At 63.7% G+C, this 54,784-nt stretch carries 55 protein-coding genes, 2 tRNA genes, 1 pseudogene and 1 riboswitch (2 of these 59 running past the window's edge); of the genes and pseudogenes, 31 read left to right on the top strand and 27 right to left on the bottom strand.

The window, feature by feature from the left end; genetic code table 11:
• The 4 genes from RGQ15_RS05565 to cysQ all read right to left on the bottom strand — a co-directional run.
• Positions 1 to 827, bottom strand: the 5' portion of a protein-coding gene (locus RGQ15_RS05565; RefSeq protein WP_311159229.1) for a UTP--glucose-1-phosphate uridylyltransferase. Its footprint begins 64 nt before the window's first position; 827 of the gene's 891 nt are visible here — the first part of the coding sequence; it begins with the start codon at positions 825 to 827; its stop codon lies beyond the left edge, outside the window.
• A 148-nt stretch (positions 828 to 975) separates the two neighbouring features.
• A complete protein-coding gene (locus RGQ15_RS05560; protein WP_311159228.1) occupies positions 976 to 2,187 on the bottom strand; it encodes a glycosyltransferase family 2 protein in 1,212 nt (403 codons plus the stop codon).
• Positions 2,187 to 2,987, bottom strand: coding sequence for a 3-deoxy-manno-octulosonate cytidylyltransferase (locus RGQ15_RS05555; protein ID WP_311159227.1), 801 nt, complete (start codon positions 2,985 to 2,987; stop codon positions 2,187 to 2,189). The genes RGQ15_RS05560 and RGQ15_RS05555 overlap by 1 nt, the downstream gene beginning before the upstream one ends.
• A 4-nt stretch (positions 2,988 to 2,991) precedes the next feature.
• Complete coding sequence (gene cysQ, locus RGQ15_RS05550) at positions 2,992 to 3,789, bottom strand: 3'(2'),5'-bisphosphate nucleotidase CysQ (RefSeq protein ID WP_311159226.1); 798 nt, start codon at positions 3,787 to 3,789, stop codon at positions 2,992 to 2,994.
• Between the two features lie 130 nt (positions 3,790 to 3,919).
• Between cysQ and RGQ15_RS05545 the strand changes: the two genes are divergently transcribed.
• From RGQ15_RS05545 to RGQ15_RS05475, 15 genes and pseudogenes are all read left to right on the top strand, one after another.
• A complete protein-coding gene (locus RGQ15_RS05545) occupies positions 3,920 to 4,741 on the top strand; it encodes an ABC transporter permease (RefSeq protein ID WP_311159225.1) in 822 nt (273 codons plus the stop codon).
• Between the two features lie 206 nt (positions 4,742 to 4,947).
• Positions 4,948 to 6,861: a molecular chaperone DnaK gene (gene dnaK, locus RGQ15_RS05540; RefSeq protein WP_311159224.1), complete on the top strand. Its 1,914-nt coding sequence runs from the start codon at positions 4,948 to 4,950 to the stop codon at positions 6,859 to 6,861.
• A 78-nt stretch (positions 6,862 to 6,939) separates the two neighbouring features.
• The gene (gene dnaJ, locus RGQ15_RS05535; RefSeq protein ID WP_311159223.1) at positions 6,940 to 8,106 is read left to right on the top strand and encodes a molecular chaperone DnaJ; all 1,167 of its coding nucleotides are present in this window, start codon (positions 6,940 to 6,942) and stop codon (positions 8,104 to 8,106) included.
• A 57-nt stretch (positions 8,107 to 8,163) separates the two neighbouring features.
• Complete coding sequence (radC, locus tag RGQ15_RS05530; RefSeq protein ID WP_311159222.1) at positions 8,164 to 8,952, top strand: RadC family protein; 789 nt, start codon at positions 8,164 to 8,166, stop codon at positions 8,950 to 8,952.
• Positions 8,953 to 9,162: 210 nt separating this feature from the next.
• A complete protein-coding gene (gene petA, locus RGQ15_RS05525; RefSeq protein ID WP_311161040.1) occupies positions 9,163 to 9,735 on the top strand; it encodes a ubiquinol-cytochrome c reductase iron-sulfur subunit in 573 nt (190 codons plus the stop codon).
• A 10-nt stretch (positions 9,736 to 9,745) separates the two neighbouring features.
• Positions 9,746 to 11,068 (top strand): cytochrome b, encoded by a 1,323-nt coding sequence (gene petB / locus RGQ15_RS05520; protein ID WP_311159221.1) that lies wholly within the window; start codon positions 9,746 to 9,748, stop codon positions 11,066 to 11,068.
• A 585-nt stretch (positions 11,069 to 11,653) separates the two neighbouring features.
• A pseudogene (locus tag RGQ15_RS05515) lies at positions 11,654 to 12,373 on the top strand (cytochrome c1); the annotation flags it as partial.
• A 118-nt stretch (positions 12,374 to 12,491) separates the two neighbouring features.
• Positions 12,492 to 13,367 carry a ribokinase gene (locus RGQ15_RS05510; RefSeq protein WP_311159220.1) on the top strand — a complete coding sequence of 292 codons (876 nt, stop codon included), beginning with the start codon at positions 12,492 to 12,494 and terminating at the stop codon, positions 13,365 to 13,367.
• A 39-nt stretch (positions 13,368 to 13,406) separates the two neighbouring features.
• Positions 13,407 to 14,210 (top strand): S49 family peptidase, encoded by an 804-nt coding sequence (locus RGQ15_RS05505; RefSeq protein WP_311159219.1) that lies wholly within the window; start codon positions 13,407 to 13,409, stop codon positions 14,208 to 14,210.
• Between the two features lie 631 nt (positions 14,211 to 14,841).
• Positions 14,842 to 16,713, top strand: a complete 1,872-nt coding sequence (gene uvrC, locus RGQ15_RS05500; RefSeq protein WP_311159218.1) for an excinuclease ABC subunit UvrC — start codon at positions 14,842 to 14,844, stop codon at positions 16,711 to 16,713.
• 312 nt (positions 16,714 to 17,025) lie between these two features.
• Positions 17,026 to 17,655, top strand: a complete 630-nt coding sequence (gene pgsA, locus RGQ15_RS05495; RefSeq protein ID WP_311159217.1) for a CDP-diacylglycerol--glycerol-3-phosphate 3-phosphatidyltransferase — start codon at positions 17,026 to 17,028, stop codon at positions 17,653 to 17,655.
• On the top strand, positions 17,651 to 17,896 hold the full coding sequence (moaD, locus tag RGQ15_RS05490) for a molybdopterin converting factor subunit 1 (RefSeq protein ID WP_311161039.1): 246 nt from the start codon (positions 17,651 to 17,653) through the stop codon (positions 17,894 to 17,896). Before pgsA ends, moaD begins: the two co-directional genes overlap by 5 nt.
• Position 17,897: 1 nt before the next feature.
• Positions 17,898 to 18,332, top strand: coding sequence for a molybdenum cofactor biosynthesis protein MoaE (locus RGQ15_RS05485; protein ID WP_311159216.1), 435 nt, complete (start codon positions 17,898 to 17,900; stop codon positions 18,330 to 18,332).
• Between the two features lie 75 nt (positions 18,333 to 18,407).
• A complete protein-coding gene (locus RGQ15_RS05480) occupies positions 18,408 to 19,364 on the top strand; it encodes an acetyl-CoA carboxylase carboxyltransferase subunit alpha (RefSeq protein WP_311159215.1) in 957 nt (318 codons plus the stop codon).
• Entirely contained in the window at positions 19,361 to 19,837 is a 477-nt protein-coding gene (locus RGQ15_RS05475; RefSeq protein ID WP_311159214.1) for a GNAT family N-acetyltransferase, read from the top strand. Before RGQ15_RS05480 ends, RGQ15_RS05475 begins: the two co-directional genes overlap by 4 nt.
• Positions 19,838 to 19,868: 31 nt before the next feature.
• Here the strand turns inward: RGQ15_RS05475 and RGQ15_RS05470 are convergent, their stop codons facing one another.
• The gene (locus RGQ15_RS05470; RefSeq protein ID WP_311159213.1) at positions 19,869 to 21,137 is read right to left on the bottom strand and encodes a 4-aminobutyrate--2-oxoglutarate transaminase; all 1,269 of its coding nucleotides are present in this window, start codon (positions 21,135 to 21,137) and stop codon (positions 19,869 to 19,871) included.
• 121 nt (positions 21,138 to 21,258) lie between these two features.
• On the opposite strand from RGQ15_RS05470, the gene RGQ15_RS05465 reads away from it, so the two are divergent.
• Positions 21,259 to 21,978 (top strand): rhomboid family intramembrane serine protease, encoded by a 720-nt coding sequence (locus RGQ15_RS05465; protein WP_311159212.1) that lies wholly within the window; start codon positions 21,259 to 21,261, stop codon positions 21,976 to 21,978.
• Here the strand turns inward: RGQ15_RS05465 and mnmD are convergent.
• On the bottom strand, positions 21,952 to 22,629 hold the full coding sequence (gene mnmD, locus RGQ15_RS05460) for a tRNA (5-methylaminomethyl-2-thiouridine)(34)-methyltransferase MnmD (protein WP_311159211.1): 678 nt from the start codon (positions 22,627 to 22,629) through the stop codon (positions 21,952 to 21,954). The two genes, RGQ15_RS05465 and mnmD, sit on opposite strands and share 27 nt — an antisense overlap.
• A 46-nt stretch (positions 22,630 to 22,675) precedes the next feature.
• On the opposite strand from mnmD, the gene RGQ15_RS05455 reads away from it, so the two are divergent.
• Positions 22,676 to 23,692 (top strand): NAD(P)/FAD-dependent oxidoreductase, encoded by a 1,017-nt coding sequence (locus RGQ15_RS05455; protein WP_311159210.1) that lies wholly within the window; start codon positions 22,676 to 22,678, stop codon positions 23,690 to 23,692.
• Here the strand turns inward: RGQ15_RS05455 and RGQ15_RS05450 are convergent.
• Positions 23,676 to 24,185, bottom strand: a complete 510-nt coding sequence (locus RGQ15_RS05450; protein ID WP_311159209.1) for an NnrU family protein — start codon at positions 24,183 to 24,185, stop codon at positions 23,676 to 23,678. The genes RGQ15_RS05455 and RGQ15_RS05450 overlap by 17 nt on opposite strands.
• Positions 24,186 to 24,275: 90 nt before the next feature.
• On the opposite strand from RGQ15_RS05450, the gene RGQ15_RS05445 reads away from it, so the two are divergent.
• Together RGQ15_RS05445 and RGQ15_RS05440 are read left to right on the top strand one after the other, a co-directional pair.
• Complete coding sequence (locus tag RGQ15_RS05445) at positions 24,276 to 24,836, top strand: DUF4202 domain-containing protein (protein ID WP_311159208.1); 561 nt, start codon at positions 24,276 to 24,278, stop codon at positions 24,834 to 24,836.
• On the top strand, positions 24,829 to 25,518 hold the full coding sequence (locus tag RGQ15_RS05440; protein ID WP_311159207.1) for a sirohydrochlorin chelatase: 690 nt from the start codon (positions 24,829 to 24,831) through the stop codon (positions 25,516 to 25,518). The genes RGQ15_RS05445 and RGQ15_RS05440 overlap by 8 nt, the downstream gene beginning before the upstream one ends.
• A gap of 36 nt (positions 25,519 to 25,554) precedes the next feature.
• Here RGQ15_RS05440 and RGQ15_RS05435 read toward each other — a convergent pair whose 3' ends face one another.
• Genes RGQ15_RS05435 through RGQ15_RS05410 form a run of 6 tightly spaced genes read right to left on the bottom strand, consistent with a single transcriptional unit; the run spans position 25,555 to position 31,793 of the window.
• Positions 25,555 to 28,647 (bottom strand): valine--tRNA ligase, encoded by a 3,093-nt coding sequence (locus RGQ15_RS05435; RefSeq protein WP_311159206.1) that lies wholly within the window; start codon positions 28,645 to 28,647, stop codon positions 25,555 to 25,557.
• Positions 28,648 to 28,706: 59 nt separating this feature from the next.
• Positions 28,707 to 29,375 carry a glutathione S-transferase family protein gene (locus tag RGQ15_RS05430; RefSeq protein ID WP_311159205.1) on the bottom strand — a complete coding sequence of 223 codons (669 nt, stop codon included), beginning with the start codon at positions 29,373 to 29,375 and terminating at the stop codon, positions 28,707 to 28,709.
• A complete protein-coding gene (locus RGQ15_RS05425) occupies positions 29,375 to 30,007 on the bottom strand; it encodes a glutathione S-transferase family protein (RefSeq protein ID WP_311159203.1) in 633 nt (210 codons plus the stop codon). The genes RGQ15_RS05430 and RGQ15_RS05425 overlap by 1 nt, the downstream gene beginning before the upstream one ends.
• 3 nt (positions 30,008 to 30,010) lie before the next feature.
• A complete protein-coding gene (locus tag RGQ15_RS05420) occupies positions 30,011 to 30,646 on the bottom strand; it encodes a YceI family protein (RefSeq protein WP_311159202.1) in 636 nt (211 codons plus the stop codon).
• Complete coding sequence (locus RGQ15_RS05415; protein WP_311159201.1) at positions 30,643 to 31,428, bottom strand: VOC family protein; 786 nt, start codon at positions 31,426 to 31,428, stop codon at positions 30,643 to 30,645. Before RGQ15_RS05415 ends, RGQ15_RS05420 begins: the two co-directional genes overlap by 4 nt.
• Positions 31,429 to 31,439: 11 nt before the next feature.
• A complete protein-coding gene (locus RGQ15_RS05410; RefSeq protein WP_311159200.1) occupies positions 31,440 to 31,793 on the bottom strand; it encodes a DUF1428 domain-containing protein in 354 nt (117 codons plus the stop codon).
• Between the two features lie 88 nt (positions 31,794 to 31,881).
• Here RGQ15_RS05410 and RGQ15_RS05405 point away from each other — a divergent pair, with 88 nt between their 5' ends.
• A complete protein-coding gene (locus tag RGQ15_RS05405) occupies positions 31,882 to 32,595 on the top strand; it encodes a winged helix-turn-helix transcriptional regulator (protein WP_311159199.1) in 714 nt (237 codons plus the stop codon).
• On the opposite strand, the gene RGQ15_RS05400 is transcribed toward RGQ15_RS05405, so the two are convergent.
• Complete coding sequence (locus RGQ15_RS05400) at positions 32,529 to 33,011, bottom strand: peroxiredoxin (protein WP_311159198.1); 483 nt, start codon at positions 33,009 to 33,011, stop codon at positions 32,529 to 32,531. The genes RGQ15_RS05405 and RGQ15_RS05400 overlap by 67 nt on opposite strands.
• A 77-nt stretch (positions 33,012 to 33,088) precedes the next feature.
• Between RGQ15_RS05400 and RGQ15_RS05395 the strand changes: the two genes are divergently transcribed.
• Both RGQ15_RS05395 and rsmD read left to right on the top strand, forming a co-directional pair.
• Positions 33,089 to 34,288, top strand: a complete 1,200-nt coding sequence (locus tag RGQ15_RS05395; RefSeq protein WP_311159197.1) for an NAD(P)/FAD-dependent oxidoreductase — start codon at positions 33,089 to 33,091, stop codon at positions 34,286 to 34,288.
• Positions 34,288 to 34,854, top strand: coding sequence for a 16S rRNA (guanine(966)-N(2))-methyltransferase RsmD (gene rsmD / locus RGQ15_RS05390; RefSeq protein WP_311159196.1), 567 nt, complete (start codon positions 34,288 to 34,290; stop codon positions 34,852 to 34,854). The genes RGQ15_RS05395 and rsmD overlap by 1 nt, the downstream gene beginning before the upstream one ends.
• Here rsmD and RGQ15_RS05385 read toward each other — a convergent pair.
• Positions 34,851 to 35,282 carry an Lrp/AsnC family transcriptional regulator gene (locus RGQ15_RS05385; RefSeq protein WP_311161038.1) on the bottom strand — a complete coding sequence of 144 codons (432 nt, stop codon included), beginning with the start codon at positions 35,280 to 35,282 and terminating at the stop codon, positions 34,851 to 34,853. The genes rsmD and RGQ15_RS05385 overlap by 4 nt on opposite strands.
• A 147-nt stretch (positions 35,283 to 35,429) precedes the next feature.
• Between RGQ15_RS05385 and RGQ15_RS05380 the strand changes: the two genes are divergently transcribed.
• Together RGQ15_RS05380 and RGQ15_RS05375 are read left to right on the top strand one after the other, a co-directional pair.
• Positions 35,430 to 36,587, top strand: a complete 1,158-nt coding sequence (locus RGQ15_RS05380; RefSeq protein WP_311159195.1) for a type III PLP-dependent enzyme — start codon at positions 35,430 to 35,432, stop codon at positions 36,585 to 36,587.
• Between the two features lie 82 nt (positions 36,588 to 36,669).
• A complete protein-coding gene (locus RGQ15_RS05375; RefSeq protein ID WP_311159194.1) occupies positions 36,670 to 37,695 on the top strand; it encodes a DUF2235 domain-containing protein in 1,026 nt (341 codons plus the stop codon).
• Positions 37,696 to 37,699: 4 nt separating this feature from the next.
• Here the strand turns inward: RGQ15_RS05375 and metF are convergent, their stop codons facing one another.
• On the bottom strand, positions 37,700 to 38,563 hold the full coding sequence (gene metF / locus RGQ15_RS05370) for a methylenetetrahydrofolate reductase [NAD(P)H] (RefSeq protein WP_311159193.1): 864 nt from the start codon (positions 38,561 to 38,563) through the stop codon (positions 37,700 to 37,702).
• Between the two features lie 90 nt (positions 38,564 to 38,653).
• Between metF and RGQ15_RS05365 the strand changes: the two genes are divergently transcribed.
• The 5 genes from RGQ15_RS05365 to RGQ15_RS05345 all read left to right on the top strand — a co-directional run bounded on the left by RGQ15_RS05365 (position 38,654) and on the right by RGQ15_RS05345 (position 43,464).
• On the top strand, positions 38,654 to 39,580 hold the full coding sequence (locus RGQ15_RS05365; protein WP_311159192.1) for a LysR family transcriptional regulator: 927 nt from the start codon (positions 38,654 to 38,656) through the stop codon (positions 39,578 to 39,580).
• Between the two features lie 79 nt (positions 39,581 to 39,659).
• Positions 39,660 to 40,754, top strand: coding sequence for an MlaE family ABC transporter permease (locus tag RGQ15_RS05360; RefSeq protein WP_311159191.1), 1,095 nt, complete (start codon positions 39,660 to 39,662; stop codon positions 40,752 to 40,754).
• A complete protein-coding gene (locus tag RGQ15_RS05355; protein ID WP_311161037.1) occupies positions 40,748 to 41,518 on the top strand; it encodes an ABC transporter ATP-binding protein in 771 nt (256 codons plus the stop codon). Before RGQ15_RS05360 ends, RGQ15_RS05355 begins: the two co-directional genes overlap by 7 nt.
• A gap of 4 nt (positions 41,519 to 41,522) precedes the next feature.
• Positions 41,523 to 42,824, top strand: a complete 1,302-nt coding sequence (locus RGQ15_RS05350; protein ID WP_311159190.1) for an MlaD family protein — start codon at positions 41,523 to 41,525, stop codon at positions 42,822 to 42,824.
• 7 nt (positions 42,825 to 42,831) lie between these two features.
• Positions 42,832 to 43,464, top strand: a complete 633-nt coding sequence (locus RGQ15_RS05345) for an ABC-type transport auxiliary lipoprotein family protein (RefSeq protein WP_311159189.1) — start codon at positions 42,832 to 42,834, stop codon at positions 43,462 to 43,464.
• Between the two features lie 57 nt (positions 43,465 to 43,521).
• On the opposite strand, the gene RGQ15_RS05340 is transcribed toward RGQ15_RS05345, so the two are convergent.
• Positions 43,522 to 44,625: a transglutaminase-like domain-containing protein gene (locus tag RGQ15_RS05340; protein WP_311159188.1), complete on the bottom strand. Its 1,104-nt coding sequence runs from the start codon at positions 44,623 to 44,625 to the stop codon at positions 43,522 to 43,524.
• Positions 44,626 to 44,862: 237 nt separating this feature from the next.
• On the opposite strand from RGQ15_RS05340, the gene RGQ15_RS05335 reads away from it, so the two are divergent.
• Together RGQ15_RS05335 and RGQ15_RS05330 are read left to right on the top strand one after the other, a co-directional pair.
• Positions 44,863 to 44,938 (top strand) — tRNA-Ala (locus RGQ15_RS05335).
• Positions 44,939 to 45,071: 133 nt separating this feature from the next.
• Positions 45,072 to 45,434 carry a hypothetical protein gene (locus RGQ15_RS05330; protein WP_311159187.1) on the top strand — a complete coding sequence of 121 codons (363 nt, stop codon included), beginning with the start codon at positions 45,072 to 45,074 and terminating at the stop codon, positions 45,432 to 45,434.
• 342 nt (positions 45,435 to 45,776) lie between these two features.
• Here the strand turns inward: RGQ15_RS05330 and RGQ15_RS05325 are convergent.
• The 10 genes from RGQ15_RS05325 to RGQ15_RS05280 form a co-directional block, all read right to left on the bottom strand.
• Positions 45,777 to 45,852, bottom strand: a tRNA-Ala gene (locus RGQ15_RS05325).
• A 35-nt stretch (positions 45,853 to 45,887) separates the two neighbouring features.
• Positions 45,888 to 46,334 (bottom strand): thioredoxin family protein, encoded by a 447-nt coding sequence (locus RGQ15_RS05320; RefSeq protein WP_311159186.1) that lies wholly within the window; start codon positions 46,332 to 46,334, stop codon positions 45,888 to 45,890.
• A gap of 62 nt (positions 46,335 to 46,396) precedes the next feature.
• Complete coding sequence (gcvP, locus tag RGQ15_RS05315; protein WP_311159185.1) at positions 46,397 to 49,234, bottom strand: aminomethyl-transferring glycine dehydrogenase; 2,838 nt, start codon at positions 49,232 to 49,234, stop codon at positions 46,397 to 46,399.
• Positions 49,235 to 49,357: 123 nt separating this feature from the next.
• The gene (gene gcvH, locus RGQ15_RS05310; RefSeq protein ID WP_311159184.1) at positions 49,358 to 49,714 is read right to left on the bottom strand and encodes a glycine cleavage system protein GcvH; all 357 of its coding nucleotides are present in this window, start codon (positions 49,712 to 49,714) and stop codon (positions 49,358 to 49,360) included.
• 10 nt (positions 49,715 to 49,724) lie between these two features.
• Complete coding sequence (gcvT, locus tag RGQ15_RS05305) at positions 49,725 to 50,837, bottom strand: glycine cleavage system aminomethyltransferase GcvT (RefSeq protein ID WP_311159183.1); 1,113 nt, start codon at positions 50,835 to 50,837, stop codon at positions 49,725 to 49,727.
• Between the two features lie 131 nt (positions 50,838 to 50,968).
• Positions 50,969 to 51,058: riboswitch (glycine riboswitch) on the bottom strand.
• 55 nt (positions 51,059 to 51,113) lie between these two features.
• The gene (locus RGQ15_RS05300) at positions 51,114 to 51,896 is read right to left on the bottom strand and encodes an SDR family oxidoreductase (protein WP_311159182.1); all 783 of its coding nucleotides are present in this window, start codon (positions 51,894 to 51,896) and stop codon (positions 51,114 to 51,116) included.
• Between the two features lie 59 nt (positions 51,897 to 51,955).
• Positions 51,956 to 52,297: a hypothetical protein gene (locus tag RGQ15_RS05295; RefSeq protein WP_311159181.1), complete on the bottom strand. Its 342-nt coding sequence runs from the start codon at positions 52,295 to 52,297 to the stop codon at positions 51,956 to 51,958.
• Positions 52,294 to 52,911 (bottom strand): hypothetical protein, encoded by a 618-nt coding sequence (locus RGQ15_RS05290; RefSeq protein WP_311159180.1) that lies wholly within the window; start codon positions 52,909 to 52,911, stop codon positions 52,294 to 52,296. Before RGQ15_RS05290 ends, RGQ15_RS05295 begins: the two co-directional genes overlap by 4 nt.
• 84 nt (positions 52,912 to 52,995) lie before the next feature.
• The gene (locus tag RGQ15_RS05285; RefSeq protein ID WP_311159179.1) at positions 52,996 to 54,321 is read right to left on the bottom strand and encodes an ATP-binding response regulator; all 1,326 of its coding nucleotides are present in this window, start codon (positions 54,319 to 54,321) and stop codon (positions 52,996 to 52,998) included.
• 3 nt (positions 54,322 to 54,324) lie between these two features.
• A protein-coding gene (locus RGQ15_RS05280; protein ID WP_311159178.1) for an FIST N-terminal domain-containing protein crosses the window boundary here: on the bottom strand, positions 54,325 to 54,784 show its 3' end. It continues 719 nt past the right edge of the window; 460 of the gene's 1,179 nt are visible here — the last part of the coding sequence; the start codon falls outside the window, past its right edge — the gene reads right to left on this strand; the stop codon is at positions 54,325 to 54,327.

The following is a 54,784-nucleotide window of genomic DNA, read 5'->3' as shown; positions in this document are numbered from 1 at the left end:
TCGTCGCGCGCCAGCCCGAACGCAACCGTTGCCTGAAGGAAACCGGCTTTCGAGCCGCAGTCGAAACGCTGGCCGCGGAAGCGCAGGCCAAAGACGTCGCGGCCTTCTTCGATCTCGTCGGCAATCGCGTCGGTCAACTGGATCTCGCCGCCCGCACCTTGCTTGAGCTTGTTCAGGTTTTCCATCACCGAAGGGGCAAGGATGTAGCGCCCGATCACCGCGAGGTTCGAGGGCGGGTTTTCCTTGGGCTTCTCGACCATACCTTTGGCGCGGACGATCGCGCCCATGTCTTCGGCCACGTCGAGGACACCGTAGGACTTGGTTTTTTCCATCGCGACTTCCATTGTCGCGACCATGGTGCCACCGGTTTCCTGATAGGCTTCGATCATCTGCTGCAGGCAGGGCGGCTCACCCATGATGACGTCATCGGTCAGGATGACCGCGACCGGCTCGTCGCCGACCAGGCGGCGGGCGCACCAGACGGCATGGCCGAGGCCAAGCGCCTTGTGCTGGCGGATATAGGCGATGGCGCCGGAATCCATATTGGTGCCGCGCAGGATATCCAGAAGATCGTTCTTGCCGGCCTTCTTCAGATTCGATTCCAGCTCATGGGCATGGTCGAAGTAATCCTCGAGAGCACCCTTCCCGCGTGAGGTCACAAAGATGAACTCTTCGATACCGGCCGCCCGAGCCTCGTCGATTGCGTACTGGATCAACGGTCGGTCGACCAGCGTCATGATCTCTTTGGGGATACTCTTCGTGGCCGGCAGAAAACGCGTTCCAAGTCCCGCGACAGGGAAAATGGCCTTCGTTACTTTGCGACTCATGGATCTGGTCTCCTGATCATTTACGCCGGGCGGCGCGCCCTAGCCTTGTAGCCGGTGATGGCTGCTCAACCACCGAATACACGGAACAGTTCAGCATAATTATGGAAATGTCTGTAAACACAAGATGAACTGGCAACTATTCGCCCAGTCAACGCCGCAGTGCGGCATAATACCTCCATTCGCGTGAAATCCTAGCACTGCGCCCTTGGAAAATCACCGGCGAATCGTCAGGTCTGGACGCACCCCATACACCCCCTAGTTGTTCCCACCAACCGCCTTCGGTCAGCTTCACTCGATGCGGCAACATCGTCGGTGTGAGCAACAGGATCGTGACATGACGACCCTCGGAAACGGACAAAGCCGCCTTTCTTCGCAGATGACGCGCCTGCCAGTGCCAGCCCGACAGAAAGATCCAGTCACTCGGGCTGTTCCCAAGCGCCCGGAAATCTGGCGGCGACGGACGATCCCAGGCAGGTGGCGCGGGCGGATCGGTTGGTGCCTCTGCAATACCGGCTTCCAGAGTGGCCATAACGGGCTCGACCGCCATCGGATCGATTCGACCGGCGACCATGTGGCGCAGCAGCCGGGCACGCTGGCTGCGCCGCAGCCAGTCGATCTGCCCACCGTGGCGCGCGGCAAATATTGCCGTCGAACGCCCGATCGCCGTGAGGTCGTGGGGAACGCCGACATTTGCCCGAGACGCCCCCGGCGCAAGCCCGTGGATCACCTCGGCCTCAGGGACCACGGCCGTCAGAGCACCTGGAAAACGTCGCGCCATCCGCATGTTCACGTCGCTTTCATCAAGGTGAAAGCTGAACAGGGGATCGAACCCCCCCACCGCCAGAAGGGCAGTTCGCCTAAAGGCACAATTCGTGCCAAGCGTGCTGACCGGAGCGCCATTTTCGGTGTCCAGAAGACAGGCACGGGCCACGTCTATCTGATAGCTGGAGCCTGAAGGCGTGATCCGTTCCGCCTTCACCTGCCAGTTCAGGCCGTCAGGCCCCCGGGTAAAGCCGGTCGCCGCCACGACCCGGTCGTCCTCAAAGGACGCGACAAGGCGCTCGACCCAGCGGGGCTCAGCGATCGCGTCGTCATCGACATAAAGAACGACATCCCCGCCAGCCTGGGCCAAGCCTTCGTTTCTGGCCGCCGAAATGTTCGGGATGTCGAAACTGACCCGTTTCATGGGCAGATCCGGCCTTGTCTGCACCGAGGCGGGATCCGCGACCAGAACCAGTTCGATCTCGGGATGGCTCTGGCGCGTCAGCGCGTCCAGGCAGCGGAGCAGATGGGCAGGGCGGTGGCGGGAAACGACAATGACCGTCGCCCTGATCGCCGCCGCCCCTGCCGCTGGCTGCATCAGGCAAGCCCCATCCGCTGCATCATTGCTTCGAGCTTGGGCACATCCGATGGATTGTTCAGTTCCCAGAACTCGCGACCCCGCGCCTCGACCTCGACGCAAAGGATGCGGCGGCCCCGTTCAAGGAAGCGCAACTGCTCAAGACCTTCCAGGGCCTCAAGGCGCCCTTCGCCCCAGCCGGGATATTCGGCAAGCGCTTCTGGGCGATATGCATAGACACCGACATGGTGGAAAACCGGCGTCGGATCGCTAGGACCGAAATCGGCTGAGGCGAAGGGGATCACCTCCTTCGAGAAATAAAGCCCCCGGCGGTCATGCCCGAAAACGGCGGTGGTCCCCCCGACACGGCCCGCGACGCGATCGGCGATCAGCTCCGAGCGCATCGCCCCCGAACATCGCAGCACCGGTGTCGCCACATCCGCACCGGGATCACCGCGCAGACCCTCGACCAGCTCCTCGATGAACCAGGACGGGGTCAGCGGGGCATCGCCCTGAAGGTTCACCACGAACTCCGGGTCAAGCTTCAGGTTGGCGATCGCTTCTGCGCAGCGCTCGGTACCATTCCGAGCCGAGGTCGAGGTCATCGCGACCTCGGCCCCGAATGCCTCGGCATGGTCGCGAATACGCTCGTCATCTGTCGCGACGATCACCCGGTCGATGCCCTGGACCGCCTGCGCTGCTTCCCAACTGCGCCGGATCAGACTGAGGCTTTCCCCCGTCGCACCGCGAAGTTCGACCAGGGGTTTGCCGGGATAGCGGGTCGAGGCATGACGCGCCGGGATGACGATGACGACCGGCATTTCCCTAGTCCTTGACCAGCAGAACGCCGGGCGCGAAGGCGATGAAGAACGGGTTTTCGAAGCCCGGCTTACCATAGGTAAGCTTGCTATGGTCATCGAAGCGGACAACCTCGCCGCCCGCACCGCGCAGGACCGCGTCGCCCGCCGCGGTATCCCATTCCATCGTCCGGCCGAGGCGCGGGTAAAGATCGGCTTCGCCGGTCGCGACCAGGCAGAATTTCAGCGACGAACCCGCCGAGGTCATGTCGCGCACACCGTAGCGACCGATATAGGCATCGGTTGCCGCGTCGCGGTGCGATTTCGAGGCAACGACCATCAGCGCACGGTTGTCCGGCGTCGAATTCACCCCGATCGGAGTCACCTGGCCCACGGCTTCACCGAAGGGTCCCTTTTCCTCGACCGAACCGCCATCGGCGGCAGTGTAGAAAAGCCGCCCCTTGGCAGGCGCATAGACCACGCCCAATTTCGGCACGCCGTCGACGACATAGGCGATATTCACCGTGAAATCACCGCGGCGCTGAACGAACTCCTTCGTCCCATCAAGCGGGTCTACGATGAGGAAGGTCGACAGGCTCTGGCTATGCGTTGCTGCCTGTTCTTCGGTCACCAGGGGAATGTCGGGAAATGCGGCACGCAGACCGGCGGAAATCAGCGCATCGGCAGCCTCGTCCGCTTCGGTCACGGGCGACGCATCGGACTTGGCGCGGACATCGAAGTCTTCGGAGTTGTAAATGCGCATGATTTCGTCGCCTGCCCGAAGGGCGAGCCGACGCATTTCGGCAATCATTCCATCAAATTGCATGGGTTTTCCTTTTCCGTCGTGACCCGCGGGAGGAGTGGCGGCGATTGAATACGGGCCTGCGCTTTCTTATGATGCCACAGATTGCGCAGGGCAAGCTTCAGCAGTCCAGGCGCCTGAAACTGAGGCAATGATGTTCGTACAGCGCCGCAATCGCAACATGATCGAAGCAGCGTTCACCACGCTGGCACTGATCTACCACGTGACAGTGAACAATCTGAGGAAAAGCGACCGGAACGCCATCATCGGCCTGATGATGACGGTCGTGAAGTCTCTGACCATGATCGTCGGCTTCTATATGCTCTATGCGCTCATCGGGATCAGGGGCTCGCCGATCAGGGGAAACTTCATCCTCTACATCATGTCCGGCATCTTCATGTTCCTGACGCATACGCAAGCGATCGGCGCCGTTGCCGGCGCGGGCAATCCCACCAATCAGATGATGAAGCACGGGCCCCTCAACACGGCAGTGATGATCGCGGCCGCGGCGCTCGCCACGCTCTACAAGCAGACCTTTTCCGCGCTGGTCATTCTGGTCGCCTACAACTTCCTCATTGAGCCGATCCACATCGACAAGCCTCTGGCCTGCTACGCGATGTTGCTTCTGGCCTGGCTCTCGGGCTGCTGCATCGGACTGATCTTTCTGGCCTTCCGTCCGTGGTGGCCGCAAGGCACGCAGGTTCTCAGCACTTTCTATCAGCGCATGAACATGGTTTTCTCGGGCAAGATGTTCGTGGCAAATACGCTTTCCACCTCGATGCTGCACATCTTCACCTGGAACCCGCTGTTCCACATCATCGACCAGACGCGCGGCTTTGCCTTCATAAACTACTCGCCGCGCAACTCGTCGCTCGATTACGCGCTCTACAGCCTCGTGGCCCTTCTGATGATCGGGCTCATGGCGGAATTCGTGACGCGCAAGTCGGTTTCGATCAGCACGATGGCCGGCCGCTGAGCACAGACCTCTGCTGGATAAAATCCTTTGGATCTTGCTTGGACGCGGACCAAATTCCCGGTGACGGTCTGCTTGCAGGCCGTTTCTGCCCTTCCTATATAGCGCCATGAGTTCGGGGGCTTCTCCTCCGGTCAATCCAGGGATCGGGCTCTGGGGGCCTCTCGGGGACCCAAGGCCCAGAATATCGCCGCAAGAAAGGTTATTGCATGTCTAAAGTCATCGGCATCGACCTCGGGACCACCAACAGCTGCGTCGCCATCATGGATGGCAGCCAGCCCAAGGTCATCGAAAACTCGGAAGGCGCGCGCACGACCCCCTCGATCGTCGGGTTCACCGACAGCGAGCGTCTGGTCGGCCAGCCTGCCAAACGTCAGGCCGTCACGAACCCTTCGAATACCGTTTTCGCCGTCAAGCGACTGATCGGCCGCCGCACCACCGATGCGGAAGTTGAAAAGGACAAGAAGCTTGTCCCCTACGCCATCGTCGATGGCGGCAATGGTGACGCCTGGGTCGAAGTCCGCGGCGAGAAATATTCGCCGAGCCAGGTTTCCGCCTTCATCCTGCAAAAGATGAAGGAAACCGCCGAATCCTACCTGGGCGAGACGGTGACGCAGGCCGTCATCACGGTTCCGGCCTATTTCAACGACGCCCAGCGTCAGGCGACGAAAGACGCCGGCAAGATCGCGGGCCTCGAGGTTCTGCGCATCATCAACGAGCCGACCGCCGCCGCGCTGGCCTATGGCCTCGACAAGAAAGATTCGAAAACCATCGCCGTCTATGACCTTGGCGGCGGCACCTTCGACATCACCATTCTGGAAATCGACGACGGCCTCTTCGAGGTGAAATCGACCAACGGGGACACGTTCCTTGGCGGCGAAGACTTCGACATGCGCATCGTTAACTACCTGGCCGACGAGTTCAAGAAAGAGCACGGCGTCGACCTGACCAAGGACAAGATGGCCCTCCAGCGCCTGAAAGAGGCCGCCGAGAAAGCCAAGATCGAACTGTCCAGCTCGTCGCAGACCGAGATCAACCAGCCGTTCATCTCGATGGACAAGGACTCGGGCACGCCGCTGCACATGGTCATGAAACTGACCCGCGCCAAGCTGGAAAGCCTCGTCGCCGACCTGATCAAGCGCACCATCAAGCCGGTCCAGGACGCGCTGAAGGATGCCGGCCTGTCGAAAGGCGACATCGACGAGATCGTTCTCGTCGGCGGCATGACCCGGATGCCGAAGGTCATCGAGGCGGTCAGCGAGTTCTTCGGCAAGGAACCCCACAAGGGCGTGAACCCCGATGAGGTCGTGGCGCTTGGCGCGGCCATTCAGGCCGGCGTCCTGCAAGGCGACGTCAAGGACGTGGTCCTGCTCGACGTGACCCCGTTGTCCCTGGGCATCGAGACGCTGGGCGGTGTCTTCACCCGGCTGATCGACCGCAACACCACGATCCCGACCAAGAAGTCGCAGATCTTCTCGACCGCCGAGGACAACCAGAACGCCGTCACCATCCGCGTCTTCCAGGGTGAGCGCGAGATGGCCGCAGACAACAAGCTGCTCGGCCAGTTCAACCTCGAGGACATCCCGCCGGCCCCGCGCGGCATGCCGCAGATCGAGGTGACCTTCGACATCGACGCCAACGGCATCGTGTCAGTGTCTGCCAAGGACAAGGGCACCGGCAAGGAACAGAACATCACGATCCAGGCTTCGGGCGGTCTGTCCGACGAGGATATCGAGAAGATGGTCCGCGATGCCGAAGCCAATGCCGAGGCCGACAAGCAGCGCAAGGAACTGGTCGAGGCCCGTAACCAGGCCGAAAGCCTGATCCACTCGACCAAGAAATCGCTGGAAGAGCATGGCGACAAGGTTGACGGCTCGACGGTCGAGGTGATCGAGCTCGCCGTTGGTGCGCTGGAAGACGCGCTGAAGACCGAGGACGCCGGGAAGATCAAAGGCGGTATCCAGAACCTGATGGACGCCTCGATGAAGCTCGGCGAAGCGATTTACAAGGCCAGCCAGGCCGAAGGTGGCGACGCCGGCGAGGCCGATGAGCCCCGCTCGCGCGCAGATGACGACATTGTCGACGCCGATTTCGAAGACCTCGGCGAAGACAAGCGCAAGTAAGCGGATGTGAACGAACCAGCCGGCCCGCAGCGCCCAATGCGCGGGCCGGTTTTCTCTTGAAGGACCCCGGACGCGAACATGGCGAAACGTGACTATTACGAAGTGCTGGGTGTGGCTCGGGGCGCCTCGGCCGACGAGATCAAGAAAGCTTATCGGACCAAGGCAAAGCAGCTCCACCCGGACCGCAACAAGGATTGCAAGGTGTCGGAATCCGCGTTCAAGGAAGTGAACGAGGCTTACGACTGCCTGAAGGATGACCAGAAAAAGGCCGCCTATGACCGATTTGGTCACGCTGCCTTCGAAAATGGCGGCGGCTTCGGCGGCGGTTTCCGCGGCGCGAATGGCCAAGGCGATTTTGGATCGGCATTCGCCGATGTCTTCGAAGACCTGTTCGGCGACATGATGGGACGCCGAGCCGGCGGTGCGGGCGGACGCTCGCGCGCAACCCGCGGCCAGGACCTGCGATACAATCTGCGCGTCACGCTGGAAGAGGCCTTCACCGGCTCGCAGAAGACGATCAGCGTGCCCGGCTCGGTCGCCTGCGGCGCCTGCAACGGCACGGGTGCCGAAGGTGCTGTCGAGCCCACCACCTGTCCAACCTGTTCTGGAATGGGCCAGGTGCGCGCAAGCCAGGGCTTCTTCACCGTCGAACGCACCTGCCCGACCTGCAATGGCCAGGGCCAGATCGTCAAGAACCCGTGCAAGGAATGCCGCGGCGCCGGCCGGACCGAGCGAGAGCGCTCGCTTTCCGTCAACATTCCCGCTGGCGTCGAAACCGGTACTCGCATCCGGCTTGCCGGCGAGGGAGAGGCCGGGATGCGTGGCGGTCCCGCTGGCGATCTCTACATCTTCATCGACGTTCGCGAGCACCCGATCTTTATTCGCGACGGCCGGATGCTGGCCTGCCAGGTTCCCGTCAGCATGGTCACCGCCTCGCTTGGCGGGGAGATCGAGGTGCCGACAATCGACGGCGGCCGTTCACGCGTCAAGGTCCCGCCGGGCACCCAGTCCGGAAAGCAGTTGCGCCTTCGCGGCAAGGGCATGCCCCCGCTGCGCCACGGCCCCGGGCTGAACGGCGAGGCTGGCGACATGCTGATCGAACTTTCGGTCGAGACGCCGGTCAACCTGACCGCAAGGCAGCGCGAACTGCTGCGCGAATTCGAGGCCATCCAGGCTGACAACAGCCCTCAGACCCAAGGCTTCTTTCAGAAGATCAAGGGCTTCTGGGACGAGATGAAGGGCTGAGAAAGGGACGGGCCGCATTAACGGCCCGTTTACCGCCTTCATGGCAATCTTCGGGCCATGGGTCCGAATCGCTCCTTCGACGAAGCACATCTTCCGCTTTTCCCGGAATCAGCATCGGGAATGGGGGGCGACGAAGTGCCGCAGGCTGCCACTCTGCCGGCAGCTGGGCGGCTTCCAAGCTATATCTCGGATCATCGCGCCCGGTTGCGCGAGCGCTTCATGCAGGGCGGCGCGGCCGCGATGCCGGATTACGAACTTCTGGAACTGGTTCTTTTCCGCGCCATTCCACGACAGGACGTGAAGCCGCTGGCCCGGCTGTTGATTGATCGTTTCGGGGATTTCAACCGCGTTCTCTCAGCCCCGCCGGCCCGACTTGGCGAGGTCCAGGGTATTGGCCCGGCAGTCATACAGGAACTCAAGATCGTCGAGGCCGCGGCGCAGCGCCTTGCAAGATCACGGGTGATGCATCGCCCGGTGCTGACAAGCTGGGACGCTCTGCTTGACTATTGCCACACCGCCATGGCGCATCGCGAAATCGAGGAATTCCGCGTCCTTTACCTTGATCGCAAGAACGTGCTTGTCGCGGATGAGGAACAATCGCGCGGCACGGTCGACCATGTCCCCGTCTACCCGCGCGAGATCCTGCGACGAGCGATCGAACTTTCCGCAAGCGCGTTGATTCTCGTCCACAACCACCCATCTGGGGACCCGACCCCATCACAGGCCGATATTTCCATGACCAGCCGCATTTCGACTGCGGCCGAGATCATGGGAATCACCGTGCATGACCATCTCATCATCGGCAAGTCGCGTGAGCTGAGCTTTCGCGCCGAGGGGCTGCTATGAACGCCGGCAACCGCGACACGGGCCGTGCAGGAGGACGCAAGGCCGCAACCAAAATCCCACACTTGATCGAAGTTGCGACGCTTTGCCTTCCCCACCGCGCTAGACTGACAAAAATTTGACCGCTACAAACTCGCGAGGGAGGGGGACGTGAGGATCACGGCCCGCTCTGTCGTATCGCTCTTCCCGAGAGCAACAATGGAGATCAGACCCGTGTCCCACGCAGACGACCACGCAGGAGACAGCGGCGCCACCCGGAGGGATTTCCTCTATTTCGCGACGGCCGGAGCAGGCACGGTCGCGGTCGGCGCTGCAGCCTGGACCCTTGTGAACCAGATGAACCCTTCGGCCGATGTCCAGGCACTCGCCTCGATCCAGGTCGATGTGAGCGGTGTCGAAACCGGCACGCAACTCACGGTCAAATGGCTTGGCAAGCCCGTGTTCATCCGCCGCCGGACCGAGCAGGAGATCCAGCAGGGCCGCGAGGTCGATCTCAATGAGCTGATCGACCCAAGTGCAGAGAACGAGAACAAGCCGAACGAACCCGCCCTTGATGAAAACCGGACACTCGACGAGGCCGGGGAATGGCTAGTGATGCTCGGGGTGTGCACGCATCTCGGCTGCGTGCCGATCGGCGATGGGGCGGGCGATTTCGGCGGCTGGTTCTGTCCATGCCACGGCAGCCACTACGATACGGCAGGCCGCATTCGCAAGGGCCCGGCGCCGCAGAACCTGCACATTCCGGTTGCTTCTTTCGTCAACGATACCACCATCCAGTTGGGCTGAGGAGGCGCATATGGCCGGAATTCCCCACGACCATTACGAGCCGAAATCGGCACCCGAAAAATGGCTGCACCGTCGCCTGCCGATCATCAGCCTGCTTTACGACACGATCCTGATCCCCACCCCCAAGAACCTGAACTGGTGGTGGATCTGGGGCATCGTGCTGGCTTTCTGCCTTGTCATGCAGATCGCGACCGGCGTCGTCCTGGTGATGCATTACACGCCGCATGTCGATCAGGCCTTCGCCTCGGTAGAACACATCATGCGTGACGTGAATGGCGGCTACATGCTGCGCTACCTGCATGCGAACGGCGCCTCGCTCTTCTTCCTCGCCGTTTACATCCACATCTTCCGCGGTCTTTATTACGGCAGCTACAAGGCCCCGCGCGAGGTCACCTGGATCGTGGGCATGCTCATTTACCTGATGATGATGGGCACGGCCTTCATGGGCTATGTTCTGCCCTGGGGGCAGATGTCCTTCTGGGGTGCGACGGTGATCACCGGCCTTTTCGGCGCGATTCCGGGCATTGGCCAGTCGATCCAGACCTGGCTTCTGGGCGGGCCTGCGGTCGACAATGCAACGCTGAACCGCTTCTTCTCACTGCATTACCTGCTGCCCTTCGTGATCGCGGCGCTGGTCATCGTCCATATCTGGGCCTTCCACACCACCGGCAACAACAACCCGACGGGCGTCGAGGTCCGCCGTGGATCGAAGGAAGAAGCGAAAAAGGACACCCTGCCTTTCTGGCCCTATTTCGTCATCAAGGATTTCGTGGGTCTTGCGATCGTGCTCGTGATCTTCTTCGCGGTCGTGGGCTTCATGCCGAATTATCTGGGCCACCCGGACAACTATATCGAGGCAAACCCACTGGCCACGCCTGCACATATCGTGCCCGAGTGGTACTTCCTTCCCTTCTACGCCATCCTGCGCGCCTTCACCGCCGATGTCTGGATCGTGCAGCTTGTGAATTGGCTGTCCTTCCGCATCATCGACGCCAAGTTTTTCGGCGTGCTGGCCATGTTCGGTGCAATCCTCGTCATGGCGCTGGTGCCTTGGCTGGACACCTCGCGCGTCCGCTCGGGCCGGTTCCGTCCGCTGTTCAAGTGGTGGTTCTGGATTCTGGCCGTGGATTTCGTCGTTCTGATGTGGGTGGGCGCGATGCCGGCCGAAGGGATCTATCCCTATATCGCGCTGGCTGGGGCGGCCTATTGGTTCGCCTATTTCCTCGTGATTCTTCCCTTGCTCGGCATCATCGAAAAACCTGATCCGATGCCCTCGACCATCGAGGAAGACTTCAACGCCCACTATGGCGCCAAATCTCATCCGGCCGAGTAAGGAGACGCAACGATGACCCTGAGAAATGCATCGCTCACGGCTGTTGCAGCTCTGACGGTTGCCCTGGCCGGTGGCGCTGTGGCGCAAGACAGCTCCACCGCGCCGGGCACCACTGCGCCGGCTGGTTCGAGCTATCATACCGGCACGGCACCCGCACCCGCACCCGCACCCGCACCCGCACCGGAAGCAGAAGCACCGGCAGAGGCAAGCAGCGCAGCCGCGGGGGAGCCCGCGACGGAAACAGCGGCGGAGCCCGCTACGGTTGCAGAGCCGGAGGCCCAGCCGGAAACGCAAGCGGCCGCCGCGCAAGCGCCTGCCGAAGCTCCGGTGGAAGCCGCGCCTGCCGAAGCCGAACCTGCGGAAACCGCTCCGGCCCAGGCAAATCCGACCGAGGCAGAGCCTGCCGAAACTGCTTCCGACAACCCTGCCCCCGCAGCAGATGAACCTGCGGAGGAAGCAGCAGCTCCTGAAACGCCGGAAGCGGCTGATCCGGCAGCGGTCGAGACCGCAGAGGCCCCGGTTGCGGCAGAAGATGAACATGCCGTTGGCGAAGGCGAGCATGAAGAAGAGACCGGCTCACACGCTGCCGCGCATATCGAGGACATCTCGTTCAGCTTCGAGGGCCCGTTCGGCAGCTACGACCAGTTCCAACTGCAGCGTGGTCTGCAGGTCTACACCGAGGTTTGCGCAGCATGCCACGGGCTGCGCTATGTTCCGTTGCGCACGCTTGGCGACAGCGGCGGCCCGGGCCTGCCCGAAGATCAGGTGCGCGCCTATGCCGCCAACCTCGACATCACCGACGCAGAGACCGGAGAAGATCGCCCGCGCGTTCCGACCGACCATTTCCCGACCATCCTGGACGAAGGCATGGGCCCGGACCTGTCGCTGATGGCCAAGGCGCGCTCTGGCTTCCATGGCCCTTACGGCACGGGCATCACCCAGTTCTTCCGTGGCATCGGGGGGCCGGAATATATCCATGCCGTCCTGACCGGCTATGATGGGGAAAGCAAGGACGAGGCAGGCAGCACCTTCTATCACAACTCGGCCTTTCCGTCCGGCTGGATCAAGATGCCGCCTCCGCTGTCCGACGATCTGGTCACCTACGAGGATGGCACGGAAGCCAGCGTCGACCAGATGGCACGCGATGTCTCCGCCTTCCTGATGTGGACAGCCGAACCCAAGATGATGGCGCGCAAGCAGGTCGGGATGGCATCGGTGATCTTCCTCATCTTGCTGGCCTCGCTCCTCTACCTGACCAACAAGAAGCTTTGGTGGCCGATCAAGCACGGTCGCAAGCCCGAGTAAGACATACCCGGAACGCGGGGAAAGGACGCGCCCTCCGGGGCGCGTTTCACATTTCACCGACTGGACAATCCAGGGGCATAGGGGCCAGATAACCCTCCAGCGCATTGGAGACCCGGCGATGACGATCTACAATCTCGGCTCGATCAATATCGACCATGTCTATCGGCTGGCGAACCTGCCCCGATCGGGCGAGACGATCCATTCGCTTGATTTGTCGCACGGGCTTGGCGGCAAGGGCGCGAACCAGTCGGTTGCTGCGGCCCGTGCAGGCGCGCAGGTGATCCATCTTGGTGCGATGGGCACGGGCGATGGCTGGGTGCTTGACAGGCTCGGCAATGCCGGCGTGGAAACGGATCGCATTGCCCGGCTGGCCGATCACGCAACCGGACATGCGATCATCCTGGTCGACCGGTCTGCCGAGAATTCGATTATCCTTCATGGCGGCGCCAATCGCGCCTTACCCGAAGATTCGGTCCGCCGCGATCTCTCTGCCATCGGGCCGGGTGACATCCTGCTGATGCAGAACGAAACGAACCTGCAGGTGGAAGCGGCGAGCCAGGCACGGGCGGCAGGCGCGACCGTGATCTATTCCGCAGCCCCCTTCGAGCTCGCCGCCCTGCGCGAAGTCCTGCCGCATGTCTCGATCCTTGCCGTCAACGAAGGCGAGGCCGCAGAGACCTTCGCAGCGTTTGGCGAGCACCTGCCCGTTGAGGGCGTGCTGATCACGCGCGGGGCGGCAGGCGCCGAATTTCGCGATCTGATAAACGCAAAGACCCATCACCAGTCGGCCTATCGCGTCTCGGCCATCGACACGACCGGAGCCGGCGACTGTTTTGCCGGCTGGTTTGCAGCGGGGCTTTCCCGTGGAGAGGACATTCCGACCGCGCTCCGCCATGCTGCGGCCGCAGCGGCCGTCCAGGTCACCAGGCCGGGCGCGGGCGATGCCATGCCTGACCGCGCCGACGTCCTGGCCTTCCTTGAATCAACCGTCTAGCGCTTGCCGACTCCGCCTTCCGTTCCTATCTGGAAACGCATGCAAATTCCCTTTCTCAATCGCCCCGCCACAGTTGCAGTCATCCGCCTTCAGGGCGTCATTGGTGCATCGGGGCGGACCACCGGTGCCGGGATGTCGGATGCAGCCCTGGCGCCGCTGCTCGAACGAGCCTTCAAGCGCCGCAAGCCGGTCGCCGTCGCCCTCGCGCTCAATTCTCCTGGCGGTTCTCCGGTTCAGTCGAGCCTGATCGGCGCCCGTATTCGCCGCCTGTCCGAAGAACACGAGGTGCCCGTCCATGCCTTCGTCGAGGATGTCGCGGCATCTGGCGGCTACTGGCTTGCGTCGGCCGCGGATTATATCTGGGCGGATGAGAGTTCGGTGCTCGGCTCGATCGGCGTCATATCGGCGGGTTTCGGATTTTCAGACCTGATCCAGCGCTATGGCATCGAACGCCGGGTCCACACCGCCGGGCAGTCGAAATCCCTGCTCGACCCCTTCCGCCCCGAGAAACCCGAAGATGTAGAACGGCTGAACCGCATTCTTCTTCCGATCCATGAGGCGTTCAAGGACCAGATCAGGTCACGACGCGGCGGCCGGCTGCCGCAGGATCTGGACCTGTTCACCGGCGATATATGGACGGGACGAGAGGCCGTATCCCTTGGCCTGGCCGACGGGATTGCGCATCTGGTCCCAAAGATGCGAGAGCTCTATGGCAAGAAGGTGCGGTTCCAGACCTATGGTCAGCGCAGTTCGCTGCTGCGCCGGTTGGGGCTTTCGGCCGGCGATGTCATGGAGACGATCGAAGAGCGGGTCGAATTCGCCCGCTTTGATGCGAGGGGCTGATGATCAAGACCGTAATCCTTTGCCTGCTCGTAATCTGCATCCTCGCGCTCATGGCCGGGCCAGGCGTGCGGCGCATCATCGCGCGCATTCTCGGCATTCCCCACAAGTGACGTGTCTGTCGCGCGAAACCGCGCGATAGCTGCTTTCCTCGCGGCTGAACGACAGCGCGAACGGGTCCGATTGCGCCAATTCTGGATCTGCCCGGATCGAAGTTCAGCCAACCGATCATGTGGATCGAGGAGTTCCTACCCGACAGCACATGCAATCGCACGGATAATCCGGGTTGACGGACTTGTCGTGACGTCGAGCCTACCATTCTAGGATTGGTGTCTGCGGGGCTTGCAAGCGCGACAAGTTGTCCACCTCGCCGTTAACCTTCGCAATAAGTTCACGATTCTGACAGTGTTTTCATACGATTGTTGCGGGCATAAAAAATAATGAGCAAAATCAATATGATGCAAAACTGCGTATTTTTTCGGCAAGTCAATGAATCCCCAATAAACGCTTGGCGAAGCTATGATGCCCCCAAGGACACCCACAGACTTATCCACAGATTCCGTGGACAGGATTCATCTTGATCTTCGGTTCGCAAACTTGCAGCCGGATTCGGGAATCATTTTATTGACAGGCCATGACTGATTCTTCTCATACGGCGCCGCCGCCCAAAACGGGGCAGTCGCTGATCCATGGATATCTGAAAACGCTCGACGCTTCGCCGGGCGTGTATCGCATGCTCGATGCCCAGGGCGCAGTGCTCTATGTCGGCAAGGCGCGCAACCTCAAGGCACGCGTTTCGAACTATGCCCGCGGCACGGGACATTCGGCGCGCATCGCGCGGATGATCCGTGAAACCTGTTCGATGATGTTCCTGACCACGCGCACCGAGACCGAGGCGCTGCTGCTGGAACAGAACCTGATCAAGCAACTGAAGCCGCGCTACAACGTGCTTCTGCGCGACGACAAATCCTTTCCGAACATTCTGGTCGCCAAGTCCCATCCCTTTGCCCAGATCAAGAAACATCGGGGCGCGAAATCGGAAAAGGGCGACTATTACGGCCCCTTCGCCAGCGCTGGCGCGGTCAACCGGACCCTGAACCAGTTGCAGCGGGTCTTCCTGCTGCGCTCCTGCACGGATGCGACATTTTCCAGCCGGACCCGGCCATGCCTTCTTTACCAGATCAAGCGCTGCGCCGCGCCCTGTGTCGGGCGGATCGAACTTGAAGACTACAATTCCCTCGTTTCCGATGCCGAGCTTTTCCTGCGCGGCAAGACGACCCGTATCCAGGCCGATCTTGCGCGCGAGATGACCGAGGCCAGCGAGGCCATGGAATACGAACGCGCAGCCGCCTTGCGTGACCGGATCAAGGCGCTGACCGCTGTCCAGTCGGTACAGGCGATCAACCCTCGCGGCGTGCCCGAAGCCGATGTCATCGCGCTGCATATCGAGGGCGGGCAGGCCTGCGTCCAGGTCTTCTTCATCCGTGCCAACCAAAGCTGGGGGAACCGCGACTTCTATCCCAAGCTCAACGGAGTCGAATCCTCAGATGAGGTGATGCAGGCGTTCCTTGCCCAGTTCTATGACGGCAAGGTGCCGCCGCGCATGATCCTGTTGTCGCACGGAATCGAGGACCCCGACCTCATGGCCGAGGTTCTGACCGAGCGTGCCGGTCGAAAGGTCGTTCTGGGCGTGCCTCAGCGCGGCGAGAAGGCCGAGTTGGTCGAGAACGCCCTGCGCAATGCGCGTGAAAGCCTTGCGCGCCGCATGTCGGAAAGCGCGGCGCAGCAGCGCCTGCTGGAAGGCCTGGCCGAGGCATTCGATCTGCCTGCGCCGCCGCAACGCATCGAGATCTATGACAACAGCCACATCCAGGGGACGAATGCGGTCGGCGGCATGGTCGTTTCGGGCCCCGAAGGCTGGATCAAGAGCCAGTATCGCAAGTTCAACATCAAGGGCACCGAAATCACGCCGGGCGACGATTTCGGCATGATGAAGGAAGTGCTTACCCGCCGCTTTTCCCGCCTTCTGAAAGAGGACCCCGATCGCGAAACAGAGGCATGGCCCGATCTGCTGCTGATCGACGGCGGCGCGGGTCAGGTTTCGGCAGTGCATGAGATCATGGCCGAGATGGGGGTTGAGGACATCCCCATGGTCGGCGTCGCCAAGGGCGAGGATCGCGACCACGGCAAGGAAGAGTTCCACCGCCCCGGCCAGCGCCCGTTTGCCCTGCGCATGAACGACCCGGTGCTGTATTTCGTTCAGCGCATGCGGGACGAGGCCCATCGCTGGGCCATCGGCACGCATCGTGCGAAACGGGCCAAGGCGGCGATGGCGAACCCGCTGGACGAGATCGCCGGGGTTGGCGCGGCCCGCAAGCGCGCGCTGCTTGCGCATTTCGGCAGCGCAAAGGCCGTGTCGCGTGCGGGTCTTGCCGATCTCGTCGCGGTCGAGGGAATCAGCGAGGCTCTGGCCCAGAAGATCGTCGATCATTTCCAGCAGGGTTGAGAGCCGCAGGAACTTCGCGATCGGTCGTTGAAGAACGGCCGCGCTGCCGCGCCCGAGATCAGCTCTCAGGGGGGAACTCGGAAAGCAGAGTCGACCGGGTCGGCCGCCTTTTGCCCCGTTCAAACGCCTGGGGTTTTTCGGGGCTCGGTTGGAAGGCGGCTCGATGGCAAGATCGTTGCCGCCGTCCGCGAAATGCGTAACGTACAGGTCATGTCCGCGATCGCGAAGCCAGACCCGGCCCGATTGCATTTCTTTGCGAGCAGGGCGCCTCGACCCTTCCCCCGGCGCACAGGACAGCCTAGATTGCCGCCCATGCGCTGGACATTGCCCAATATACTGACACTTCTGCGGCTGGTCGCCGCGCCCCTCGTGCCGCTGATGTTCTTTTTCCTCAGCCGGCCGCTTGCAGATTTCGCGGCCCTGGCCCTGTTCCTGATCGCCGCGATCACCGACTGGTTCGATGGCTACCTGGCCCGTGCCTGGGGTCAGGAAAGCCGGTTTGGCGCGGCCATGGACCCTATTGCGGACAAGGCGATGGTGATCATCGCCGTCGTGGTGATTACCGGCTATTCCGGAATGAACCCCTGGCTTATCCTGCCGGCGACCGTCATCCTGTTCCGCGAGGTCTTCGTATCGGGTCTGCGCGAGTATCTCGGCGACAAGTCGCGGATGCTGAAGGTAACCAAGCTCGCGAAATGGAAGACCACTGCGCAGATGACCGCCATCGCCGTGCTCTTCCTCGGCACCGGCCTGAATTATTACGAAGTCGGCCACCCTCCGCAGGTCGGCGAAACGCGCCTGCCCTGGTCGGACAACTGGTCGGATCTGGCGACGCAGGCCGGGCTCTTGCTGTTCTGGATCGCCGCGTTGCTGACGGCGATCACCGGGTGGGACTATTTCGACAAGACCCGGCCATTCCTGAGGGATGGCAATGGTTATTGACGTGCTCTACTTCGCATGGCTGCGCGAACGCGTCGGCCACCCACGCGAGCGGATCGAGACCAGGGCCGGCAACATCCGCGAACTGGTCGCTGAGCTTGCCGCCATGGACGAATGGCACGCAGCCGCGCTGGCCGATCTTTCGGCGGTGCGCGTGGCGGTCGACCAGGAATTGGCCGATCTGGACACGGAACTTTCCGGTGCGCGGGAAGTCGCCTTCTTTCCGCCCATGACAGGCGGCTGAGATGTCGGCACGCGTCCAGACCGAAGCTTTCGAAATCGGCACCGAACTTGCGGGCTTCGGGCATGGCGCAGGGGCAATCGTGACCTTTTCGGGGCTTGTGCGCGACGAAGGCGGCCGTCTGGTAGCGCTGGAGATCGAACATTACCCCGGCATGACCGAAAAATCGCTCGAGGCGCATGGCAAGGCGGCGGCCGAGCGCTTCGGCCTCATCGACTGGATCATCATCCATCGCCATGGCAGGCTGGAGGTCGGCGAGCCGATCATGATGGTGGCGACCGCTGCCCGCCATCGCGCCGCAGCCTTCGAAGGGGCCGAGTTCCTAATGGACTGGCTCAAGTCACGCGCGCCCTTCTGGAAGCGCGAAATCACCCTCGAAGGGCCGGGCGACTGGGTCGAGGCCAGCGTGTCCGACGAAGACGCCCTGACCCGGTGGTGAGCCACAAGTTGCAATCCTGCAGCTTGACGATCATATAGACGCCGAACCCGACCGGATGACGACGCGGAGCAGTGAATGACCTATCTCGAGTTCGAAAAGCCTCTTGCCGATCTTGAAGGCAAGGCGGAAGAGCTGCGCGTGCTTGCCCGCAAGGGCGAAGGCGTGGACCTGGAAAAAGAGGCCGCCGCGCTCGACAAGAAGGCCGAGGAGATGCTGCGCGACCTTTACAAGCAGCTCGATCCCTGGCGCAAGACGCAGGTGGCCCGCCACCCCGAGCGTCCGCATTGCCGCGATTACATCGCGGCGCTGTTCAGCGAATATACCCCGCTTGCCGGCGACCGCGCCTTTGGCGAGGATCATGCCGTCATGGGCGGGCTTGCCCGGTTCCGCGATCAGGCCTGCGTGGTGATCGGCCATGAAAAGGGCAATGACACAAAGTCCCGGCTGACCCACAATTTCGGCATGGCGCGTCCCGAGGGTTACCGCAAGGCGATCCGCCTGATGGATCTGGCCGACCGGTTCCGTCTTCCGGTAATCTCGCTCGTCGACACCCCCGGCGCCTATCCCGGCAAGGGCGCGGAAGAGCGCGGCCAGTCCGAGGCCATCGCGCGTTCGACCGAGAAATGCCTGCAGATCGGCGTCCCGCTGGTCTCGGTGGTGATCGGTGAAGGTGGTTCGGGCGGCGCCGTCGCCTTTGCAACCGCCAACCGCATCGCCATGCTCGAGCATTCGATCTATTCGGTGATCTCGCCCGAAGGCTGCGCCTCGATCCTGTGGAAGGATGCCGAGAAAATGCGCGAGGCGGCCCATGCACTGAAGCTGACCGCGCAGGATCTGAAGAAGCTGGAAGTGGTCGACCGCATCATCCCCGAACCGATGGGTGGAGCGCAACGCGCCCCAATGGAAGCCATCACGGCCGTCGGCGACGCCATTGCCGAGATGCTGGCCGAGTTCGAAGGCAAGAAGCCGTCCGAGATCATCAAGGACCGGCGCCAGAAGTTCCTGCAGATGGGCTCGAAGGCCCTGGCGTGATCGGGAACAGCCGGATCGACGGTTTCGCGATCCGACGGGCATGCCCCGAGGACGAAGCCGCCATCCGGCACTGCGCCGAAACCGCCTTTGCGCGCTATGTGCCAAGGATGGGACGGCGCCCCGCACCGATGGACGTGGATTTCGAGCGTCACATCGGGGCCGGAGAGGTCCATGCCGCGCTCGACCTGGAACAGGCGCTTCTGGGCTATGTCATCCTGATCGCGCGACCCGATCACCTTCTGCTCGACAGCCTTGCCGTCCTGCCCGAGGCAAAGGGCATGGGACTGGGCAAGGCCCTACTTGCCTTTTGCGAAGACGAAACCCGGCGCCAGGGCTTCGACGAGATCCGGCTTTATACGAATGCCCGGATGACCGAGAACCTGACGCTGTACCCTCATTTCGGATATGTCGAAACCGATCGGCGCCGAGACGAGGGCTTCGACCGCGTCTTCTTCCGCAAAAAGCTGGGCTGAAGGGCAAGACGCCCTTCTGCCCGATGCTGCGTCAGGCGCGGGCCGCGCGGATCGAAACTTCGAGAAGATCCAGCGCCTCGTCGAATACCCCGTCAGGGATCGTCAGCGGGGCAAGGAAACGGATCACATTTCCATAGACCCCGCAAGTCAGCAGGATCAGGTTGCGCGACAAGGCTTCTTCCCGCACGCGGTTCGCCATTTCGGGATTGGGCTTGTCACTGCCCGCGACATTGAATTCGACGGCATTCATGAAGCCGGGGCCGCGAATATCGACAATCTCGGGAACGTCGTCGCGCAGACCGGCAAGACGCTGCTTCAGCCGCTGGCCAAGCCGGGTGGCCCGGTCGCACAGCGCCTCGTCCTCGATCACGTCCAGCACCGCATGTGCTGCGGCAACCGCAAGCGGGTTCCCGGCATAGGTGCCGCCAAGACCGCCCGGTGCGGGGCTGTCCATGACCTCGACCCGGCCCGTGACCGCGCTGATCGGCAAACCGCCCCCCAGCCCCTTGGCCATGGTGGTGATGTCGGCCGCGACACCATGATGTTCCATCGCAAACAGCCTGCCAGTCCGGGCGAACCCGGTCTGGACCTCGTCGGCGATCAGAAGGATCGAATACTGGTCGCAGATTTCCCGAAGGCGCTGCATGAAGCCCGACGGCGCTTCATAGAAACCACCCTCCCCCTGCACCGGCTCGACGATGATCGCGGCAACGCGCGACGGGTCGATATCGGCCTTGAACAGTCGGTCGAGCGAGGCCAGCGCCTCATCCTGCGAGACGCCGTGCAGATCGTTGGGGAAAGGCAGGTGCCAGACATCGTTCATCATCGGCCCGAAACCGGCCTTGTAGGGCTGCACCTTGCCGGTCAGCGACATGCCCATGAAGGTCCGGCCATGAAACCCGCCCGCAAAGGCCACGATACCGGCGCGCCCGGTATAGTGGCGCGCGATCTTGATCGCATTCTCGACCGCCTCGGCCCCGGTCGTGTAAAACGCCGTCTTCTTGGGCCAGTCACCTGGCACGGCTGCGTTCAGACGCTCGGCCAGCGCGACGTAATTTTCATAAGGCACGACCTGGTGGCACGTATGCGTGAAGCGGTCGAGCTGCGCCTTGACCGCCTCGATCACCCGCGGATGGCGGTGGCCGGTATTGACGACAGCGATCCCCGCCGCGAAGTCGATATAGCGGTTCCCGTCCTTGTCCCAGATCTCGGCGTTTTCGGCACGGTCGGCATAGATCTGCGTCGTCATGCCGACGCCGCGCGAGATGGCGGCATTCTTGCGGTCGGTCAGGCTGGTCATGGGCCTCTCCTCGGATCGATTCGCGCCGATGCTATATGCCGCCCGCGGCGGGGAACAGGGCCGCTTGCACGCGGCCCCGCCATGGGCCACCCTTGGGAACAGGCTGCAAGGACCCGAGCGCATGTTCCCGATCCGAGACCACAACCCGTCCGAGCGAACGCCCTATGTTCGCAACGGGCTGATCTTCCTGAACGTGCTGCTTTACCTGCTCACCGATCCGCGTCTGGGCGGAATGACCGAGCTTTGGGACCGGCTTGCGCTATATCCGCTGGCAATCATGCATGGCGACTGGCTCTGGGGACTGTTCACCCACATGTTCCTGCATGCAGGCCTGCTGCACATCGCGGGAAACATGCTTTTCCTTTGGGTGTTTGGCGACAATCTTGAAGACCAGATGGGCCATCTCGGCTTTGCGTTGTTCTATCTGGCCTGTGGCTTGACAGCCGCGGCCGGGCAGATCCTTGCCGATCCGTCGAGCACGATCCCCATGGTCGGCGCATCGGGCGCGATCGCCGGGGTCATGGGGGGATATCTTCTGCTATTCCCCAAAGCCAAGGTCGATGTCATTGCGATCATCATCATCATTTTCAAGCGGTTCACGATCCCGGCATGGGTGCTGCTGCTTGCCTGGTTCGGCATCCAGCTCGTGTCCAGCGCAAGCATGCAGGACGACGGCGTCGCCTATATCGCACATGCTGCGGGCTTCATCGGTGGGATCATCCTTGCGGTGCCGGTCTTCCTTCGATTGGGCGGGACCGCCTTCTGGAGCCGGACCCGTGGTCGCCCGCCGCATCTGCCCCTGATCTATACGCCCTCACGCATCCCTGAGGTCCGCAGGTAGCTGTCCGCGGCTCATGTGACGCTTGCCGGCAAAGCCGGGGCTGCGCATCACCTCGAAGCCCGCCGAGGACAATGCGCGGCGAACATGCCCGGCCGCGGTATAGGTCGCGAAGGTTCCGCCCGGCGCAGTGTGCCTGCCGACCTCGGCCATCAGATCTTCGCCCCAAAGCTCGGGGTTCTTGGCCGGAGAGAAGCCGTCCAGGAACCAGGCATCCGCCTTGCCCGCCCAATCGGGCAGGGCCAGGCGTGCATCTGCCTCGTTGATTTCGGCCTCAACCATGCCGACGTTGAAACGTCGCCGGGGCCAGCCCGCGCGAAGCTGTGCGGCCAGCTCGGCCAGTTCCGGGAACGCCTCATGCGCGCGGGCCAGCTCGTCGATGTTCATCGGATAGGCTTCGAAACTGGTGAAGCGGACAGGAACCATCGCGATCTGGGCAAGAGCCAGCAAATTCAGCCCGGTGCCGAAGCCCAGTTCCGCGACATGGAACCCTGGGCGCAGGCGTGCCGGCAGATCATTCCCGGCCAGGAAGACATGCCGTGTTTCGTCCAGCCCTCCATTCAGGCTGAAATAAGGGTCGTCGAACCGGCGGGACACCGGGATCTGGCCATCGCGCCAATCAAGATCGGCGCTGCTCTGGTCGTCATCGCCCATAAGCGCTAACTCCTTTTTGCAGGCAGATGCGACATGGGGTGCCGGGATGGCAAGTGCAAAACTCAACGTGGCGGGGGCAGGTATATTCGGCCTTTCCTGCGCGTGGGAGCTGGTTCGCCGCGGCCGACCCGTGCGCGTCTACGACTCGATCCGTATTGGCGCAGGCTCGTCCGGCGGCCATGTGGGTGCCTTGGCTCCGCACGCGCCGGAAAACTGGAACCCCAAGAAGCAGATCCAGCTGGATGCACTGATCGCCGCCAGCGACTGGTGGGCCGAAGTGGCGCGGGTCGGCGGGACCGATCCAGGTTATGCCCGCAGCGGCCGCATCCAGCCCGTCCCGGAGGGGGCCGAGGATCGCATGCGGGAAAGGATCGAGGCCGCAAGGATCAACTGGCCCGAATGGGGCGGGATGGAGTTGACTGATGCGCCACGAGGCCCGTTGACACCGGTATCGCCCTCGGGGCTCTGGCTGGTGGACCGACTGACAGCAAGGATAAGCCCGCGTCGGGCAGCTGCGGCGCTTGCCGCCGCCATCCGGGCCCGGGGCGGAGAAATCATCGAAGGCACGCACGCACCCGACGAACCCGCGATTTGGGCCACCGGCGTCGCCGGGCTCGCACCCTTTGGCGGCAACGGCGTCAAAGGTCAGTCGGCATTGCTCGAATTCGATGCTCGCGACCAGCCCCAGGTCTTTGCCGACGCCGTCCATATCGTGCCCCATGCCGATGGAACGGTGGCGATCGGCTCGACCTCGGAGCGCGACGCGGCGGATCTCGGGACCGACCACCAGCTTGACGCGTTGATCGCCAAGGCCCGCGCGCTTTGCCCGGTGCTGGCAAACGCACCGGTCGTGGATCGCTGGGCCGGCATTCGCCCAAGGGCGAAGTCCCGCGCGCCCATCGTCGGCCCCTGGCCCGGCCGTCCGGGCCACTTCGTCGCGAATGGCGGGTTCAAGATCGGCCTTGCCATGGCCCCGGCCGCCGCCGGGATGCTGGCCGACCTCATCCTGGACGGTCAGGACCGGATCCCGGAAGGCTTCCGCCCACCTATGGCAGCGGATTGACCCCGATGACCAGCGGATGCAGAGACAGCGCGGCAGCCCAGATCAGGGCGGCGGCCACGCATCGGGGCCATCGGGCCGCGACGCGCAGCGGTCGGCGCAGGGCCACGGACAATCCGAACAGCGCATAGGCCAGCAACAGACCAAACAGGCTGGCATGGGCCAGATCGCCATTGGCCATGAGATGCGTTCCCGCCCACAGCGCGAAGGCCCCCATCACCCCGGCCATTCCTGCCGTCATCGCCACCATGAATGCGATGGGCATCGCAAGATTGACCAGCCAGCGCATCCATATCGCCTGCGGCCATAATTCGACAAAAGGCGCCCTGCCCGCCGCGACGACCAGCCAGCAAAGCAGCAGCAGCGACAGCAGGCTGTAGCCCATGACATAACCGCCCCGTCCGATCCGCGCGATCAGCGGCGCACGGCATCGGGCCGGGATGACATGCGAGGCCAGAAAAGCACCCAGTGCCAAGGAAAACTCTGCCCATTCCATGGTTCGGAAGCTAGCGGTGGGGCGATTGGCGGGCAATGCGCGTTGACGCCGCGGCCGGCTGCGGCAAGATGGCAGCAAAAGAGGATGACCATGACCCGCCTTCAGACCGCATTCGACGCCATCGACAAGGCCAATTCCGCCGATCCAACGCTTACGGGCGATCAGCCCGAGGCCTTGCTTTACGGCCAGCGCATGACCGCTGAACAGGAAACCCTTTATCCTGACGCATCCGAGCCTCTGCGCATCTCCTGCCGCGGGCAGCATGTCGAGCGCTGGAAGCTGCCGCGCAGCGAATTTCCGATGGACCGGCCCGGCTATCTGGCATGGCGCACCGAGCAGGGCCGCCGCCATGCCGCTCGGGTCGCTGGCATCATGCGCGAGGCGGGATATTCGGATGACGAAATCGCGCAGGCGGAAAAGATGCTGACCAAACAGGGCATCAAGCGCGATGCGGACGTGCAGGCGATGGAGGACGTGGCCTGCTTTACCTTCATCCGCTGGTATCTCGGGCCTTTCGCCGATGGCCGCGATCCCGACGAGTTGCAGCGCATCGTCGAGAAAACAGCGCGGAAAATGTCCGAATCCGCCCGCGCCAAGGCGCTCACGGAATTCGCCATCCCCGAGCCATTCGCGGCAGCCTTCCGTGCCTGAGGCGCTGCCGCCAAACGCCCTGATCGTCGCGCATGGCCAGCCCGGCGATCCGGGCCCGCAGCAGAAGGCGGTCGAGGCGCTGGCCGCCGAGGTCGCGCGGCATCTACCCGACGCACGGGTGCGGGGCGCGACCCTCGCCATGCCGGGCGCACTGGACGTGGCGCGCGGGGCCGCGCTGATCTATCCGATGTTCATGGCCACAGGCTGGTTCACCCGCAGCGAATTGCCGCGCCGCCTCGCGCTGGTCGGTGCGGATCAGGCCCGTATCCTGCCGCCCTTCGGCAGCGATCCCGGTCTGCCGGGCCTTTGCCAGGACCTGCTGGAGCAGGCGGCCCAGGCACAAGGCTGGGCGCTTCAGGACACGCATGTCCTGATTGCCGCGCATGGCTCGGGCCGCTCGCGTGCGCCCTTTGAAGCGGCGCAGAAAATGGCCCGCGACCTCGCGCCGCTGAACGTCACCTGCGGCTTCGTCGAGGAAGCCCCCTTCCTTGCAGATGCCGCCCGCGGCCTGCCTGATCGCGCGATTTGCCTGCCGCTTTTCGCCACCCGCGCCGAGCATGTCACCGACGACCTGCCCGAGGCGCTGGCCGAGGCCGGGTTCAGGGGCATCACCCTGCCCCCGGTCGGCATGGCAGCGGAAGTTCCGCGCATGATCGCCGAAACGATAAGGGCCGCGCTGTAACGCGCGGCCCCCGTCAAATCCGGCTCCGAAGCAGCCTCACATCGCCGCAAGCTGCGCGAGCGCCGCGCGGATGCGGGCCACGTCATCCTCGAGAGCCGCGAGCTTCTCGCGGGTTTCGTCGATCACCTCGGGCTCCGCATTCTCGACGAATTTCGGATTGCCCAGGCGGTTGCGCAGGCCTGCGGCGTCCTTCTCGGTCTTGGCGACCGATTTTTCCAGACGCGCTGTCTCGGCCTTGACGTCGATCATCTCGCCGACCGGCAGGCCGAAGCTCGCCCCCAGCGCCGCGACCGAGATCATCCCCGGCCCCATCGCGCCTTCGGCGGGCGGGTTGACGCGGGCCAGACGCTCGATCAGCGGGGCATTGGCAGCGAGCGCCGCGCGGGCGGCCTCGTCGGCCTCGGTCACGATCAGGTCGGGACGCGCGCCGGCCGGGACGCCGATCTGGGCGCGGGCCGAACGGATGTTCTCGATGAGCTGGATCACCCAGTTCATCTGGCGGTCAGCTTCGGCGTCGATCAGCTCGGCACCGAATTCCGGCCATTCGCCATGGACCAGCATCTTCGAACGATCACCGGTCAGCGCCCAGAGCTCTTCGGTGACGAAGGGCATGATCGGGTGCAGCATGGTGTAGCACTGATCCAGCACCCAGCCCATCGTCGCCTGCGTTTCCGCGCGGAGCTCGCCGTCGAAGAGCGGCTTCGAGAACTCGACATACCAATCGCAGACCTTGCCCCAGACGAAGGCATAGAGCCCGGTCGCGGCATCGTTGAAGCGATAGGTTTCCAGCGCCTCGTCCGTCGCCATGCGGATGCGGGCGACCTCGCCGATGATCCAGCGGTTCACGACATGGCTGGGCTCGGGGCGGGCCACGCCGCCCTTCACGCCATTCATCTCGGCGAAGCGGGTCGCGTTCCAGATCTTGGTGACGAAGTTGCGGTTCGCCTCGACATGCTTCGGCCCCAGCTTCGGGTCGCGCCCCATCGCCGCCATCGCGGTCAGGGTGAAGCGCAGCGCATCGGCGCCGAACTCGTCGATCAGCGTCAGCGGGTCGATGACATTGCCTTTCGACTTCGACATCTTCGCGCCTTTTTCATCGCGCACGAGGCCGTGGACATAGACGGTGCGGAAGGGCACGTCGCCGACGACGGCGAGCTGCATCATCATCATCCGGGCGACCCAGAAGAAGATGATGTCGAAGCCGGTGACCAGCGTCGAGGTCGGGAAGTATTTCGCCAGTTCCGGGGTCTGCTCGGGCCAGCCCAGCGTGCCGATCGGCCAGAGGCCGGACGAGAACCAGGTGTCGAGCACGTCGGGATCGCGCCAGACCGGATAGACCAGCCTGGTCGGGTCCTGGGTCAGGTTGTAATCGGCCAGCCCCTGGGCAAACGCGTCCACCGCCGCAGCGCGGTCGGCGACCTCGACGATGCGGCTGATTTCCAAGGGCTGCGGCAGGCCCGCGATGCTGTCGCGGAACTGATCGACCACATCGGCGAAATGCGGCGCGGCGTGGTGAATCTCGTCGCGGTGAACAAGACCCTCTTCGAGCAGGGCGAAGATCTCGACATCGTCCAGCGCGCCGTCATGGTCGTCATCGACCTGGCCTTCCAGCGACAGGTTCAACCCGTACCAGACCGGGATCTGGTGACCCCACCAAAGCTGGCGGCTGATCGTCCAGGGCTCGATGTTCTCGAGCCAGTGGAAATAGACCTTCTCATGCTGCTCAGGCAGGATGCGGGTCTTGCCGCTGCGCACGGCGTCCAGCGCCGGGCCGACGATGCGCGCGGTATCGACGAACCACTGGTCGGTCAGCATCGGCTCGATCACCACGCCGGACCGGTCGCCGAAGGGCTGCATGATCGGCTTGGCTTCGACCACCGGGCGGCGCTCGAGATGCTCGGCCCCGGTTTCCTTGTCCAGTTCCTTGTGCAGGTAGGTGACGGCAAGGCCCTCGGCATTGATCTCTTCGATCACCCGCTTGCGGGCCTCGGAGCGGTCGAGGCCGCGCAGCTCGTCGGGCACGAGGTTCACGTTCGAGACATCGCCGACATCCTCGCCGCGGGCGGCGCGCGAGGCGATCTCGGCGCTTTCCTCGTAGGACAGGCCGTCCTGCCGCATCGCGCCCTTGCCGTCCATCAGCGCGTAAAGCGGGATGCCGTTGCGCATCGCGACGCCATAGTCGTTGAAGTCATGCGCGCCGGTGATCTTGACCGCGCCCGAGCCGAAATGCGGGTCGGGATATTCGTCGGTGATGATCGGGATCATGCGGCGATGCGCCTTGGGACCGACCGGGATCTCGACCAGCTTGCCGACGATCGGGGCATAGCGCGCATCGTCGGGATGGACCGCGACCGCGCCGTCGCCGAGCATGGTCTCGGGGCGGGTGGTGGCGATCGAGATGTAGTTGCGGGTCTCGCGCAGGGTGACGTTGCCGTCCTCGTCGCGCTCGACATATTCATAGGTCTCGCCGCCGGCCAGCGGGTATTTGAAATGCCACATATGGCCGGGAACCTCGCGGTTCTCGACTTCCAGATCCGAGATCGCGGTTTCGAAATGGGGGTCCCAGTTGACCAGCCGCTTGCCGCGATAGATCAGGCCCTTGTTGTACATCTCCACGAAGACCTTGATGACGGCATCGTGGAAATTGCCCTCCTCGCCCGCTGGCGCGCCCGGAGCGCCCGACATGGTGAAGGCATTGCGCGACCAGTCGCAGGAGGCGCCAAGGCGCTTCAACTGCCCGATGATCGTGTCACCGGATTCCTGCTTCCAGCGCCAGATCTCATTGGTGAAATCCTTGCGGTCCCAGTCGCGGCGCGGCGGCTTGCCCTCGGCGGCGAGCTTGCGCTCGACGACCATCTGGGTCGCGATGCCGGCATGGTCCTGGCCGGGCTGCCAGAGCGTGTCGAAGCCGCGCATCCGGTGCCAGCGGACAAGGATGTCCTGCAGCGTGTTGTTCAGCGCGTGGCCGATATGCAGGCTGCCGGTCACGTTGGGGGGCGGGATCACGACCGAGAAGCTCTCGGCCCCCGGTTTCGCGTTGGCACCCGCGGCAAAGGCATTCGCCTCTGCCCATTCCCCCGCGATCCGCGCTTCGGCAGACTTCGCGTCGAAGTTCTTTTCCATGGCCATCTGGTCACCCCTTTGATCGCGAAGGGGATAGCGAAACACGGACAAAAGGCCAAGAGGCGCTAGGTCAGGAACCGTGCCGGAATAAGCTCGGGAAAGGGGAAATACTTGAGGCATGGCAAGGCTTCGGTCCTCGCGCGGTGAAAGGACGGTCGTGCCAGCAGGCGTTCGAAATAGGCCGACAAGGCCGGATAACCGTGGAACGGGTTCAGGATTCCGGCGTAAAAAAGCGATGGCGCAGCGGCACAATCTGCCAGTCCGAACTGCTCTGCCACCCATTCCCTATCCCGAAGATGGTGATCCAGCGCCGCATAGGCCCGCTCGAGCCTTTCGCGAGCGAAGATCGCAATCGGTTCCTCGGTCGCCTTCTCCATGAACAGGCGTGCATCGACCAACCGCTGCGTGACCTGCATGATCTGGAAGTCGAAGAACCGGTCCCATTGCCGAACAAAAAGCGTCAGGTCGGGTTCTTCCGGCAAAAGGCGCAACTCGCCCGGATAATGCAGGTCCACATATTCGATGATCACCGAGGATTGGGACAGGATCACGCCCCGCGCCGTGTCCTTCAGACCCGGCATCAAGCCCATGGGCTCGATCGAGGCCATCACTTCGCGATCGGCCTCGTCGCCAAGGTCGACCTGGCGGAAGGTGAACGGGACCCCGATCTCATAAAGCGCGATCAGCACCTTCTGAGAGTAAGAGGACAGCGGATGTCCGTAAATGGTCAGCATCACGCGGGCTCGGCGAAATGCTCAAGCTGCGCGGCATGGGCTCGGCGGAAAGCGGGTCGTGCAAGGATGGGCTCGGCATAGGCGCGCAAGGCGGGATAGTCGCCAAGTTCGCCGAAACTCTCGACGCCCCGGATGATATCCGTCATCAGGATATCCGCGATCGTGAACCGATCCGCCGCGATGAAGTCACGCCCCTCGATAACCGGAACAAGCTGCTTCAGCCGGTCGTGCAGGCGCGGACGCGCGAGATTGGCGGCGTTTTCATCCTTGTCGAAGAGCTTGGCGACGACATAGCTCATCACCACGGGCTCAAGGCTGTTCAGCGCGGCGATCAGCCATTGCTGCGTCTGGGTCCGCGCCTTGCGTTCGCGCGGCATGAGGATGTCGTGATCCTCGCCCAGATAAAGCAGGATCGCGCCGCTTTCGAACAGTTCGATCTCGCCATCGCGAAGGATGGGGATCTGGCCGAAGGGCTGGCGCGCGAAGTGCTGGGGTGACTTTTCCCGAACCGGCGTGGTTTCGATCTGATAGGGCAGACCGGCCTCTTCGCAGGCCCAGCGGATCCGAAGGTCACGCACGAAGCCGCGTGCGAAATCGGGAACCCAGTCATAGGTCGTGATGACAAGCGTCATGACTTATTCCTTTCGAGCGAATTCCGCGTCGATCTCGATGAAGATCGGCTCGGTGAAAAATGCGTTGAGACCGTAAGCCTGCGGGTCGATCCGGGTCTGGGCATGCAGTCCGATCAGATCGCGGATCACGGGATTTCCGTTCTCGTCCCCGGTATAGCCTTTGCCAGCGCCGACCAGTTCGACGTCGAACGTCGCCGGTTCGGTTCGGCCCATGATGGTCAGGTTTCCAATTACCAGCCCTTTCGTGGGACCGTCGGGCTTGAAGCTTTCCGAAACGAAGCGCGCGGTCGGGTTGGTGGCCGTATCAAGATAGTCCTTGCCCGTCAGGACATCCGCGAACCCCTTGATCGGCGTGGAGATCGAACCGACCTCGACCTCGGCCTCAAGCCTGTTGGCAGCGGGGTTTTCCGCATCCCAGTGAAGCTGCCCCCGGATCATGTCGAAACGGAAGACGCTATAGGAAAATCCCATATGCAGAACACGAGCAATGACGGCTGTGTGGTAAGGATCCAGAACATAGGCCCCGGCCCCTGCCGCATGGTAATCCTTTTGTCCTTGGGGAACGTCGGACGGCTGAATGTCCTGCGCCACCGACGGGGCGGCGCAAAGCAGGAATGCGAGGCAAGTCGCACGGATCACGTCGCCTCCTTCGGGCCCACGACGGCGAAATGGGCACCTTGCGGATCGCGGGCAACCGCGATGAACGCGCCGCCCGGAACCTCCATCGGCCCGTGCAGCACCGCTCCGCCATTCTGCTCGATCCGCTTGATCGCGGCGTCGACACCGTTCACGCCGAAATAGGAAAGCCAGAAGGGAACGGGTGAATTTCCCAGGCCCATCATTCCGCCGATATCAGCGCCGTGCCAGGCGAAAAGCTGATAGGTTCCCATCTCGCCCATGTCGACCGGCGTGGATTTCGTCCAGCCAAACAATTCGGCATAGAAATCGAACCCCGCCTCCGGGTCAGTGGACATCAACTCGACCCAGTTGCCGTGACCTTCTTTCTTCTGGTTCCACGCGCCGGCTTCGACCGCTGGCCGCGGCTCCATTTCCTTGGGCTGCAGGATTCCGAACGCCGCGCCCTGCGGGTCGGCCAGCACCGCGAAGCGTCCGGTGCCGGGAATGTCCGAGGGTTCGACATGGACCTTGCCACCCATCGACTGCACCTTCGCGGCGGCGGCATCGGCATCGTCGACGTCGTAATAGACCATCCAGAACGGGGGCATCCCCGGATTTTCGTCGGTCAGCTCCATCATTCCCGCCACCATCTCATCGCCCTGGCTTGCAAGACGATAGGTGAATCCGGGCATGCCTGCGTCCTTCACCGACCAGCCGAACAGTTTGCCGTAGAAGTCTTCGGCATCAGCCAGGGCACCCTGCGCCGTAGAGAGTTCGAACCAGCATGGTTTGCCGTGATACATCGCGCCCTCCGTCAGCTTACGTCGAGAACGGGTTCGAACCCGCCCCAGATCATCCGCATCCCGTCAAAGGGCAACTCGGACATCTTTTCCATTTCGGGGTCGGACATCATCTTTTCATAGGCGGCATCGGCGGTTTCCTTGTCCGCCCATTCGACCCAGGAAAACAGGATCGATTCGTCTTCTTTCGCCTTGGTCGCCATGTAGAAGTCGGTAACCTTGCCTCGCGGCACGTCGACGCCCCAGTTTTCGACCATGCGCAGCGCCCCCAGCTTCTTGAACAAGGGCCATGCGATGCGCGCATGCTCGACGTATTTTTCCTTGTTCTCTGTCGGTACAGCCAGAAGAAAACCCGAATAGTAAGTCATCTGTTGTCCTCCTCACACGGCGCAGGAAGCGCCGCCGAGTCGAAGGCTGACAGTTGAAGTTGTAAAAAGCAACTGTTAATATGAAAACATGAAAGACGCCGGGCCGACTCCGAGAATTCGATATGACGAAGGGTGCCTTGGCGCCCATGCACTCAATGCCATGGGCGATCGCTGGGCGCTGCTTGTCGTGCGGGAATTGATGTTCGCGCCCAAACGCTTCCAGATGATCCGCGCGGGCATCCCCGGCGTGACCGCGAGCGTGCTGACCCAAAGACTTGGCCAGCTCGGGCAGGCGGGCATCGTTCAGCATGACGAGGTGCTTGGGATCTACGCGCTGACGGAACTGGGGCGGGCGCTGCACCCGATGCTGACCGAGCTTTGTCGCTGGGCGATGATGCTGCCGGGACATGATCCGTCCCGCTTCATCAGCATATCGGCGCTGATGATCTCGATCTCGGCCACGGTCGATTGCGACCGCGCAGCAGGTTCGAAACTGCGGGGCGGCTTCCTGTCGGGTTCTGAAGGCTTCGAAGTGACGCTTTCAGCCGCGGGACGGCCGGTCGTCCGTGCGGTCCGGTCACCGCAGGCGGATTTCGTCCTGGAGGGCAGCGGAAACAACCTGGCCGCCGCGGTCTACGGCCCGCCGCCAGCGGCGCTGGCCGCTGCGGGACGCATTGCCCTGCACGGCAGCGTCGCCGCCGCACAGGAATTCACGAGCTATTTCAGCCTGAAGCCTCAGACCAGATCCAGCAGCGAGTCGCCCGACGACACCGAGCAGGTGCCGGGGGCCTCTTCGACCTGAAGTTCGCTTACCACGCCATCCTCGACCAGCATGGCGTAGCGCTTCGAACGTCCGTTGACCCAGCCTGCGCCTTCGATGTTCAGGCCAAGCGCCTTGGTGTAGCTGCCGTCGGCATCGGCCAGAACCTCGATCCCGGCCTCGCCCGCGCCGGTGGCCTTGGACCACGCACCCGCGACGAAGGGGTCATTGACCGTCACGCAGACCACGCGTGCAAAACCCTTTTCGCGGAACTTGTCGGCATTCTTCACAAAGCTCGGCATGTGGCTGTTCGAGCAGGTGGGGGTGAAGGCGCCGGGAACGGCAAAGATCGCCACGCGGCCTTGCGACAGCTCGGCGATATCGACCTCGGCCGGGCCGGCCTCGCCAAGTTTAACCAGCTTGCCGGCGGGCAGCTTGTCGCCTTTCGAAATGGACATGCGCGTTCTCCATGAATTGCATCAATGCGGGGGGGACTATAGGCTGCGCGCCTTGGGCAGACCAGTAAGGGCGAAGAATGAACATCGTGATCCTTGGCGCGGGGCAGGCGGCTGCTTCGATGGCGGCGAAACTGCGGGCGCTGGGACATCAGGGTCCGATCACGGTGATCGGCGACGAGCCCGCGCCGCCCTATCAGCGACCGCCTTTGTCCAAGGCCTACCTGCTGGGCGAGATGGGGTTGGACCGCCTGACCCTGCGCGGCACCGAATGGTGGAGCGAGCAGGGCATCACCCTGCGCCTGGGCGAGCGCGCGACGGCCATCGATCGGTCATCGAAGACCGTGACGACCGACAAGGGCAAATATGCCTATGACGCCCTGGCGTTGACGTTGGGCGCGGTTCCGCGGCGCCTGCCACAGGCCATGGGCGGCCATCTGCCGGGCGTCCATGTCGTGCGCAACCTTGCCGACATCGCCGGCGTCAAACCCGAACTGACCTCCGGTCGCAGGCTTGTTGTGATCGGTGGCGGCTATATCGGACTTGAAGCCGCCGCGGTTGCCCGCAAGCTGGGGTTGGACGTGACCCTTGTCGAGGCTGCGCCGCGCATCCTGGGCCGCGTCGCCGCAGCCGAGACCGCCGCGATGATCCGCGCGCTGCACAGCGCGCACGGCGTCCAGATCATCGAAGGCGTGGGAATCGAGCGCATCACCGGCGAAAGCATGGCCGACGGCGTCACGCTTGCCGACGGCCGCCACCTTCCTGCCGAGCTGGTGATCTGCGGGATCGGCGTCGCCCCGGAAACCGCACTGGCCGAAGCTGCCGGGCTTCTGGTCGAGAACGGCATCGCCACCGACGCGCAGGGCCGCAGCTCGGACGGCGCAATCTGGGCCGCAGGCGATTGCGCCAGCTTCCCCAGCCCTGACGGGCGGATGCGGCTGGAAAGCGTCGGCAACGCGATCGACATGGCCGAGGCCGTCGCCGCGAACATGCTGGAAGCGAACATGGACTACAGGCCCAAACCCTGGTTCTGGTCGGATCAGTTCGACGCGAAGCTGCAGATCGCCGGACTGAACGCAGGCTATGACCGGGTCGTCACCCGGCCCGGCACAGGAACGCATGGGGGATCGGTCTGGTATTACCGCAACGGTCGTCTGATCGCGGTCGACGCGCTGAACGACGCCCGCGCCTACATGATCGGCAAGCGTCTGATCGAGGGCGGCAAGTCTCCCTCGCCCGAAGCGGTGGCCGAGGCCGCCGACCTGAAGGCGTTGATGTGATGCGGATCATCGGCGGCAACCTGCGCGGGCTCAAGTTGGCCGAGGTTGGCGAAGGCGACCGGGCGGCGCATCTGCGCCCGACGACCGACCGCGTTCGGGAATCGATCTTCAACCTGCTGGTCAACGGCACGCATGGAAATCCGATCCCCGATGCGCGGGTGCTGGATCTGTTCGCAGGCACCGGGGCGCTGGGGCTGGAGGCCCTGTCGCGCGGGGCCGCCCGCGTGGCCTTCGTCGACGACGGCGTGACGGCGCGCGCGCTGCTGCGCCAGAATATCGAAAAGGCCCGCGCCATGGGCACGACCGATGTCTGGCGCCGCGACGCCACGAAGCTTGGCGAAAATCGCGGGCCGGCCTACAATCTGGTGTTTCTCGACCCGCCCTATGGCAAGGGCCTGGGAGAAATCGCCCTTGCCTCGGCGCTGTCCGGCGGCTGGATCGCCCCCGGCGCCATGATCGTCTGGGAAGAATCCGCCCCGCCCCCGCAAGTCGCGGGTTTCGACAGAATAGATCAGCGCAAATACGGCGACACGGTCATCACCCTGCTTCGGCCGGAACTGGACTAGGTCGCGCGATCGAGCTTGGTCGACAGGTGGATCAGGCTTTCGCTGGACCTGACCCCGGTCAGACTGCCGATCTGATCCAGCACATCGTCCAGCTGACTGGTTGATGTGGCTGCCAATTGCAGCAAAAGATCGACCCTGCCACTCGTGGTGTGGATCCGCTCGACTTCAGGCATGCTGCGCAGCCGTGTCAGGATGGCCGGTTGCGAGCGCGGTTCGATCGTCAGCAGGCAAGTTGCGCGAATCCGGCTTTCCCGCGCCACATCCCCCAGACGCAGTGTATATCCTGCGATTGCCCCCGAAGTTTCCAGCCGCTCCAACCGCGCCTGCACTGTCGAGCGCGCGACTTTCAGCCGTCGGGCAAGCACCGCCACCGATTGGCGCGCATCCTGCGCGAGATGGGCAAGAATGCCCCGATCAAGCTCGTCCACGTCTCCACCTGTCATATCGACATCATCTTCGTTGATTTACCCGATTTTTTCGTCAGATCCATCCTTTTCATCGATCCAAACGACGAGCGTCGGGAGCAGACTGATTGAAAGAGCTTCATCCGCCGTCAGGAACAAGGGGAGCCGTCGATGGGACTGACCGAGGGCCGAGGCCCGAAGACACTGTGGGATAATCCGGCCGCGATCATCCGGCAACTCGCCCCGGACAACCCGGTCATGGCATTCGCTCCGCAGATCCTGCGCGACAATGCCGAACGTTTCCTGCGCGGCTTTCCCGGGCTGGTAACCTATGCCGTGAAGGCCAATCCCGACCCCCGCGTCATCCGGACGCTGTCACGCGCAGGGATTGGCGGCTTCGACGTCGCCTCGCCATTCGAAATCGACCTGATCGGCCGCATCGCCCCCAAGGCGGCGCGCCATTACCACAATCCTGTCCGTTCCCGCATGGAAATCGTCCATGCCGTCGAGGCCGGGATCAAAGCCTGGTCCGTTGACAGTTTTTCCGAGCTTGAAAAACTGTTTGACCGCGCCCCTGCCGAAGATTGCGAAATCTCGCCCCGATTCAAGCTGCCGGTGCTGGGCGCGGCTTATGATTTCGGATCGAAGTTCGGCGCATCACCTGAACTTGCCGCGGAACTTCTGCGCGCAGTGGCCGCACGAGGCTACATTCCGTCGCTGACATTCCATCCCGGGACGCAATGTAGCGACCCCATGGCTTGGGAAAGCTACATCTTCATGGCCGCCCGCATCTGCGATCTGGCCGGCGTCGTCGCGAGGCGGCTGAATGTCGGCGGCGGCTTCCCGGCCCATCGCGCATCGGGCCCCGCGCCAGACCTCGAAGCCATTTTCCAGATGATCGACCGCACGGCTAGCGCCGCATTCGGCGCGCAACGGCCCCAGCTGGTCTGCGAGCCCGGTCGCGGTCTTTGCGCGGATGCCTTTTCGCTGATTACACGCGTCAAGGCGCTCCGCGGCGGCTCAGATATCTTTCTGAACGACGGTGTCTATGGCGGCCTGACCGAACTGCCACAGATCGGAAACCTGGGTCGGCTTGAGGTGCTGACGCCGGAAGGAACGCCCCGGAGCGGTGCGCCCCTGCCCCGCGTCGTCTTCGGGCCGACATGCGACTCACTTGACCGCCTGCCCGGCCAGTTGGCCCTGCCCGAGGACCTGCAGGAAGGCGATTTCGTGATCTTCCATGGCGCAGGTGCATATTCCACCGTCACGAATACACGGTTCAACGGCTTCGGGCAGATGGCGCACCTGTCTGTTAGGACAGTTTCATAGTCCCGCCATCTCGCCGTCGCCAATCCGTGCTAGCCTTGAAGCCATGGATAGCTGTGACGCATCAATTTGCCAGGTGGTGCTTATGGACGGCACCTTCGCCTCTCTCACCGAGGGAAAGCGGTCTTCCATCGCGCGAATTCACGCCATGCTGTCGGGCGAAATGGGCCCCACGACAAGCAAGGTCCAGTTGCATTACGCGCCGGGACAGCAATGGGCGGCATGGCAGACGCTGCCGCAGCTTATTTCGGGCCTTACGCTCGACCACAACATCCAAGCCGCATATGCATGGCTTGCACAGCATTGGCAACCCGGAAACCCACTGTATTTCTTCGGTTATTCTCGCGGTGGCATAGGCGTTTGCGCGCTTGCCGAGATGGTCGATCGCGTCGGCCTGCTGCGTCCCGAAGCGGCGAGCCCCGAGAATATCCAGCGCGCCTGGCTTGCCTACCGCCATCAGTCGGGCGAGGAACTGCCCCTTCGCCTGCGTCACGCGCATGTGCCCATCCGGATGGTCGGCATTCTCGACACCGTCATGTCGCTGGGGATCCGGCTTCCCTTCCTTTGGGCAATGTCCGAACCGGGCTTCGATTACTCCAAGGGCAGGCTGGCACGGAACGTATACCAAGGCGTCCATGCCCTTGCGCTTGATGAAACCCGGACCGCGTTCGAGCCGATCCTGTGGGAGAGCCATCATTCCCACCAGCGCGTCGAACAGATCTGGTTCCGCGGTTGTCATGCCGATATTGGCGGCCAGCTTGGCGGGCATGAATTCGCTCGCCCCCTGGCGAACCTGCCGCTGGTCTGGCTGATGACCCAGGCGGCCGAGGCGGGCTTGCCGCTGCCGCATGGCTGGCACCGTCACCACCCCTGCGACCAGGATGCGCCTCGGCTGGGATCATGGCATAGCTGGGGAAAAGCTTTTCTGATGCGCGGTCCGCGCCAAGCGGGCGCGCTCCCATCGGAGGCCCTGCACCCTTCCGTGGCCTGCCCCTACGAGGGCCCGGCCCTTCTGTCGGGACATCTCGCCCCGGCCGCCAAGGCCCGGCGGCCACGGCTGATCAAGATCCGCCTGCCCAAGGGGGACGGGGCCGACCCGACCGCAGCCTGAACCGTCAGGCCGCGTTCGGGATCTCGCCCTTCGGCGTCACGCCAAGCGCGCCGCAGACCTTCAGAACCAGTTCGGGCTTGTTCAGCGTGTAGAAATGCAGCTTGTCGACGCCGCCCGCGACCAGCTGTTCGCACAGCTTGACGCAAACGTCCAAGGCAAGGCGCGCCTCGCCTTCCTTGCCGGCATTGGCAAAGGCTTCCTCGGCCCAGGCCGGAACCGAGGTCCCGCAGCGTTCGGCAAAGCGGCGCGCGCCCGCCCAGCTTTGGATCGGCAGGATGCCCGGAATGATTTCGGCCGTGACCCCGGCCTTGTGGCACTGATCGCGGAAGCGGAAGAATGTGTCCGCGTCAAAGAAGAATTGCGTGATGGCGCTTGTCGCGCCCGCATCCGACTTGCGCTTGAGCCAGGCCACATCGGCGGAGGTATCGGGGCTTTCCGGGTGCGGCTCGGGATAGGCGCCGCAGCGAACGGTCATGTCACCGCGCGCAGCAATCGCCTCGATCAGATCAACGGAGTTCGCGAAGCCATCGGGATGGGCGGTGAAGCGATCCTGTCCCTGGGGCGCGTCACCGCGCAGGGCGACGATCTCGTGCACACCGGCTGCCGCGTAATCCGCGACGATCTGCATGGTATCTTCGCGCGTGGCGTCGACACAGGTCAGGTGCGCGGCGACATTCAGACCGTAATGGCTGGCCAGGGCCGTCACCGCCTCATGGGTAAGCTGGCGGGTCGTGCCACCCGCGCCATAGGTCACCGAGACGAAATCCGGCCCCAAGGGCGCAAGCGCGCGGGCGGTATCCCACAGGCGGAACGACTGGTCCAGGTTCCGGGGCGGGAAGAATTCGAAGCTGACGGCGGGCGTGATCATGGTGGGGTCCTTTCCTGGCGGGACTTGTGACATGCAGCGCGACGTGAGACAAATTCATAATCTTCAAGATCGTGATGAGATCCATTCAAGATGCACCTCGAACTCCGACACTTGCGCAGCCTGCGCGCCATTCATGAACAAGGCGGGCTTGCCCGTGCGGCAGAGGTTCTCAATCTGACTCAATCAGCACTTTCCCACCAGATCAAGGCGCTGGAGGACCAGGCGGGGGTCGAGCTTTTCCTGCGCAAGACAAAGCCGTTGAGGCTTTCCGCCGCAGGAATGCGCCTTTTGAGAACCGCCGAACAGGTTCTGCCGCTGATCGACTCGGCCGAGGCCGAATTCCGCGCGGTCGAACTGGGCCGGGCGGGCCGCCTGCACGTCGCGATGGAATGCCATCATTGCTTCGACTGGTTGTTGCCGGTGCTGGACCTTTTCCGCCGCGCCTGGCCCGAGGTGGATCTGGACATCCGGTCCAGCCTGGCACTCAAGGCCCTGCCGGCCCTTGTGCGCGGCCAGGTCGATCTTGTCATTTCGTCCGACCCCGAAACGATGGCCGGCGTGGTGTATCAGCCGCTCTTCGACTACGCTCCCACGATGGTCGTGCCGGCGAACCATCCGCTGGTCGCCAAGGGCTATGCCGAACCGGCGGATCTGTCCGGCGAGACGCTGATCACCTACCCGATGGATCGCGCCCGGCTCGATGTCTATTCGCAATTTCTCGATCCGGCAGGGATCGAGCCGGCCCATCACCGCCAGGTCGAGCAGACGGCCGTCGCGTTGATGCTCATTGCTTCGGGACGGGGCGTTGCCGTCATGCCGGACTGGGTGTTGCGGGCGCATGCGGGCGATCCCGAACTTGCGCTTCTGCCGCTGGGACAGCAAGGCATGCTGCGCAGGCTCTATGCCGCCGTGCGCGAGGATGACCTTGGGCAGCCCTATATGGCCCATGTCCTTCGGCTTGCCAGGACCGAGCCGGTGCGCATGATGCGTGGCTTGTCGCAGGGCCGCACCGGCTAGCTTCCATGGCACAGTTGTTTGACAATACCGAACAATCGCCCAATGAATTGGCGCTTGGACCGTCGCGGCGGGTATGGTGATGAACGATCACTCCAGTGAGCATGTGCTGACCGTCGCAAGCGGCGACGAAGGGTTGCGGCTGAGCGGAGAGTTCACTGTCTGGACCCTGCCCTACCTGCCCGCCGAAGCCGCAAGCGCGACGCGTATCGAACTGTCCGGACTGACCCGGCTTGATACTGCAGCGGCGCTCTTCCTGGCTGGGCGCCGCGACGGTGGTGCGCAGATCCTGGGCCTGTCCGACAGTCAGACCAAGCTGGTCGAGACTGTTGCCGCAAGCATTCCGCAGCGGGAAAACACGGGGCGGGGCGCGGAAGGGTTCAGGGCGCTTCTGGAATCCCTTGGCCGCACTGTCATTCGCGCGCTGGTCTTCCTGCGCGAGATTGCCGAGTATCTGGGCCGGTTCCTCGCAGCACTTGGCCGCGCGATCCGGCACCCATCCGATTTCCGTCTGACCTCCTTCGTGCATCACTGTCAGGAAACCGGGCTCAGGGCCGTACCCATCGTGGCCCTGATGTCCTTTCTGATCGGTGTCGTGCTGGCCTTTCAGGGCGCGGCCCAGCTCAGCCAGTTCGGTGCCGAAATCTATGTCATCGACCTGATCGCGATCTCGATCCTGCGCGAACTTGGCATCCTGCTGACCGCGATCATCGTGGCCGGGCGAACCGCATCTGCCCTGACCGCCTCGATAGGCTCGATGAAGATGCGCGAAGAAATCGACGCCATGCGCACTCTGGGCCTTGATCCTGACATGGTGCTGATCCTGCCCCGTGTGCTGGCGCTGATCGTCACGCTGCCGATCCTCGGCCTGATCGCCAACCTGTCCGGCCTGATCGGCGGGGCCGTCATGTCCTGGATCGAACTGGGTATATCGCCCTCGATGTTCCGCTACCGGCTGCTTTTGGATACCAGCGTCGAGCACGTCTTTGTCGGCCTGACCAAGGCGCCGGTCTTCGCGCTGATCATCGGCGTCATCGGCTGCCATGCCGGCATGAAAGTCGGCAAGGACGCGGAATCCCTTGGCGCGCAGACTTCGACCGCAGTGGTGAACGCGATCTTTGCCGTGATCGTGATCGATGCGCTCTTTTCGGTCTTCTTCGCCGAGGTGGGATTGTGACCGAGAACGTCATTGAAGTCCGCGGTTTGCGCACCCAGTTTGGCAGCCATGTCGTCCATGACGGACTGGACATCGACCTGCGCCGAGGCGAGATCCTGGGTGTTGTCGGGGGATCGGGCACGGGGAAATCCGTCCTGCTTCGCACGATCGTGGGGCTGAACAGCCCAGCCGCCGGGACGGTTCGGGTGCTGGGACAGGATGTCAGCCAACTCGCACCCCTCGCACGTGAGGCGCTGGAACGACGCTGGGGCGTGATGTTCCAGGACGGGGCGCTGTTTTCGGCCCTGACCGTACGCGAGAATGTCGAAGTTCCCTTGCGCTCGGTGCCCGGCCTCACCCCGGCGCAACGCCAGAGCCTGGCCGAACTGAAAGTGTCGATGGCGGGCTTGCCATGGAGCGCCAACGGGAAATACCCTTCCGACCTGTCGGGGGGCATGAAGAAGCGCGCCGGGCTTGCAAGGGCCCTGGCGCTCGACCCGGAAATCGTGTTCCTTGACGAGCCGACGGCGGGATTGGACCCGATCGGAGCTTCGGCCTTCGACCGCCTGATCGTCGGACTGCGCGATGCGCTGAATCTTTCGGTCTTCCTGGTCACGCATGACCTCGACACGCTGCACGCCTGTTGCGACAGGGTCGCGGTTCTGGCCCGCGGCAGGGTCCTGACCACGGGAACGATGGCCCAGATGCTGGATGTCGACGACCCTTGGGTCCATGAATATTTCCACGGGCCCCGCGCGCGGGCCGCAACAGCCCTGAAAGAGTGAGAGGATGGAGACCAAGGCAAATTTCGTCCTGATCGGCGCCTTCACCCTTGCCGGGTTTCTCGGACTTCTGGCCTTCCTGATGTGGTTCGCCAAGATCGAGCTGGACCGGCAATTCGCATATTACGACGTCTTCTTTCCCGAGGTGTCCGGCCTTGGCGTGACCTCGCAGGTGACCTATGCCGGTCTGATCGTGGGCACGGTCGTCGACATGGAATTGTCAGACGGGCCGAACGGGGCCGTCCGGGTTCGCATAGAAGTCGACGAGAACACGCCCATTCGCACGGATTCCCGCGCCTCGATCGAGATCCAGGGCGTCACCGGCGTCTACAACCTTGCAATCACCTCGGGCAGCACGGTCGCGCCCTTGCTGCGCAGCGTGAACACCGAGGGCATCCCCGTGATCGCCGCCAACCGATCGGCGCTGCAGACGCTTAGCGATCAGGGGCCCGAGATGATTTCGCGGCTGAACCAGGTCGCCGAGCAGATGAGCCGACTTCTGGGCGAAGAAAACCAGCAGCGCGTGGTCCGTATCCTCGACAATGTCGAACGCTCAAGCGCCAATCTCGACAAGGCGATTTCCGACGTGACCCGCGCGACCGAGGCCATTTCGTCCGCCGCGACCGATATCTCGACTTTCGGCAGCGACCTTCAGGGCATCGGCACGGCGGCCGAGGCGACGCTCGCCAATGCGGACAGGGCCCTGACCAAGTTCGCCGAAACGGCCACTCAAGCCGACGCGGCCCTGCAGGCAGGCACTTCTGCCCTGGACGAGGTCCGTGAATATGTCTCGGGCGATCTTCGTGGCCTGACGCAAAGCCTCGACCAGACGGCCAGGCAGGTCCAGTCGGACCTGAGCCAGCTGACAGAGCGCGCCGGCAGCAGCATGGACAGGCTCGACACCGCACTGGATGTCGGAGGCCGCACGCTCGCCTCGGCCGAGCGGGCCTTTGACGGTGCTGACAAGATGATCAACAGCGAAGTAGGCCCGGTTGCCGCCGATCTGCGCGCTACCCTGGCAAGGTTCAACGAAGCGATCGGCAGCGTGACCGAGGATGTTCCCCAGATCACGGCGCGGATGCGCGACGCGGCCGAAAGCGCCGACAGCGCCTTTGAAAGCATGCGCGCCATGCTGGACAGCGCGCGCGCGCCGGTGCAGGCTTTCACTCGTGACGGCCTGCCGCAATTCACGATGATGGCGCGCGACCTGCGGACGCTTGTGCAAAGCGTGAACCAGCTCGTCGACGCGCTGCGCCGCAACCCGTCACAGATCATCACCGGGCCGCGCACGCCCGAATTCCGCCGCTGAGGGTGCCATGACTCGATTGCTTTCCGCGACCATCCTGGCCCTGACGACGGCGCTGCCGGGATGCGCGGCGATCACCAACCTTTCCGGCGGGCCGTCACTCGAAGTCTTCGAAATCAGGCCTCTGGCGGGGGGCCCGAAAACATGCGGGCGCGGCCGGACGACCGAACTCGTCATAGAGGAACCCAAGGCCCGCGGCACGCTGAATACCGAACGGATCATGATCCGGCCTTCGACCTTGCAGACCCAGTACCTGCCCGACGCGCAATGGGGCGACACCGTGCCGATCACGCTGCAGAATCTTCTGGTGCGCGGCTTTGGCAGCTATGACGTCTTTACGCATGTCGGGCGCGCGCCCCTGGGATTGGGCGGTGATTACGCCCTGATCAGCGAAATCAATGATTTCAATGCCGAGGTATCCGGCAAGGGCGCGATCATCCGGCTGTCGGTCGATGCACAGCTCGTCCGCGAATCCGATGCAAGCGTCATTGCGCGTGGCAAATTCAGCACGACCGCTACATCGCCCACGACGCGGACCTCTGACCTCATCCCGGCCTTCGATGCCGCGGGCCAGCAATTGCTGGTCCAGATCACCGATTGGGGGCTGCAGGGCATTGGCGTCAACCCTGCCACTTGCCGCTGAGAATACAAAAGCCAAAGGGCCGGCAATCCGGCCCCTTCGCATTCCCCACTGCTGCGCTCAGGCCTCGCTGGCAGTCATCTCGTAAGTGAAGGATTTCGCGTCCAGTTCATCGATCAGCCGCTCACCGATGGTCGCCTGCGGATACATCAGGAAGGGGAGGCTTTCGGCGCGGCCAGAGAGATGCAGGTCCTCGGCAGTATTGTAGCCGACCCAGTTCCCCTCCCAATTGCCAAACAAAGCAGCATTGACCTGGACAACCAGCGGGTCCGAGGGGTCCTTGATCCAGCTCTCGGATTCGGCGCGCATGACCTTCAGGACATCGGCCGGGTCCATCGCGACCCAGCCAAAGCCGGACAGCCAGACTTCGGCCCGGCAGTGCTGGGCGCCCGTAATGGTGGGGCTGTTGGCCCCAAGCTGCTTGTAGCCGAAAGCCGAAGGCGCGACGCGGACACCGAACACGTCTCGCGCCGGAACGCCCGAGGCTCGTGCAAGCCCGACAAAGAGCCCGTTCAGATCGGCGCATTTCCCGCCCAGCCCAGCCGTCGTCAGCGTGGCCACATTGTCGCCCGGGCCGCAGCCCGGCGTGTCCATGTTGCGGTAGCAATGCGAGACGATCCAGGCATAGATCGCCCGGACCTTGTCGACATCGCTGTCGGCCCCGGCAGTGATCTTCTGCGCCGTCTCCGCGACAATGCCGTCGAGCGGCTTGTAGCTCGAAGGTTTCAGCGCCGCCTGAAGCACCGCGGGGTCCTCATGCATCTCGGTTGGGCTGGACCAGTCGATGGTCCGATTTCGGGTCTCGAAGCTGCTGATAAGTTCAAGTCGGGGCGCGCCGCCGCCCTCGAAAGTCGCATGGAGGTATCTGGCCCCGCTGGCCGGATCGGTGACGAGTTCGGCCGAGGTGGCATTTCCCGACCACTGGTCTTCAAGGCTGCGCTGGTAATCGGTCGTCAGCGAAGGCACGGGCAGCCAGACCTGGGCCGGGCTGTCGCCCTGCGGCAGGCTGATCACGGTGCGGGTTTCGAACCTGCGCCAAGCGGTCTCCGCCGGAGCATAGGGGCGGTCGCCCGCAAAGGCGAGACGCGCCATGCCGCCCACCAGGGGAGCAACCCCGGCAATGGCCGCCAATTTCAGAATACTGCGACGAGAGCTTGCAATCATCGGCTACCCTTTCATCGATCGCCCCGGAACCGGCCGGGCAAAATCAGCGTAATCGCGAGACCTGATTGCCTCAACAGCTTTATCAAGAAAGAGCGATCCTTGGCCAGGGCGCCCCGCCACTGAGCCGGGGCTGCCGCGCGGATGCGACCGGCAGGTTTTTTTCCGCTTGCGCCCGGCCCACCTCGCCAATATACGACGCCCGCAAGGATGGCGCGCGCCGCCGTCCCGACCTCCGGTGGGGCCATAGCTCAGTTGGTAGAGCGCTTGAATGGCATTCAAGAGGTCAGGGGTTCGACTCCCCTTGGCTCCACCAAATCATCCCTGAAAAGCCCCAGATAGGTCTGCTTTTCTCGTCAGAGTTTTTGCCTCTGACGCGTGTCCCCTGCTAGGTGTCTGATCCCACGGTTTGATGGCGCGATCCATTCTTTGAGATGGAGGAATGCCCTATGGGACAAGTTCGTCACGGAAGCGCCACGACCACGCACGCCATCCGAGCAGCAAGACAGCGATCGGAACCTCATGTCTTCTTCCATGTCGATCTCGCCGAGGTGCAGACTGCCGAAGGGAAGCACCATCTCTTCGTCGCCAATGACAGAAGCAGCAAGTTTGCCTTCGTTCGCCTTGTTCGAGAGACCGGCAAGCTGGCTTCGGCCCAGTTCCTGCGCGATCTGATCGCGGCAGTGCCCTATCCGATCCACACGGTGCCGACAGACAATGACATGCAATTCGCAAATCGAAGAGTCGATCCCAGCGCCTACGGCACATCTTCGGGCGCGCATGCCGTGAACACGGCACAGATTTCCGGCTGACAAAGGCGACCCCGCCCCGGAGCAGCGAAGATCAGAAAACAATCCGCGGGACGGCTTCACTGAGTGGCAGGCAGGTCGAGCGGATGAACCGCACGATCAGAAAGCCAACCCTCCAGCGCTTCCACGACGAATGCCATGCGCAGCCATACGACTACGTCTGCAAGGTCTCGCCCTCAGAGCCAGGTCGGTTCGCCCTGAATCCGAGCCACCATGTGCAGCGACTGGACCCGCAAGGCGCTTTTCGAGATTCTACAAAAAAAAAAAATGCTGAGTCCGCGCCAAGTGGGAAACACCAGCGCGACAGGCGCCCCATAAAACACTGAATTTCGGAAGACAGGTGCCTGGTGGAGCCGAGGGGAATCGAACCCCTGGCCTCATCATTGCGAACGATGCGCTCTACCAACTGAGCTACGGCCCCACTGCCGGGTTAATTGAACTGCGGCTTCAGGATTGTCAAGATGCTCGCAAGCGGGCGCCGGCTTCGGCAAATCGGACCAGCTCGGCGGCGGGGCGGGCACCGGCCTCGCGCGCGATCTCGCGGCCGCCACAGAACAGGATGAAGGCCGGAATGCCTCGGATGTTCCAGCGCTGGCTCGCCTGCGGATGGCTCTGCGTGTCGATCTTGGCCAGCCGCACGCGACCCCGAAGCTGCTGCGCGGCCTTCTCGAATTCCAGCGCCATCGCCCGGCAGGGCCCGCACCAGGGCGCCCAGAAATCGACGAGCAGAGGCACCTCGTCATTGCGGGCGGCCTTCTGCAGGGTCTCGAAATCGACGGGCTGGGACTTCGCGGCCATCAGCCCCGCGCCGCAGATGCCGCATTTCGGCGATTCGGCGAGGCGCTCGGCGGGCAGGCGGTTCACCTGTCCGCAGGACAGGCAGGTCAGTTTGAGGGCGGGCATCGCGGGTCTCCGGGGCGTTTCCCCAAAGATGATCCCGCGATGCCCGATTTCAATGGGCGCGCTTATTCAGCGGCTTCGGCATAATCCTCGACCGGCGGGCAGGTGCAGACCAGGTTGCGGTCGCCATAGGCGTTGTCGACGCGGCCGACCGGCGGCCAGTACTTGTCGACGCGGAACGCGCCCGGCGGGAAGCAGCCCTGCTCGCGCGAATATTCGCGGTCCCAGTCGGCCACCAGGTCCTCGACCGTATGGGGCGCATGGCGCAGCGGGCTGGCCTCGGCGCTGATGCGGCCTTCGGCGATCTCGGTGATCTCGGCGCGGATCGCGAGGAAGGCGGTGATCAGGCGGTCGATCTCGGCCTTGGTTTCCGACTCAGTCGGCTCGACCATCAGCGTGCCAGCGACCGGCCAGCTCATGGTCGGTGCGTGGAAGCCGTTGTCGATCAGGCGCTTGGCGATGTCATCCACGGTCACGCCATGGGCCTGGAACGGCCGCATGTCGAGAATGCATTCATGCGCCACGCGGCCGCGATTGCCCATGAACAGCACCGGGAAGGCCCCGGCGAGGCGGCTCGCGATGTAATTCGCGTTCAGGATCGCGACGCGCGTCGCCTGCGTCAGCCCCTCGCCGCCCATCATCAGGCAATAGGCCCAGGAGATCAGCAGGATCGAGGCCGAACCCCAGGGCGCCGCCGAGACCGCCCCCAGATCGCCGGTGCGCGGGTCCGAGGGCAGGAAGGGCGCGAGATGCGACTTCACGCCGATCGGGCCCATGCCGGGACCGCCGCCGCCATGCGGAATCGCAAAGGTCTTGTGCAGGTTCAGGTGGCTCACGTCGCCGCCGATCTCGCCCGGTTTGACCAGTCCGACCAGCGCGTTCATGTTCGCGCCGTCGATATAGACCTGGCCGCCATGGTCATGGGTGATCTGGCAGACCTCGCGCACGGTGTCCTCGAAGACGCCATGGGTCGAGGGATAGGTGATCATCACCGCCGCCAGCTTGTCGCCCGCCTTGGCCGCCTTGTCGGCGAAATCCTCGAGGTCGATATCACCGTTCGGCGCCGATTTCACGACGACGACCTTCATGCCGCACATCTGCGCCGAGGCCGGGTTCGTGCCATGGGCCGAGACCGGGATCAGGCAGATGTCACGATCCTCGCCGCGCGAGCGGTGATAGGCCGCGATGGTCAGCAGGCCTGCATATTCGCCCTGCGCACCCGAGTTCGGCTGCAGAGAGAAGGCCTCATAGCCGGTGATCTCGCAAAGCTTCGCGGTCAGGTCGGCAAAGACCTCGTGATAGCCGGCGGCCTGGTCCTCGGGGGCAAACGGGTGCAGCGCGCCGAATTCCGGCCAGGTGATCGGCATCATCTCGGCGGCGGCGTTCAGCTTCATCGTGCAGGACCCCAGCGGGATCATCGCACGGTCCAGCGCCAGGTCGCGATCCGACAGGCGGCGCATGTAGCGCATCATTTCCGACTCGGCCCGGTTCATGTGGAACACGGGATGGGTCAGGTAGTCGCTTTCGCGGATCAAGGCTTCCGGGATCGCCGGAGCGCTCGCGGCCTCGGCAGCATCGGTGACGCCGAAAGCGTCCAGAACCCGCGCGATGACGCCCGCATCCGTGGTCTCGTCGACCGAGATGCCGACCCGGTCACGACCGACCTTGCGCAGGTTGATACCTCGATGGCGGGCGGCGGCCATGATGCCCTGCTGGCCGACGCCGACGCGCACGGTGACGGTGTCGAAGAAGGCCTCGGGCTCGACCTCGGCCCCGGCGGCGCGCAGCGCATTGGCAAGCGTCACCGCGTTCAGATGGACGCGCTGCGCGATCGCCTTCAGCCCGACCGGGCCGTGGAAGACGGCATAGAAGCTGGCCATGACCGCCAGCAGCGCCTGGGCGGTGCAGACGTTCGAGGTCGCTTTCTCGCGGCGGATATGCTGCTCGCGGGTCTGCAGCGACAGGCGATAGGCCTTGTTGCCCTTGGCGTCGATCGAGACGCCGACAATGCGGCCCGGCATGGCGCGCTTCATTTCGTCGCGGCAGGACATGAAGCCTGCATGCGGACCGCCATAGCCCATCGGCACGCCGAAACGCTGGGCCGAGCCCACGGCGATGTCAGCGCCCATCGCGCCCGGCTCTTTCAGGACGCAAAGGGCCAGCAGATCGGTCGCGACGATGGCAACGGCACCAGCGGCATGCAGCGCCGCGCATTCCTCGGTCAGGTCGCGAATATGGCCGAAAGTGCCGGGATACTGGAAGATCGCGCCGAAGACGGTTGTCGGGTCCAGTTCCTCGGGCGCACCGCGGACAATCTCGATGCCCAGTGGTTCGGCGCGGGTCTCGATCACCGAGATGGTCTGCGGATGCAGGTTCTCGCTGACGAAGAAAACTTTCGACTTCGACCTGGCGACGCGTTGCGCCATGGCCATTGCCTCGGCGGCGGCGGTCGCCTCGTCCAGAAGCGAGGCGTTGGCAACCGGCAGGCCCGTGAGGTCCGAAACCATGGTCTGGTAATTCAGCAACGCCTCGAGCCGGCCCTGCGCGATCTCGGGCTGGTAAGGGGTGTAGGCCGTGTACCATGCCGGGTTTTCAAGGATATTGCGCTGGATGGCCGGGGGGGTGACGGTGCCGTAATAGCCCTGCCCGATCAGGCTGGTCATGACGCGGTTGCGTTCGGCCACCTCTCGCATGCGCTGCAGCAGAGCGGCCTCGGACAAAGCCGGCCAATCCAGCGGCTTTTCCTGGCGGATGCTGGCGGGCACGGTCTGTTCGATCAGGGTTTCGAGCGTGTTTGCGCCAACGACCTTCAGCATGGCCTCCATCTCGGCCGGAGACGGGCCGATATGACGCCGGTTGGCGAAATCGTCGGGGTTATAGGTGGTCGGGGTCCAGGGGGCCATGTGCGCCTTCCAGTCAGATCGCTTGATGCCGCACGCGCGGCGTCACTCGTGAAAGATTGTGCTTTGGGAAACGGGGGCAGGTTGCCCCCGCGTGGCCGGGCCGGTCGGCCCGGCGCAACCGGCTCAGCCGATCATCTCGTTATAGGCGGCCTCGTCCATGAAGCCGTCGAGGTCCATGGATGCGGGCTTGATGCGGAAGAACCAGGTGCCCAGGGCATCCTCGTTCACCGCGCCGGGCGTGTCGGGCAGCGCCTCGTTCACGGCGGTGATGGTGCCGGCGACCGGGGCCACGATGTCCGAGGCGGCCTTGACCGATTCGATCACGACGATTTCTTCGCCGGCATCGACCTCGCGGCCGACTTCCGGCAGTTCGATGAAGACGACGTCGCCCAGTTGCTCGGTCGCATAGGCGGTGATGCCGACGATGATCTCGTCGCCATCCTGTTTCAGCCACTCGTGGTCTTCGGTGTATTTCAGCATGCCTGGCCTCTCAGCGCTTGTAGCTCGGTTTGTGGAAGGGAATGGGGGTCAGCAGGACGGGCAGACGCTTGCCGCGAAGCTCTGCGTAAACGGTCGCGCCCTCCGCCAGTTCCAAAGGCAGGATCGCCATGGCGATGGGCCCGCCGACCGAGGGGCCGAAGCCACCCGAGCAGACCTTGCCGACGGCCTCGCCGCCCTCGGTTCCTGCGAAGATCTCGACGCCCTCGCGGATCGGGGCGCGGCCCTCGGGGCGCAGCCCGCGACGGGTTTTCGCGGCACCGGCGGCCAGTTCGGAAAGGATCGCATCGGCGCCGGGGAAACCGCCCTCACGCGCGCCGCCCAGGCGGCGAACCTTGGGGATCGACCAACCAAGGGCCGCGGCGGCGGGGCTGGTTTCCGTGTCCATGTCATGGCCGTAAAGCGGCATCCCGGCTTCCAGCCGCAGGCTGTCGCGGGCGCCAAGACCGATCGGGGCTACCTCATCCTGCGCAAGAAGCGCGGTGGCGAACTCCTCGGTAACGCCCTCGGGGATCGAGATTTCGAACCCGTCTTCGCCGGTATAGCCCGAGCGGCTGATCCAGAGCGTCGTGCCCTGCCAGTCGAATTCCGCCACATCCATGAATTTCATCGCCTCGACGCCGGGCACCAGGGCCGAGAGCACGGTTTCGGCCTCGGGGCCTTGCAGCGCGACCAGCGCGCGACCAGCGACCGGCTCGACCGAGATCCCCTGCGCTTCCAGCTGGCGCAGATGCGCGATGTCCTGATCGACGCAGGCGGCGTTCACCACAAGGAACAGGTGGTCGCCCTTGTTTGCGATCATCAGGTCGTCAAGGATGCCGCCCGCCGCGTTGGTGAAAAGGCCATAGCGCTGACGGCCCTGCCCCAGCCCGACGACATCCGCGGGCACAAGCGTTTCCAGCGCCTTGGCGACATTCTCGCCGCGCAGGATCACCTGGCCCATGTGACTGACATCGAACAGACCGGCCTTGGTGCGGGTGTGCAAGTGCTCACCCATCACGCCCATCGGATATTGGACCGGCATTTCCCAGCCGGCAAAGGGCACCATCTTCGCCCCTTGGGCGATGTGCAGATCGTAAAGCTTCGTGCGCCGCAATTCGGCCATGGGCATCCCTCATCTGGCGGACAGGCCTATCCCGTCCGTTTCGATGCCCCCTCTGTCCCTACCCCGTGGGGGCGCCTGAGATCGTTATCCCTTCGGCGTGCGGCCTGACGGCCGCCTCTCTCCAGAGTCTTCTGTGGAAAACGGTTCGTTTTGCCTGAGAGTTTACCGGGGCGGTTGCTCCTTCGGCCCTGGCATCCGCCAGTGTCTCCCGATTTCCGACTTTCGTCGTAGCCGGGCGGCAGGATTCTGGCAAGAGCCTACCTGCCGCCCGCCCCCTCAGATCGAGATGTTGGACGCGCCGCCATCCAGCAGAATGTTCTGCCCCACGATGAATCGCGCATGTTGGCTGCAAAGGAAGGCGCATGTCGCCCCGAAATCCTCGGCCGTGCCGTAGCTGTGGGTCGGAATGGTCTGTTCGCGGCGGTGGCGGGCTTCTTCGATGCTGATCCCCTCGGCCTTGGCGACGCCGCCATCAAGGCTCTCGGCGCGGTCGGTGGCATGGATGCCCGGCAGCAGGTTGTTCACCACGACGCCCTTGGGCGCGACCTGCCGCGACATGCCCGCGACAAAGCCCGTCAGGCCCGAGCGGGCGGCGTTCGACAGGCCTAGGATCGCGATCGGCGTCCTGACCGATTGCGAGGTGATGTTCACGACGCGGCCCCAGCCACGTTCCATCATGCCCGGAACCAGCGCCTGCATGAGCGCGACCGCGCTCAGCATGTTGGCATCCAACGCCTTGATGAAATCGTCGCGGTTCCAATCGGTCCACTTCCCGGGCGGAGGGCCGCCGGCATTGTTCACCAGAATGTCAGCCTGACCGCCCAGCGCCTCAAGCACGGCGGCGCGGCCTTCATCGGTGGTGATATCGGCAGCCACCGGCGTCACATTCACACCGTATTTCGCGGCAATCTCGCTGGCGGTCTTTTCCAGCGCCTCGGCGCCACGAGCGTTGATGACCAGATCGACGCCGGCCTCGGCCAGCGCCTCGGCGCAACCGCGGCCCAGCCCTTTCGACGCGGCGCAGACCAGTCCGCGCTTGCCCTTGATCCCCAGATCCATGCGTTTCCCTCCTGATTAGGTTGCCGCCAAGGAAACGCGGAGCAACGCGATTGTCCAGTTCAGAAGCAGAGTATCTCGGCCTCTGCCTCCGCTCGCCGGTATGTCGCAACCATGTCATTGACCTGCAGGCCCTGCCGGAACACGCCGGCGCGCTCGCCCGAGGTCTGGCGCATCCGCAAGACGGTTTCGGCCCGGACATAGTCGTCATAGGAAAGGATAGACGCGATCTGGTCGATGGCACAGGAACATTTGTCGAGCATGTCGCGTGTTTGACCGTTCGTCGCCATGCAGACGAAGACATAATCCGCCCGTGCATTCGTCGGGTAGTCATTGACGGCCTGCGCATCGACCGAGCCGGCCCATGATACGAATGCCGCACATAAAAGCGCCGTTCGGGTCATTGCAGCACCATCTCGCTGACATAGGCGGGCCTGTCGCCTGCAAGCGGCCCTGTCTTTGCCGCCATGCGCCGGATCGGCAGCTTCGGATCGCCGAGAGTGAAGCGCAGCTCGAGCGTTTCGAACCCGAACATGCGCGCCTTGTTCTTGTCCTCGGTGAAGGGGGCGAAGATCGCGACCCTCTGTCCGTCATCCTCGACCACTTTCCCGCCACGGAAAAGCGCGTCCTTCAGGCGGTTGCGAATGTAGAAGGGACTGCCTCCGGTCAGTGCCGCCATGTCGCGCGCCGTCGTCTCGAGGAAGAAGGTCAGCGCCGGGTCGCCACCCGAAATCGGAAACGGCCCGATCCTGCGCTTGGTGCGGGCGGTGTCTTCGGCCAGTTGCAGCGCGGGCTTTCCGTCCGAGGCATCGATGATCCGGTCGAGCGTGATCCTGCCCTGTCCCAGGGGCTGAAACCCCTCGACCGCGGGTCCCTTCTGATCCAGCACCCAGACAAGCGGGCCGTCGGGCATGTTCCAGGGTCCCCGATCCGCAAAGACGAGATCCCCCGCCTCGCCGGCCCGAGCCGCTGAAGCGGCAAGCAGACCCAGCAGGGCCAATGAACACAAGAGTCGCATTTTCGTCCTTTCCTCCCCTTAGCCGAAACTGCCTCGGTGACCTTACTGGCGGAAGTCCGGGCGCCCCGCTCTGCGGCTTTGGTCTTAGGCAAGCATCCGCTGCAGGACGACCTGCAGATCCTCGGGCCGGACCGGTTTCTCCAGCACCGGAACGCCCATCGCGACACTTGCCCGGACCATCTCGGGATCGCGCCGCGCCGAGACGATGATCGCCGGTATCGCCTGGCCTGCCGCGCTGCGCAGGGCACGGATGGCATCGAGCCCGGTATCGGTGTGGTCCAGATTGTAATCTGCAATCACGACATCGGGCGGTTCGTCCCCCATCATTGCCAGCGCCTCGGATGTACCGCCGCTGACCCGCGCGACCATCCCCAGCCTGTCCCGCAGGATCAACTGATACGCGCGGCGCATCGCATGATCGTTCTCGACCACCAGCGCGACGCGGCCTCGCAGGGAGGGGCCGTCCGGCGCAGCCACCGCGCCATGCGACTGGCTTTCGGAGCCGACCAGCGGCAGGCTGACCCGAAAGACCGTTCCCCGCCCCGGTTCGCTGTCCATCGCGATGGGATGCCCCAGCTTGGCGCAGGCCCGGCGCACGATCGAAAGCCCCAGCCCCATCCCCGGTGCGCCACCTTCCCGGCTGATGCGGTGGAATTCGTCGAAGATCCGGGCCCTGTCAGGTGCGGCGATCCCGATCCCGGTATCCATGATTTCAAGCCAGGCCCGCCCTCCCCGCTTGCGGACGCCGACAAGCACTCCGCCAGCATCGGTATACTTGATGGCGTTGGATACGAGATTCTGTGCGATGCGGCGCAGGAATGTCGGATCGCTTTCGACCACCGCCGAAGTTGGCGCAAATCGCAGTGCAAGCCCCTTGGCCTCGGCCATCGGGGTATATTCGGCGGCCAGCCGGCGAAACAGCTCGCCCAGATCGACCGGCTTGCGCTGAAACTCGATCCGCTGGCTGTCGAGGCGCGAGATGTCCAAGACGGCATGCATCAGTTCCTCGACCGACTCGAAGGCCCCCGATAGGCGTTGGGCCAATTCGGCCTGCAAATCGTCCATCTGCGTGTCCTGCAACGCCGAAAGAAACAGCTTTGCGGCCGAAAGCGGCTGCAAGAGATCATGGCTCGCCGCGCGCAGGAAACGTGTCTTCGAGCGGTTCGCCTCTTCGGCAAGAGCGCGGGCGACGGCCAGTTCGCGATTGCGTTCCGACAGATCCGCCATCGCCTGTTCCAGTTCGCGTGTCCGCACCTGAACCTCCCGCTCCAGCGCGACGGCAGCCTGGAACATCGACCAGGCCGAGCCACGGCTTTCCTCGAGCCGATCAATGCGATCGACCAGGACATCCGAAATGCGTGATAGTTTCTCGACCCGCCTGGTTTCGCTGTCCTCGTCGCGAAGGAACATGGCTCAGCCCCCTTCCGGCGACATCAGCGCCACGCCCACGAATGTCTGGTTCACATGCATGCCGCTATGCTGTTCGCCATAGGTGTTGAACCCGGCCACGCGGTAGCGCGCAAAAAGCTGCGACATCTGCCCGGCCATGCCCGCACGTTCGAGCGCGAGGCGGCGCAGGATGCAGTCGAATCCAAGCACCATCAGCGGAGGACGCGGCAATCCATCCATCGCGTCAGCAAAGCCTTGCGTCATGTCCACCGCGCGGCCCAACGTCAGGATGTTGCCTTCTTCGATGCCGGAAAGCAGCTGCAACCCGGCTCCGGGTGTCAGTGCGCGAATGGCGCGGACATGATGGCGTCTGCCCGTGCGCAACAGAAGCGGATGGCGGGCGAATTCCGTCGCCGTGAGCGAGTCACAGGGAATTCCGGCCAGTCGCGCATATTCTTCGGCTGCGGGCTCGGCATTCAATTCC

Origin of the sequence: Paracoccus sp. MBLB3053 (assembly GCF_031822435.1) — a bacterium.
Lineage (GTDB): Bacteria > Pseudomonadota > Alphaproteobacteria > Rhodobacterales > Rhodobacteraceae > Paracoccus > Paracoccus aurantius.
Note: the sequence above shows the minus strand (reverse complement) of the source record. Positions and strands in the feature narration are given on the sequence as shown.

What these genes read in the sequence shown, in the direction of transcription:
- RGQ15_RS05560 (WP_311159228.1), bottom strand. Translation starts at nt 2,187, where the DNA reads ATGCAGCCAGCGGCAGGGGCGGCGGCGATCAGGGCGACGGTCATTGTC.
- RGQ15_RS05555 (WP_311159227.1), bottom strand. Translation starts at nt 2,987, where the DNA reads ATGCCGGTCGTCATCGTCATCCCGGCGCGTCATGCCTCGACCCGCTAT.
- cysQ (WP_311159226.1), bottom strand. Translation starts at nt 3,789, where the DNA reads ATGCAATTTGATGGAATGATTGCCGAAATGCGTCGGCTCGCCCTTCGG.
- RGQ15_RS05545 (WP_311159225.1), top strand. Translation starts at nt 3,920, where the DNA reads ATGTTCGTACAGCGCCGCAATCGCAACATGATCGAAGCAGCGTTCACC.
- dnaK (WP_311159224.1), top strand. Translation starts at nt 4,948, where the DNA reads ATGTCTAAAGTCATCGGCATCGACCTCGGGACCACCAACAGCTGCGTC.
- dnaJ (WP_311159223.1), top strand. Translation starts at nt 6,940, where the DNA reads ATGGCGAAACGTGACTATTACGAAGTGCTGGGTGTGGCTCGGGGCGCC.
- radC (WP_311159222.1), top strand. Translation starts at nt 8,164, where the DNA reads ATGGGTCCGAATCGCTCCTTCGACGAAGCACATCTTCCGCTTTTCCCG.
- petB (WP_311159221.1), top strand. Translation starts at nt 9,746, where the DNA reads ATGGCCGGAATTCCCCACGACCATTACGAGCCGAAATCGGCACCCGAA.
- RGQ15_RS05510 (WP_311159220.1), top strand. Translation starts at nt 12,492, where the DNA reads ATGACGATCTACAATCTCGGCTCGATCAATATCGACCATGTCTATCGG.
- RGQ15_RS05505 (WP_311159219.1), top strand. Translation starts at nt 13,407, where the DNA reads ATGCAAATTCCCTTTCTCAATCGCCCCGCCACAGTTGCAGTCATCCGC.
- uvrC (WP_311159218.1), top strand. Translation starts at nt 14,842, where the DNA reads ATGACTGATTCTTCTCATACGGCGCCGCCGCCCAAAACGGGGCAGTCG.
- pgsA (WP_311159217.1), top strand. Translation starts at nt 17,026, where the DNA reads ATGCGCTGGACATTGCCCAATATACTGACACTTCTGCGGCTGGTCGCC.
- RGQ15_RS05485 (WP_311159216.1), top strand. Translation starts at nt 17,898, where the DNA reads ATGTCGGCACGCGTCCAGACCGAAGCTTTCGAAATCGGCACCGAACTT.
- RGQ15_RS05480 (WP_311159215.1), top strand. Translation starts at nt 18,408, where the DNA reads ATGACCTATCTCGAGTTCGAAAAGCCTCTTGCCGATCTTGAAGGCAAG.
- RGQ15_RS05470 (WP_311159213.1), bottom strand. Translation starts at nt 21,137, where the DNA reads ATGACCAGCCTGACCGACCGCAAGAATGCCGCCATCTCGCGCGGCGTC.
- RGQ15_RS05465 (WP_311159212.1), top strand. Translation starts at nt 21,259, where the DNA reads ATGTTCCCGATCCGAGACCACAACCCGTCCGAGCGAACGCCCTATGTT.
- mnmD (WP_311159211.1), bottom strand. Translation starts at nt 22,629, where the DNA reads ATGGGCGATGACGACCAGAGCAGCGCCGATCTTGATTGGCGCGATGGC.
- RGQ15_RS05455 (WP_311159210.1), top strand. Translation starts at nt 22,676, where the DNA reads ATGGCAAGTGCAAAACTCAACGTGGCGGGGGCAGGTATATTCGGCCTT.
- RGQ15_RS05450 (WP_311159209.1), bottom strand. Translation starts at nt 24,185, where the DNA reads ATGGAATGGGCAGAGTTTTCCTTGGCACTGGGTGCTTTTCTGGCCTCG.
- RGQ15_RS05445 (WP_311159208.1), top strand. Translation starts at nt 24,276, where the DNA reads ATGACCCGCCTTCAGACCGCATTCGACGCCATCGACAAGGCCAATTCC.
- RGQ15_RS05435 (WP_311159206.1), bottom strand. Translation starts at nt 28,647, where the DNA reads ATGGCCATGGAAAAGAACTTCGACGCGAAGTCTGCCGAAGCGCGGATC.
- RGQ15_RS05430 (WP_311159205.1), bottom strand. Translation starts at nt 29,375, where the DNA reads ATGCTGACCATTTACGGACATCCGCTGTCCTCTTACTCTCAGAAGGTG.
- RGQ15_RS05425 (WP_311159203.1), bottom strand. Translation starts at nt 30,007, where the DNA reads ATGACGCTTGTCATCACGACCTATGACTGGGTTCCCGATTTCGCACGC.
- RGQ15_RS05415 (WP_311159201.1), bottom strand. Translation starts at nt 31,428, where the DNA reads ATGTATCACGGCAAACCATGCTGGTTCGAACTCTCTACGGCGCAGGGT.
- RGQ15_RS05410 (WP_311159200.1), bottom strand. Translation starts at nt 31,793, where the DNA reads ATGACTTACTATTCGGGTTTTCTTCTGGCTGTACCGACAGAGAACAAG.
- RGQ15_RS05405 (WP_311159199.1), top strand. Translation starts at nt 31,882, where the DNA reads ATGAAAGACGCCGGGCCGACTCCGAGAATTCGATATGACGAAGGGTGC.
- RGQ15_RS05400 (WP_311159198.1), bottom strand. Translation starts at nt 33,011, where the DNA reads ATGTCCATTTCGAAAGGCGACAAGCTGCCCGCCGGCAAGCTGGTTAAA.
- RGQ15_RS05395 (WP_311159197.1), top strand. Translation starts at nt 33,089, where the DNA reads ATGAACATCGTGATCCTTGGCGCGGGGCAGGCGGCTGCTTCGATGGCG.
- rsmD (WP_311159196.1), top strand. Translation starts at nt 34,288, where the DNA reads ATGCGGATCATCGGCGGCAACCTGCGCGGGCTCAAGTTGGCCGAGGTT.
- RGQ15_RS05380 (WP_311159195.1), top strand. Translation starts at nt 35,430, where the DNA reads ATGGGACTGACCGAGGGCCGAGGCCCGAAGACACTGTGGGATAATCCG.
- RGQ15_RS05375 (WP_311159194.1), top strand. Translation starts at nt 36,670, where the DNA reads ATGGACGGCACCTTCGCCTCTCTCACCGAGGGAAAGCGGTCTTCCATC.
- metF (WP_311159193.1), bottom strand. Translation starts at nt 38,563, where the DNA reads ATGATCACGCCCGCCGTCAGCTTCGAATTCTTCCCGCCCCGGAACCTG.
- RGQ15_RS05365 (WP_311159192.1), top strand. Translation starts at nt 38,654, where the DNA reads ATGCACCTCGAACTCCGACACTTGCGCAGCCTGCGCGCCATTCATGAA.
- RGQ15_RS05360 (WP_311159191.1), top strand. Translation starts at nt 39,660, where the DNA reads ATGAACGATCACTCCAGTGAGCATGTGCTGACCGTCGCAAGCGGCGAC.
- RGQ15_RS05350 (WP_311159190.1), top strand. Translation starts at nt 41,523, where the DNA reads ATGGAGACCAAGGCAAATTTCGTCCTGATCGGCGCCTTCACCCTTGCC.
- RGQ15_RS05345 (WP_311159189.1), top strand. Translation starts at nt 42,832, where the DNA reads ATGACTCGATTGCTTTCCGCGACCATCCTGGCCCTGACGACGGCGCTG.
- RGQ15_RS05340 (WP_311159188.1), bottom strand. Translation starts at nt 44,625, where the DNA reads ATGATTGCAAGCTCTCGTCGCAGTATTCTGAAATTGGCGGCCATTGCC.
- RGQ15_RS05330 (WP_311159187.1), top strand. Translation starts at nt 45,072, where the DNA reads ATGGGACAAGTTCGTCACGGAAGCGCCACGACCACGCACGCCATCCGA.
- RGQ15_RS05320 (WP_311159186.1), bottom strand. Translation starts at nt 46,334, where the DNA reads ATGCCCGCCCTCAAACTGACCTGCCTGTCCTGCGGACAGGTGAACCGC.
- gcvP (WP_311159185.1), bottom strand. Translation starts at nt 49,234, where the DNA reads ATGGCCCCCTGGACCCCGACCACCTATAACCCCGACGATTTCGCCAAC.
- gcvH (WP_311159184.1), bottom strand. Translation starts at nt 49,714, where the DNA reads ATGCTGAAATACACCGAAGACCACGAGTGGCTGAAACAGGATGGCGAC.
- gcvT (WP_311159183.1), bottom strand. Translation starts at nt 50,837, where the DNA reads ATGGCCGAATTGCGGCGCACGAAGCTTTACGATCTGCACATCGCCCAA.
- RGQ15_RS05300 (WP_311159182.1), bottom strand. Translation starts at nt 51,896, where the DNA reads ATGGATCTGGGGATCAAGGGCAAGCGCGGACTGGTCTGCGCCGCGTCG.
- RGQ15_RS05295 (WP_311159181.1), bottom strand. Translation starts at nt 52,297, where the DNA reads ATGACCCGAACGGCGCTTTTATGTGCGGCATTCGTATCATGGGCCGGC.
- RGQ15_RS05290 (WP_311159180.1), bottom strand. Translation starts at nt 52,911, where the DNA reads ATGCGACTCTTGTGTTCATTGGCCCTGCTGGGTCTGCTTGCCGCTTCA.
- RGQ15_RS05285 (WP_311159179.1), bottom strand. Translation starts at nt 54,321, where the DNA reads ATGTTCCTTCGCGACGAGGACAGCGAAACCAGGCGGGTCGAGAAACTA.